Here is a 57,671-nt window from a genome sequence, read left to right as displayed (position 1 = left end):
CGGTTTTTAAAGATGAGAAAAACGGCAAGTACAAAATCATCAGCTTCTATGCGAAGAAAGCCCGTGGTTTGATGGTGCGTTATGTTGTAGATAACAAGATTACCAAAGCAGAAGACTTGAAGAAATTTGACTATCAGGGCTATCAGTACGCACCTGAGGAATCAACTGCAGATGAGTGGGTGTTTAAGAGGGCTGAGTTGACTCAGTAATTAGTCACTATAAAGTTGGAATTCTATGGGAGCGTTTGCTCCCTTTTTTTGTATTCAATAAAAGGGCGCTCTGTATTTTAATGAGTCTGTACTTTTATTGATGGTTTGGGTATATGAAATCAAACGTTCAAAAAAATAATGATTAATATTGGCAAATTTTGAGTTGATGATTTAATCCTGGTTGAGGTTGTAGCTGAGCTTTTAGTATCAGTTGAAAATTCAGAAGCCTCCTTGGTGGAATTGGCTAATTTGATTCATGATAATCGGGATTGGTGGTCTTAAACTCGGTCTGGAGTGGTTTAGAAATATAAAAAAAACCGGCGAAGTCGCCGGTTTTTTTATAGCTAGGTATTCAGGTATTAGTGACCGTAGATCTTTAACGTAGTATTGGATAAAGCAAGGTCATCAATGGTGAAGGATCCAATAGATGTTCCACCAATGATTACAGCACCAATACCCACGTCAGCAACAAATGCATCACCCGAGTTGCCTGCAAGGCTGATTTGAAGTGCATTGTCTACTTCTTGCGCTCCACCCACATTACCTTGAGCTGTTCTGATATTCAGTCTAGCTACTGCTCCACTGTTAGCGATGTCGAAGGCCCCAAACTCTAGATCTTCATTGAAACCAGCGCCAGCGATGTACATGTCGCGGATTCCCATGCCAAGAAGAGGGGCATCAAAGTCAATGTCATCGATTGCAAAGGAGACTTTCGCGTTAATTTCACCGTTAGCGCCATCGTTCTCGATTTGGAAGAAAGCAGCAGTGAAATAACCTGTCATATTAAAGTTTTCAAGAACAGAGGTACTGGTTAGTCCATCCGCACTAACTAAATCTACAGAGCCAACAGATAAACCAAAGTCAACTGGAATGGTGCCTACACATCCTGGAGTATTACAAAGAGCTCCAACGCTAATAAGTAAATCACCATCGCTACGAACATCAACATCAATCTTTACGTCATCCAACATATTAGATTGTGTGATAGGTAGTACACGGCCGCCCGCGTATTGACCTTCAAAGAATGCCGTCTTATCAGCACCACCAAAAGTAACGTCTTTCAGACTGATGCTACCTTCATCGGTATATCGAAACTCGTCCATGGTGACACGGGTTTCCAGATTGATAGAAATACCAGATTGACCTGACACTGTTCCTAATTCTGTATCCTGAATTGGGGTAAGCTCTGCAAAAGCTTGGGAGCAGGTTAATGCGGCAATGCATGCAGGGAGTAGTTTTAAAGAAAGTGTTCCTTTCATAATTTCTTCTCTTTCATTTTTATTATTGTAATTTCCTGTATACATAGTATACAAAATGTGTAGGTCTTCAAGTTTTTAGCTGGTTCTAATGAAAAACTGTTAGTCGATAAGCAAACAAACTCAACTAACAAACTTTGGTTTGGTTTTATTTGTCTTCTCTGAAAGATAGGTTGATACCTGATAGAAGTGGATCCATATCGTTTTCAAAAAACGTTTGAGAATCCGTAGAAGTCATCACTTTCGTCCAAATTTGTGAATATCTGCGATGGGTTCTCCTGTAGAGACCTCGTTTCCGACAGTACTTTTATAAAGATTATTAGTTTTGTCATCTACTGGATGAGTGATAGTTGCTCTTAATAGCTTATCTTCAGTTAAGCTATTTGTTTCAGCAACTTGATTTTTTACTTCTTCCTGCTGAGTGTTGACTTCCTCAAGAAAGAGCTCGTATTCCTCTGAAGCCTTTTGTTCTACTTCTTTTAAAGCTTTGAAGTAACGTCTAATTGGCTATTAAGGTTATCGATAGTGAGCATAATCTCACTGGCTGAATACTTCACATCCAGGACTTGAGATTTTGAATTCAATTTACTATGTCAGATTAGGTCGTTCTATAACTCAAATTATTTGGAAAAACTGGTCAGTACGCGAGTGAAGAGTTGAAGGCTGTATATTGGAATGACTAACATCAGTATGTTTACAAAGAAACTAAACACGAAAGCTAGCAATAAGTTTCTGTAGAGCCTGCTAATTTCTCTATTGTTATTATGCATTTAACGTCTCTATTCGGTCGTAATAAATGAAAAAGGCCAATTTGTAATTGGCCTTTTTCAATGTTTATAAACTGAGTTCTATTTTGATGTGACTTGTATTCCAGCCATTTCAATCATATCCAACAAGATCTCTCCTGACTCAACAAGAACAGCGTCTTCTTGTGCAGGTTTTTTGTTTGCTTCTTCTTCACTGTTGAATTCGTTCATTTCTTCAACGGTTTTAAAGATGGCTTCGCCTTTTGCTTTTCTTCTTTCGTTCTCAAGCGCCAGAGATGCTTGTTCCAGTTCTTCACGTTCAGCTTTACGCTCGTTGATGTTTAAAGATATATGAGTTTTTTCTCGTTGCTGATTCAAACGCTCAATCTGCTTATTTAGATACTGGAAGTCAGGATCGTTGTTAATACGGGTATTATGGTTTGATGCCAGGGTAGGAACCAAAGTAGAGAAGTCACCGTACTTACTGTGATGAATTGAACTGATAGTGTCCCAAGGTAATGCGTTGTCCAGTGAACTTTCACCAACAACATCTTTGTTGTATAGGCTAGGGAACTCAATGTCAGGAATGACCCCTTTGTTTTGAGTACTTTGGCCTGAGATACGATAGAACTTGGCTTGAGTCAGTTTAATCTCACCGTGATTCAGACGGTGGAGTGATTGTACCGTTCCTTTACCAAAGGTTTGTCCGCCTAGAACAATTGCTCTTTGGTAATCCTGCATCGCGCCTGCAAAAATCTCAGAAGCTGATGCGCTGAGTCGGTTTACCAGGACAGCCATAGGCCCGGAGTAATATACGTTGGAGTCAGAGTTGGTGTGTACCTGTACATTCTGATCTACATCGCGAACTTGTACTGTTGGTCCTTTACGGATGAATAGACCGGTAAGTTCACGTGCTTCAAATAATGAGCCACCACCGTTGTTTCTCAAATCAATCACCAAACCATCGATGCCTTCTTCTTCCAATTCGGCAATCAGATTTTTAACGTCGCGAGAGGTGCTCTTATAGTTTGGATCACGTTTTCTGAACGCTTCAAAATCCATATAGAACGTAGGAATGTTGATGATGCCGACTTTATAAGTCTTTCCATCACGCTGGATTTCAACAATATCTTTTTTCGCTGATTGTTCTTCCAGTTTTACTTTGTCGCGGACAATTTTAATGATTTTAGTCTGGGTGATGTCGGTTGAGCTTGCTGGAATGATTTCAAGACGAACCGTTGTGTCTCGCTCACCACGGATTTTTTTCACTACATCGTCCAAACGCTCGCCAACCACGTCAACAATCTCACCATTTTTACCCTGACCGACACCGACGATTCGATCGCCCGGTTTTAATTCTCCTGCTTTATCTGCAGGACCTGCAGCGATAAGGCGAACAACTTTAGTAAATTCATTATCACTCTGAAGTACTGCACCAATACCTTGTAAAGAGAGGCTCATGTTGATGTCAAAGTTTTCAGCATCGCGAGGAGACAGGTAGTTGGTATGTGGATCAAACGTCATGGTGAAGGCATTCATGTATAGCTCGAATACGTCTTCAGATTTGGTTTGAGTTGCTCGGTTAAGCTGGTTCTTATAACGCTTCAGAAGCGTTTCCTTAGCTTCAGGTAACTCTTTTCCAGCAAGGATAAGTCCCAATAGGGAGTTTTTAATACGTTTTACCCACAATTGGTCGAGTTCTTCTTCTGAGTTTTCCCATGGTGCTTCAGATCGATCAATAAGTAGTTGGTCATCCTGTTTAAAGTTCCACTCATAAGAGTCGTCTTCAATAAGAGCCACAACCCACGACATGCGAGTGGTCAGATTTTTGTGGTAGGTATTAAATATGTCATACGCCGGGTTTAAATCATTGGTCAGTAACGCATTATCAAGAGACAGGCTGTACTGATTGAAAGACTGGATATCAGATTCCGTAAAATACAGACGATTAGGGTCGAGGCTGTTTAGGTAGCTTTCGAACAGTTTCTTCGAAAGTGAATCATTAATCGTCGGGCTGTTGTAGTGACCTTTAAGAAGGCTCAAAACAATCTCTCTGTTGGTGCCAGGGTGATCTATTTCCGGCTTAAGAGGCGCTGAATTACTTGTTGTCTTCGCTTCTGACTCTTCAGTGTCAACAAGGGGCTCGTGTTCTACAAAGGAGAGATCGTTGGAAGAATTGTTTTCGTCAGTAGCTGCAATAATTGGTGGGGAAGAATTGGCTTGATCTGATGTCGGTGAATGGTTTGAGGTATCTTCTGTCGTAAAGGCAGTAATACTGGCCAAGGAAACAACAAACAGCGCTGCAACCATTAGTATCTGTAGAAAGCGGTTTCTAAATGTCATAGTCATTTGATTATTCTAGTAGTGTTAGACAACAAGCCTATTCTGAAGGGAATGACTTAAACAACCAATACTCTCACAGATATATTTGTTCTTCAAAAAGAAGTTGTTCAAGTTTGTAAACAGGTCCTATCTTTTTTGGCTGCTATTTACAGAAAAAGTTTCCGTCTGCTTGTTTTTTCCAGTAAATGCACTGTTTGTCGCGTTTTTTGATTTTTTCGTTGGACACCACATTCCCTGACTACACTTAATTTAGAACGCATTTTTGTCGTAATACGATTTTTGGGATGACTGATCTGGGGTGAGGAGCCAATATGCCGTGGTTTAAGCTGACACTCGATGAACGCGCGTTGTCAAAACGTGCTGATCTATGCCTGGAACGTGAATTTAATGCCGTATTAGCGGAACTTGAGGCAAATCGGTGTCTGGCTATGTATCGAGACAGTCAATATCAAAATACCTTTTATGTGGGCTGTGATACGGTCTGTCAGTTGCTTCATGGTTTGATTCAGTTTTATCAGGGGGAACCATGTCAAAAGCCTGAGCTGTCTGGTTTGCTAGAAGTTACCGGACACTTTGATGACCATCAAATTGATCAGGTTTTATAGCGTCTCGTCTTAGTCGTAACCAAAGATGAATCCCTTTATAATACGCTTATTATCGACGCCGCCTTATCGATGGTTATCTTGAGTAAGATATCGGTGTTGATTGTTTATGTATTGAATAGGTGTATGGCATGGCAGACAAAGCTTCCAATTGGGTTCCGTTAACCAATGAAAAACTCTATTTTGCACAAGTGATTTTGGATTATTTGAAAGACGAGCAAGCCAAAGAATCGGTGTTTAGTAAGAATCGAATCGCGGCCTTGGAAGAAAGTGCGGTTAGTCATCTTTATAACGCCTACATTGCTTTGTTATGTGAACTAGCGGCAGAGCACAACGTACCGTTTCAGGTAGAGCAGCTAACGCTTAATCAACTCAATGAAGCATTGATGCAGAGAGACGATGGGCGTCGTGAAATTGCTGAGTTAATGGCGCTGTTATCTGAGCCAGGTTCCTGGCTGTCTCGTTTACATCAGAGTTACCGAAACCGCTTTGTCGCTAAACAGAAGAAATCGGAATACAAAGGGGAAGAACCTGAATTGTTGAGTTTAGTGGCTATCGATGCTTCAGTAGATGAATCGGAAGAAAACCTGGATTTATTAGGTGCCTATCAGGCGATGAAACAGTTGGTAGATCAGGTTCGAAGTTATCGTTTAGAAGACTAACTAAGAGAATAGGTATTCTTAGGAATTAATACCTTGGCTAAGCTGAGATATTGTTCTCATTCTGGTACCATTGGCAGATCAAAGTATAGGAGCCAATTATGCCTACGGCCTTTTTAGAAATTGTTGAGTTAGAGAATGGCGACGTAGCGCTGCAGAAGACCGAAGGGGATGAAAAGCAGCTCGTTACTATCCATTTCTCCGAAGAAGCGAAAGAACTGCTTCAGGGCGAATACGTTCAGGTGGCCAAAGGAATGTTCCAAGCCGGCTTACAAATGGTCGGTCGCATGCAGGAAGAAGCTGCTGAAATGGAAGAAGCCCCTAAAGTTGTTCATTAATGATTCAGGTCTATTATTGAATTCCTGGAATTTTAGATAATAGACCTTCCACTCCTTAAAAAAGCTAATTGTATGAAAACCGAATTACTTTCACCTGCGGGTTCATTGAAAGCGATGCGTTACGCATATGCTTATGGTGCGGATGCTGTTTACGCTGGCCAACCAAGATACAGTCTTCGAGTTCGAAATAATGAATTTTCGACTCTGGATGCTCTGAAAGAAGGGATTGATGAAGCCCATGATTTAGGGAAGAAGTTTTACCTGGCTGCCAATATTGCGCCGCATAACGCCAAAGTAAAAACCTTTTTGAATGATATTAAGCCTGTTATTGAGTTGAATCCTGATGCCTTGATCATGTCAGACCCAGGTTTGATTATGATGGTTCGTGAGCACTTCCCGGACATGCCGGTGCATCTGTCGGTTCAGGCTAATGTGGTGAACTACGCAGGCGTGAAATTCTGGCATCGCCAAGGTATTGAACGTGTGATCTTATCCCGTGAATTGTCTCTGGATGAGATTGAAGAAATTCGCATGCAATGTCCGGAGATGGAGCTGGAAGTCTTTGTTCATGGGGCTTTGTGTATTGCCTATTCAGGCCGTTGTTTATTGTCCGGCTACTTCAATAAGCGTGATCCTAACCAGGGCACCTGTACCAATGCCTGTCGCTGGAAGTATCAGTTACATGATGCCAAAGAGACGGACACCGGAGACATCATTGCGACGGATCTAGACCAAAGCGATGTCAATATTGTTGATCCTGCCGCGCACCAAGATCCTCAGCCAGATACCTTTGAACCTCACGTTGATGGTTTAGAAGAGCAAACCTTCTTGTTGCAGGAAGGTTCTCGTCCAGGTGAATACATGCCGATCTATGAAGATGAGCATGGCACTTACATCATGAACTCCCGTGACTTGCGTGCCGTACAACACGTAGAGCGTTTGGTGAAAATGGGCATTCACTCATTGAAGATCGAAGGTCGTACCAAATCGCCTTACTACGCCGCGCGTACAGCTCAAGCCTATCGTAAAGCAATTGATGATGCTCAGTCTGGCAAGCCATTCGATATGGGCTTGATGGACGAGCTAGAAAGCTTGGCCAGCCGTGGTTATACCGAAGGTTTCTATCGTCGTCACGTTCACGATCAATATCAGCGTTATGAGTCGGGTAACTCTATGAGTGGCTCTCAGCAATTGGTCGGTGAAATTATGTCGGTTGATAATGGCATGATGAAAATTGATGTGAAGAACAAATTCAATGTGGGTGATAAAGTTGAATTGGTGAAACCCTCAGGTAACGTTGCTTTTGATCTGACTGAAATGATCAATAAGAAAGGCGAAGCCGTTGAGGGGGCGCCAGGTTCTGGTCATGTAGTGGATATCCCTATGCCTGAAGGTGTTGAAGCCAATCAGGAGTTGGATGATTTTGGCATGATTGTTCGTTATTTGCCTGAACAACGTTTTAGCTAGGAGTCCTTAGTTAAGTACACGATGCTAAAGTGAGTTCAATCGTACTAAGACGATACAAAAAAGCCGGAGTTGATCTCCGGCTTTTTTGTGTCTGTGAGAAAGAATTTTTAGTCCTGTTTTGGCTGACCTTTAATCTTTTCTCGTGCTGATTGAAGCATGACATAGAATGCCGGAATCAGCAGCGTACCAATGACCGTTGCTGCAGACATACCGCCGAATACGGTATAACCGATGGAGTGGCGACTGGACGCACCTGCACCCACGGCAAAGACCAGTGGCAAAATACCAAGAACAAAGGACAGTGCTGTCATTAATACCGCACGGAAACGTAGTTTCGCTGCTGTTTCGGCGGCTTCTGTGATGCTGACACCATCATCTTCTCGTTTGGATTTTGCAAACTCGACAATCAAAATGGCGTTCTTTGTTGCCAGGCCAATCAGCAACACCATCCCTACTTGGGCATACAAATCGAACGGTGTTTTAAGCACAAGCAACATCGCCACCGCACCGAGCACCGCAATTGGAACTGCAAGCAGCACCGACACAGGAACACTCCAGCTTTCATACTGAGCCACCAGGAACAGGTAGACAAACAGTAAGGCTAAGCCAAATAGAATCGGGGCAAGGTTACCAGCAAGAATCTGCTGGTAGGCCATACCTGTCCACTGAACATCAAAGCCATCCGGTAGGCTGCCTTTAGCAATGCGCTCTGCGGCAGCCATCGCATCACCGGTGCTGTAGCCTGGTGCAGGAATGATATTGATCGTTACAGAGTCGAACATGTTATAGCGGTTGATTACGTCTGGGCCCAGCAGTGTGCTGGTGGTGAGTAACGTACTCAACGGCACCATATCACCGGATGAAGAGCGAACGTGTAACTTGTCTAAATCATCCTTGTCATTTCGGAACTCGGCTTCTGCCTGCATCATCACACGATACACTTGACCGAATTTGTTGAAGTCATTGATGTACAAAGAACCAAGTTGAGCTTGCAGCGTTAAGAATATCTCGGAAAGTGGAATTTCCATATTCTTAGCCTTGATACGATCCACATCAACAAACAACTGAGGAATGTCTGCGGAATAGGTGCTGAATGCAAAGCGGATTTCAGGTGCCTGGTTAGCAGCGACGATAAAGCCTCTCATGGCCGAAGCCAGTGTTTGAGGATCACGTCCTTGCAGGTCTGAGAGTACCAACTCCAAACCACTTGTCGCGCCAAGTCCTGGAATTGCAGGCGTAGAGAAGGCACGAATGTTGGCGCTGGAGATTGCGCTGAGCTTGGCTTGAACTCGCTGAACAATGGCATTTTGATGAAGCTCAGGGCTAGTGCGATCATCCCAAGGGTCCAGCGTGACAATGGCCAGACCGGCATTTGAAGACACTGCACCGGTTAAGATACTGAAACCACTTACCGTCATCACATTACTGACGCCAGGTTCGTTTTTGATCGCTTCGGTCACTTCATGCATGACTTCCCCGGTACGAATCAGCGCAGCACCAGCCGGTAGTTGAATATCCACCATGAAGTTGCCTTTGTCTTCATTCGGAATGAAGCCCATAGGCAGAACCTTCATAACCCCACCGATAGAGACGAAAATGACCGCCAGAGTAATGCCAACCAGCATTAACTTACGGATACTGATCGCAACTATGCGGCTGTAGGAATCCGTCAGGCGGTCGAATAAACGGTTAAACGCACTAAAGAAGGCATTGGTTTTACCCGTGTGAGGTTTGAGTAAGGTCGCACACAGTGCCGGGCTTAACGTTAATGCGTTGATGGAAGAAATAATCACCGCCACTGAAATCGTTACTGCGAATTGGTTGTACATCTGGCCAGTTATACCAGGCATCATGGAGACAGGAACGAACACCGCCAGCAGAACTAAGGTGGTTGCTACTACCGGACCGCTCACTTCTTTCATAGAAATCCGCGTGGCCTCTACCGGATTGAGCCCTTCTTCAATGTGCCGTCGGACGTTTTCCACCACCACAATGGCGTCATCCACAACAATCCCCACTGCGAGAATCAGACCGAATAAACTTACCGTGTTGATGGAGAAGCCAAGAGCCAGCATAACGGCAAAGGTACCCACCAACGAAACCGGAATAGCAATGGCAGGAACTAACGTAGAACGCCAGTCTTGCAGGAAGATAAACACAACCAGAATAACCAGTAATACAGCTTGGAAGAGGGCCGTTACTACTTCATCGATCGATGTCTTAATGAAACGAGTGGTGTCATAGAGAATGTCGTACTCGATGCCTTCTGGGAAGCGAGAGGAGAGTTGCTCCATTAGTGCATAGACATCTTCCGCTACATCCAACGCGTTAGCATCTGGCGATTGATAGACCGCTAGAATAACACCCGGTTTGTTATTAAGTTCGCCATACCAACTGTAGCTTGCAGAACCCAGCTCAATACGAGCGATGTCTTTCAATAATACGCTGGAACCGTCACTGCGGGATTTTACGACCAAATTCTCAAACTCATCCGCCGAACTTAATCGACCTTTGGCGCTGAGAGTGTATTGGAACTGTTGATCGGCAGGCGATGGTGCACCACCTAGCTGACCAGCGGGAACCTGGACATTCTGCTCGGATACTACCCCTTTGAGGTCATTCACGGTGATGCCTAGCGAGGCCATCTTGATTGGGTCAAGCCAGATTCGCATACCGTATTCGTTTTCACCCAGAATGGATGCATCACTGACGCCATTAATACGCGACAGATCATTCAGTACATTGATGCTGGTGAAGTTTGAAAGGAAGAGCCCGTCATAGGTGCCTTCGGGGGAGTACAGGTTTACCACCAATACCATGTCTGTGGATTTCTTATCCACAGAGACTCCCTGCTTGACTACGTCGGCAGGCAATATGGAGTTAGCACGGCTTACTCGGTTTTGAACGTTGATTTGAGCAAGATCCGGATCGGTCCCGACCTCGAAGGTGACGGTCAGATTGTATGAGCCGTCGTTGGCACTTTTGGAGGACATGTACAGCATGTTCTCAACGCCATTCACTTCCTCTTCAATAGGGGCTGCGATGGTTTCTCGAACAACTTTAGCATCGGCACCTGGATAGGACGCCGTGACCTGAATAACCGGAGGAGAGATTTTTGGAAACTCTGCAATCGGCAGCAGTTTCATGGCAATCAAACCCGCAAGGGAAATCACAATGGAGATAACGAAAGCGAATTTTGGCCGACTGATGAAAAATTGGCTAAACATTAAATGCCCTCGTCTTAATGCGTTTCAGGCAATTGGGCTGGAGTACTTTCAGCCTTACCACCGACTCGGACTTTTTGAAGACCATCAACGATGATCTGTTCACCTTCTTTCAAACCAGAGGTTACAGTCAGCATAGTGCCCTGATTTTGACCGACCTGGATCGGACGTTTTTCAATGACTTGGTCCTGACCCAGAACAAGTACAAATTTACCGGTTTGGTCTTCCTGAATGGCTTTTTGAGGGATCACCAAACGGTTCACCGCGTTCCCTTGCTCAATGACTAAGGTTACGTGTTGACCTGGTAACAGGAAGCCATTCGGGTTTGGAAAAACAGCTCTAACTTTGATCGTACCGGTATTCTGATCGATGCGGTTATCCAGGAAGTTGAATTTCCCAGTGTGTTGGTATTCTGAACCCGTTGTTAATTGCAACTTGGCTACCGGTTCTGAGACGGGTTTACCTTCGGCTTTTTCTTTTTGGCGTTCTTCACGATACTCAATCAATTCACGTTCACTGACCTGGAAACTGACGTACATAGGATCAGCCTGAACCAAGGTTGCCAGAGAGGTTGATGACGTAATCAAGTCACCAATACTTACTTGAGCCTGACTGAGAGTCCCCGTAGTTGGGGCTTTGATCTGGGTGTAACTAAGATTTAATTTTGCGGTTTTTAATGCAGCTTCTGAGACTTTGATTGCCGCTTCCGCTTGTAATTTCTTACTGGTCAACTGATCCATTTGGGATTCGCTGATGGCCCCTTTTGAGATCAACTCCTTGCCTCGTTTGTAGTTACGGCTGGCTTCGTTCAAGGCCGCATTATCCTGAGCCACTTTCGCTTCGGCTTTGGCTACTTCCGCTGCGTAGGTGTCCTGATCGATTTCGAACAGTAAATCACCTTCGTTGACTTTGGCACCATCGGCCACATGCTGCTTGATCAAATAACCACCCACTCGGGCCTGGATGTTAACGTCCTCTTTGGCTTCGGTTTTACCGACGAATTCTTTGGTTGGACGAACTTCTTTAAATGTGGCAGCAATGGTGCTGACTTTTGGAAGAGGGGCATTGGCTGGAGTTTGTGTGTCATTGCCACCAGAACAGGCAATAAGAAGCATACTGAGAAGTGCTAGGCTGGAACGTTGAAATGTCTTCATTTGGAATCCATCATCCTTGTGAACAGGCAGTCATTAAAGAGGCTCTATCGTATCTTAAAAACAGAATGTTGTGCAGAAGATATCAAAGAGTAGACGAGAACCGTCACATGAAACTAAAATATTAACAATACTGTATTTATGTTCAGTATTTGCGGGCTTTTAAATAGACTTCTGAAATGCCATTGAGTTCCTGATATGGGTGACATTCCTTTAAGAAAGATCATACACATCGATTGCGACTGCTTTTATGCAGCGGTTGAAGTGCGTGATAACCCTAAATTGGCAAACTTGCCAATCGTTGTTGGCGGAAATCCCAATGGTCGAAGTGTGGTGGCAACCGCAAGTTATGAAGCGCGGAAATTTGGCGTTCGTTCGGCGATGTCGTCCGCTCAGGCGCTGAAGCTGTGTCCTGATTTGATCTTCCTTAAAACACGAATGGATGCCTATCGTGAAGCCTCTCAACAGATACACCGTATCTTTGCCGACTATACCGATTTAATTGAACCGCTATCGCTTGATGAAGCGTATTTGGATGTGACTGATTGCGAACTTCACAGGGGCAGTGCAACGTTGATCGCGGAAGAAATCCGTCGACGTGTCGTGCAGGAGGTGCGTATCACAGTATCAGCGGGTGTGGCACCGAATAAGTTTTTGGCAAAGGTAGCCAGTGACTGGAATAAGCCCGACGGACTGTGTGTCATCACTCCGGCAGAAGTGGATGACTTTGTTGCTAAGTTGCCGGTTGCAAAAGTGCATGGCGTCGGGAAAGTCACACAAGCCAAGATGCAGCAATTGGGAATAGAGACCTGTGGACAACTCAGAGCGTTTTCTTTGATCGATCTGGTGGAAAAGTTCGGAAGCTTTGGTCAGCGCTTGCATCAACTCGCATGGGGAATTGATGAGCGTCCGGTTCGCAATGAACGGCGTCGTAAGAGTTTGAGTGTTGAGCACACGTATGAGCAGGACTTGCACAGCTTTGATCAAATTCGAGCGGCCGTACCCGATCTGCTTTCGTCGTTAAATCAGCGTCTTGAAAAGCGCCTGGATGATGATTACCTGGTCAATAAATACATCGTTAAAGTGAAGTTTAATGACTTCGTGCAGACCACTTTTGAAACTCGACTGGATCAATTGGCTCGATCAGCCGGATCGGAAACTGACTATCTGGAGTTGCTGAATGTGGCTTATCATCGACGGGATAAACCCGTTCGATTATTGGGGATCGGGGTTGGTTTGAAGGATATGAAGGATTCAGAAGAGTTAACCCAGATGGATTTGTTCTCTTCTGACCTTTGATTGACGCATGAAACCAGTCATGAGGAAGAATGAAACCAATAACGAGTAAAAAAACTGCCGCTTGGTTCTGTTTCCCCTAAAGTTCGGCTTGGTAAGGCTTTTTGCCAGCCAGTCGAATGACTTTGAATTTCTTGTTGTTGGCCAGTTCATCAACCTTTTTAAAGTAGTGTTTGGCTTTGCTTTCGATGGGAATAAAGGCGTTGACCACAAAGATCGCTGCGCCTCCTGAGACGAGCAATCGTCTGGCTGAAGCCAGAAAACGATCAGTCAGTTCACCTTCCACAGAGAAGCCTTGATGGAAAGGCGGATTACACACCACAACATCAAATTTTTGATCAATGCCCTCAGCACAGTTTGCCGCAATGATCTCACCTTCTAAATCGTTTGCCGCTAAAGTGGCTTTTGCTGCGGTGATGGCCGCCGCATTGTTGTCGGTGCCGACTAAGGTTTTGAAACCAAATTGAGGCATACTCGATAGCAAATAGCCGTAACCACACCCGAGATCAATTACGCTCTGGGTTACCTGATCTTTGGATAGATTCAGTCGTTTCATGAATTCAGGCATTTGCTCGATCAAATAAGCGCTGCCTTGATCCACCTTATTCCAGCCAAAGACACCCGGCTTACTGATCAGTGATAAGCCGTTCTGTTGGTTAATCTCAATCAGTTCCCGGTAATTCTTGTCATCTAAAGACGGTTCATCAGAATGCTGATTTTTCAGTTCAGCGATCCAATCGTCTTTGGATATCTTTTCGATGTGTTTTTCAGCATTCAGGTATTTAGTGGCTTTGTCGACGTAGGTCTTAATGCCTTCGTTCTTTCCGCCCGCCAAAACTAGCTTGCCGTTAGGCTTTAATACCTGGGCCGCTTGGTTGATGACGTGGTGAACAATGGCTTTTTCTTTCGACACTCTATAGAGCACAAGATCAAAACCGGATTGTGGTAAAGCATCAAATTCGAAATCACTGTAGTGGCAAGTAAGGCCATCTTCGGTGAGGGAATTCATTTGATCAACACGGTTGGTGATGAAAGTAATACGGGACGTATCACCCAACTGGCTTGGTGTTAAATGCAGGGCGTGCTCATCGACGACCCACAGTACCGGGCCAGAACAGGCTTTAACTGCCTGGATAAATTCTTGATAGATCAGGTTCACTAATGAATGCTCTCAATTTCTTCTTGGGTCAGAGGTCGGTATTCGCCGGGTTCCAGGTCCTCATCCAGAACGATGTCGCCAATTCTGGAGCGGTGCAGCTCAAGCACTTCATTGTCTACTGCTGCAATCATCCGCTTCACCTGGTGATACATGCCTTCAGAGATAGTAAGCTCAATCTCGGTAGACGTGATGACCTTTACTTTCGCAGGTTTGGTTCGGCGATCTTCACTTTTGAAATAGATGCCGGTTTCCAGGGTTTCGATGGCTTTGTCGGTGATGTCCTGATTCAGCTCTACTTGATAGGTTTTATGACAGTCATGGTTCGGACTGGTGACTTTATGAGCCCACTTACCATCATTGGTCAGTAGCATCAAACCTGTGGTATCCAGATCGAGACGACCAACCGGGTGAAGCCCTTTTCCTGGCTGATCAATCAACTCCAATACTGTTGGATAGAAACCATCTTCGGTGGCGGAAACAAAGCCAGCCGGTTTGTTCAGCATGAAGTATTGTGTGCCTAAGTGTTCAATCTGGGTATTGTCGATGGCAACACTTTGATCAAGTGATACGTGCAGTGCGGCATTGGTAATCACTTTACCGTCTACCGTAACCATTTTCTTTTTAATGGCCCGTTTCGCTTCATTACGCGTTAGGCCAGCATTGTGGCAAAGGTATTTGTCGAGTCTCATAGGGTCTGACTGTTCCTGAATCGAAGGCGCATTCTAGCAGAAACTCAAAAGAGAGATCAGTTGCTTTGACGTTATTTTCGTCGCGATTAAGGACTCCATGGCTTGCGAGTCATAGGGTTCGAATAATCTGATTCGAATCTCAGGACACCTTGCTGATTTCATTGGCCACTGAAATTGAGCCCCGACCGGTGCTTTTCACTTTGTACATGGCTTGATCTCCTGCGGATACCAGTTGTTCAAGCGTGGTTCCGTGCGTTGGGTACATGGCTATGCCGATACTGCAGCCGATACGAATGTGGTGATCGCGGATTTCAAACACTTGCGACGTTACTTCGATGATTTGTGTGGCAATGATTCTGGCATCGCTGATGTGGGGGGTGTTTTCCAGCAGGATTAAAAATTCATCCCCGCCAATACGGGCGATGGTGTCGGTCTCCCTGAGACGTTGTTTCAAGCGTTCAGCGAAACTGATCAAGAGTTCATCGCCGACAGCGTGACCATATTGATCATTCACCGGTTTGAACTTATCCAGATCCACAAACAACAAGCCGAAGCCTGTATTTTCGCGTTTGGCTCGTGCTACGGTCTTTTTACCAATCTCTTCAAATAAACTGCGATTAGGTAATTTCGTTAAGGGATCATGATGGGCCATATGATTGAGCTGCTCGTGGAGCTGTTTTCTTTCATGAGCATAGAGACTGTTGCTGCACAGCTCAGACAGCGAGGCAAGGAAGAGCTGGAAGAAGGAAACGCGCTCTTTTTGTTCTGGCAAGAATTCTGTTATGAGTGCACCGCTGACGGTATTGCTAATCATGATGGGGCTGATAATCGCTTGTTCATAGACCTTAGTGCCTAAGATAGATTCGGTGATTTCTGAATTGAGGTTAGTAATAAAGCTCCGTTGTCGGATAAGCTTCTGAAGGAGATTCTTGGTTAATCGAGTGTGCTCAACTTTGGTGCCCGCCTCTATGTTGTCTCCGTTTAGGCTGTAACAGGCATAGCATTCAGATACTTCTATGTTTTTATCCATGAGCCAAATGCTGGCACGGGTGAATTTTGTTTGGTTGATGAGTGTTGAAAGGATTTTATAAAACGACTGATGTAAGTGGCCTTCGGTTAGGTCTTTGTCGTTGGCGAGTTCAAAAAGAATACGGTTTTGTTGTTCGATACGAACCTGATTTGCTTTTTCTTGAACCATATTTCGATTTAGCTGTTCTATGGCGCCTTTCAATATATGAATCAGTTTTTGCAGTTCGCCACTCTGAGGGGAGACTTCAGATATTCTCGCCCGATCCAGCGACGCTGCTTGCTCGATCTCTCTGATCAGTTTGGAGATCGGGGTAGATATATGCTGGCGAAGATAGTGAAACGCGAGCAAGGCAACACAAAAGCTGACCCCGAGTTCTATGGTGAACAGGGCGGTGAAATCTTTTTGACTCTGTTCAAGAATGGTTCTTGGCATAATGCTGGACAAAATAATGTTAGATTTGCCATAGGCGTCCTGGAGTCGCTTTAATACGGTGACCTGGTCAGCTTCAAGATGAAAGACTTCTTGGTTTTTAAGATTGGAAATATGCGGGGAGTCGCTTGCATAGAGTTCCAGGGGTTTCAATTCTGAAAAGGAATCCAGCCCGGAGTTATTGGTAGGGAGGAGTTTCTCTGGTGCTTTTCGCAGAGCCATTAACCAGCCATTGGAAGGTCCCGTTCCGTCGCTCGACAGTACCTTTGATAATCCTACTAAATAGATGCTTTCGTTAAACACTAGCAAGGCACTTAAGGCTTGCAGATCGGAAGGTGCTTTGAGCTCAAGTAATTGATTAATTAAGGTTGGGTGTTGGGATAAAAAGTCACTGAGTAAACTTTCCGAGGGCATATAGTTGTTATCAGAAAATACACCGTGGATTAGTTCCCGATCGATATTAAACCAAAGGAAAGCATGAATGCTGATGGTTTGAAGGGAGCTTCGGTTTAGATTTTTTTGGATAAAATCTGGATTTTTATCCATCAAAAATGTGTGACTGTCATCCCATGTGGCCCAATCCAAGGTTAAGGCGTTAACCTGTTCCTGCTGGTTGTTTAGGAAGGACTCGCTGTGCAGTAGCTCACGTTGAATAAATGCCTTTTCCAGACTGTCCAAACGATCAGAAACCAGATAAGTATGGTTAAAGTACTGAATCGCCAGGAAGGTTATAAAAGCCGTAGTAATCACTGTAGCTATCTTGGCAACGAGCGTCATAGATCCCTACCTGTATTTATATTCACACTTACAGAGATGGTTGCACTTATCTTTATTAACACCGCTTCATTCCGTGTGTTTCTTAAGTATTGTTTTAATCCAGCGTATAATCTCGCCGCCAGCGAATAGTTCGTTGGCATAGAACAGCATTGTCTACCCGACATAAGTTATAAGTGTAGACAGAAATTGAGGTGATACAGTCAGTGAATTATCAGGATCGATTTGGTGGAGTGGCACGGCTCTACGGTGTGGATGAGTCCAGTATTTATCAATCAGCACATGCTTGTATTGTGGGTGTGGGGGGCGTCGGCAGTTGGGCCGCTGAAGCCCTGGCTCGTTCAGGTGTTGGTAAAATCACTTTAATCGATATGGACGACATTTGTGTCACCAATGTTAATCGACAGGTTCATACGTTAACGTCGACGGTAGGGCAACTGAAAGTAGATGTGATGGCAGAGCGCATTCGCGGGATTAATCCCGACTGTGAAGTGATTACTGTGATGAACTTTGTGGACCAAAAGAATGTGGCCGAGCTGATTACCCAGGAGATGGATTGTGTGGTGGATGCCATTGACAGTCTCAAGTCTAAAGCGGCCCTGGTGAACCACTGTAAGCGTCACAAGATTCCGGTGATTTGTACCGGTGCTGCGGGTGGGCAAACCGATCCGACCAAAATCGAGATTGCTGATCTAAACAAGACCTACAATGATCCTTTGATTCGTCGAGTGCGTTCCTGGTTGCGGAGGAATTATGGGTATTCCAGAAATCCGAAGCGGGTGTACAGCATTCCGGTGGTCTATTCGACGGAGCAGTTGGTTTATCCACAGCCTGATGGCAGTGTTTGTCAGCAGAAAGCGATGGAAGACGGTTCCACAAAACTGGATTGCAACAGTGGCTTTGGTGCAGTCACTATGGTGACGGCTTCTTTTGGGTTTGTGGCAGCGACAAAAGCGTTAGAGTTGATGAGCAAACATATCAAAAAGAAACGGGCTAAACTCGATCAGTCAGGTACGCTATAGCGTTCTATTGGCATCGTATTCGATTTATACATTAAGGATCAGATAATGATTATCGACATGGATTCGTTGGTCGGCCCCCAAGCCTATCATTTAATGACTCAGACGATTATTCCTCGTCCAGTGGCTTGGGTGTTGACTCAAAATGAAGGTGGAAATTACAACCTGGCGCCGTATTCGTTTTTTACTGCAGTTTGCAGTAATCCTCCCATCATTATGTTTTCTGTGGGGAAGAAGCCTTCCGGTGAAGTGAAAGATACGCGAAGAAACATTGAACGCACCAAGGACTTTGTCCTTCATATTGCTGGTTCGCATTTAGCTGGTCCGATGACTGAGACAGCAAGAACCTTGGATTACGGTGAGTCTGAAATGGCGCATATTGACCTGACTCTGACCGATGATTGGGGGAAAGCATTACCGCGTGTGGAACAATGTGATGTGGCGATGCATTGTTCACTCTATGAAATTCAAGAGATGGGCAACAACGCTCAAGGCTTGGTATTTGGTGAGATTCAGTCGGTGTATTTATCGGAGCGTGTTGCTACTCTGGAACCGAGGCTGCAAGTGGATGCGAAATCCGTTGATCCCATTGGTCGTTTAGGGGCCAGTGAATACGCATCGTTGGGGGACATTATTTCCGTGCCTCGTCCGGAGTAATCCAGGCTGTTTGGCGATCTGTAAAAGCTCTTGGTATGTAAATGTACTTGGTATGTAAACGCTTGTGGTATGTAAAAGAACCTGATATCAGCTGATCGTATTAGCCGTTCAGCTGTTTAAGCCAGGAAGCACTTTTACTGAAAACAATATCCAGTTCTGGTTGAGTGAAGGCTTCCAATCCCTCTGCTAAACGGGTCACGCGAGCCGGGTCCAAGTGCTCAAATAACTCAGCTAGCATCCCTTGCTCTTCTCTTTGCTCATGGTGTTCCAATACATTTTTAAGGGATTTTTGTTGTTCAAAAAGATCGATCACCCATCGTCGATATTGTTGTGGAGTCGTGCTTTGATCTTTGAGCAAGTTTTGAGTTTGATTTAGGGCGTTAACGTTTTTATCCAGTAAATCACGTACCTTGTTGTGTTCATGAACGTACAGGGTATGTGGCCAACGAGTCTCTGGTAACTTCGCCAACTCGGGCAGTAATGTGTCATTTTCAAAGGTTAAGTGTGCTACTTGAAGGGACTTGTAGCTGTAGAAGATTTCAATGGCCAGCTCAATGTTTTGTAGTAATAAGGCTTCTTGATGCATGACGAACAGTTCGCCAAGCTGTTGGTGTTGCTTATCAATGGCTTGGTAGAGAGGGTTGGAATTTAGCATAGGCAGTACTCGGTCAAACTCATGATGGATGATGCGATTGAGGCAACAATACGGAGGAACATACTGATACCTCTCGTTGATTATATGCGTTTTGCCTGAATGAGAAGGTTGCGTGGTGTCAATGATCGCTCACAAAAGGTGCCGACCTTAACCTGATAGCCACTTTCCGCAAGAAATAATGCCCTGTCATAAACCAACCAGAGTTCCAGCGTTCTCCGAAAGGCTTGTCGGCCAAGCTCCAGCCGTTCAATTTGATGAAGACGGCGTTCGGCCTGATCAAGATACTTCTGGTAATCGCAGTCTCCAGGAATTTCGATATCAAGGTGCCTGGCAAAATCAGCGACCAGCGCTGTGAAACCCTGTGGAATAATCGAGTAGGGCGTTGATGGGCATGGCGCATACTCAGAATTGCCGGTAACGTCTCGCTGTAGTAAATCAAACGCCAAACGCCAATGCTTCAAAGTGCGCCGATTACGTTGATCACGTGAAGGTGCGGTGACTGTTTCCTGCACGGCGAGTTTGAGATCTTGTTGCGATAAAGACAGCTTTCCTTGAAAGGAGGAAATGCGTTGGTACAACTTGTCAGACGTTAAATGATAACAACAAGGTGAAATGGTTAAGCTGTGAGCCTTGTTTTCCACTGACTGACGTAACACCGACTTGTGTAAATCGCCACAGGCATGGAGTGCCGTCTGGTGGCCCTGAAACACCGACCTGTCTGAAATAACGTCTAAGACATCCTGTTGAATAATCTGGACTTGGCTTTGGAACTTCTCTGACAGCTGATTGCCTTTCTCGCACAATGACTGATCATATTCCAGCCCTGATACCGGGCATTGGTGTTGGGCGTGTATCAGGCGAGCTAAGTGGCCTTTTCCACAGCACCAGTCGGTGTATCTGTGTGCATGTGGAAGCTGTTGAACAAAGGCTTCTATTTGATGCCACTTACGCCCAGGAATACCAGATTTCAATCGATCCGGAATTTGATTTAAGTGCGATCGATTGGCCAACGAGGGCACCTGCGTCGATGAGAGCAGCTGTTCGTTGAGCGACAAACATTCGTCGACTAACGCGATCAATTGTTCCGGTTGGGTTTGCAGTGTGTCTAATTCGTCGTTCGTTAATGCCAACAATCGTTCAGACAGTTCTGGGTATAAGGCTTGCCAGGGCAAGTGTAGATGCTGAAAGGGCTCTGGTTTCCAGATCGATTCATGGGTGTGGAGCAGTTGATCCAGCCGAGTAATGATCGGAAGAAGATCTTCGGTGGTTTGCCAATGGTCGTGTTGGGTTGTGCTCATGGGGATGTTTGGTGTCGTTCAGAGTGGTCTGCCATAACTCAAGGTCGTTGTTACCTTGGGTTATGCGCTGGTAGACCACTCTTTGTAGAACACAGAAAGGGTTAATGGAATTAATTACACCAGAGTGAAAACCACTTGCTTGCGATCCCAGTTAACGTCTTTCACTTTTACGGTCACAGGCATCTGCAATTGATAACGTGTGGTTTCGGTAGTGTGTTCCATCAGTTCCTGATTGAAGGTTGTGTTCAACTCTTTTGCGTTGATAAAGCCTTCAATGCCATTGTCTTCAATTCGAGCGTGGAAGCCCGCACTGTTAACACCACAGATCTGTGCGTCGAAGGTTTGACCTTTCAGTGTTTCGGAAAATTGGCACTTCATCCATTGTTCTAGGTCATTAGCTGCGGATCGTGACTGCAGTTGTTGCTCCTGAATCGACTGGGCAAGTTCCACTGAAACTTTTGGTTGTGTGGATTGAGTCAGGTGCGCCGATAAAATTCGGTGAATTACCAAATCATTGTATTTACGAATTGGTGACGTGCCTGTGGTATAACATTCAAGCGCCATTCCTACGTGAGGCTTGGCGTCGAGTGTCATTTCACTGCGTTCCATATTGCGATTGATCAGCTGAGCCAGAGGGATTTCAAGATTCAGCTCGTCAGCTTGTTGAAGAACTTGCTGATACGCTTTTGGTGTTCTCAGTTGATCACTGGAAACGTCTAAACCGTGTTCTTTGGTGACTTTTTGAATCAGCTCGATTCGGTCTTCACGGATACCCGCGTGGTTGATGTACAACGCTGCCAGTTGGTTTTCATTTAGGAAAGACGCAATCTGGAAGTTTGTGGCGACCATACATTCTTCGACCAACTTATGCGCCGATGTTTTGTTAATGCGCTCGATGTGACTGACTTTCTTATCGTCATCCAGATGGATACGAAAATCTGGTCGATCAGGCAGTACTTGTGTTGGGCGCTGCTGCTTAAGTAGTTCTGCAACCTGCTGAAGTGTTTTCAGGGAGGTAACTACATCATCACTGTGTTCTGTAATGGTGCCGTTGGTACCTTGATCCAGGAACTCAGCTACATCGCTGTAACTTAGTTTTGCATGAGATTGGACCGCGCCTTTTGTAAAACTTTTCTCGACGATGACGCCATTGTTGTCGATCTGGAAACTGGCTAACAACGCCAGACGAGGCGCATTAGGTACCAACGAACACAAATCGGTTGATAGCTCTTTAGGCATCATCGGAAGTGATTGATCCACCAGATAGGTTGAAGTGGCTCTGCGTTTGGCTTCTAAATCAATCGGGGAGTTTTCTTCTACTAGGCTACTAGGATCGGCAATGGCAACCTTTAATACATAGCCATTGTCATTGGCTTCAGCGTATAACGCATCATCCATATCTTGTGTGTTGGCAGAATCAATCGTGACAAAAGGAATGCTTGTGAAGTCTTCGGCTTGGGAAACCAGTGCTTCCAAACCGGCTTCTTTCAGTTGAGCGGCTTGTGCAATCACGGCTTCAGGAAAAGCATCGGCTAACTGATAGCGGCGAATGGTCAACGCTTCTTCGATTCCCGGCGTTGTATCGTTCCCGAGTACAGAGACTACTTCTGCTTGTGCCTTCCCATCGTTCTTGAAGGGATGACGAATCAGTTTACATTCTAAATAGTCGCCTTCTTTGGCATCTTTACGTTTGTTGGGTGGGATAAAAATCCAACGATTGGCACGGCCGATTTCTGCATCGATAAAGTGACCTTTGCCTTTCACAATGTATCGACCAATTAAGGTTTTTACATCGCTCTTAATTAACTTCTCAATTTCTGCACTTGGTTTGTCTTGATCTGCATTTAACAGCGCAACTTCTACGGCATCACCCGGTAATACTTTTTGATATTCATCGGGTGGCAAAAAGATTTCACGATCATCTTCGAGAATAACGAATCCAAACTTGGTGGAGGTGGCTTTAATGGTGCCTTTAAAGACGGGCTTGCTTGCTTTAATTTCTTGCTTGAGTTGCTTCAATTGAGCCAATGCGTCTGGATTGATCATGATAATATAGGTCTGCGTATTAAGTCGTGTCTGTGTAATTTGCTAAGAATGCTTGGTAGGACGGGGTATTGTGCCAAATAGGCGGGTAAAGCTTGTGTCCTAGATCAGGTGTAATTCAATGGTGCGCATGATAACGTCTGCTATTCGGATAAACCAGTGATGAATGATGAAAATTACTGGTATCCGGTCAGTTGTATTTTAGATTGAGAACCGTATGGGAAATGTCATTCAATTCAAACGCCCCGACCCTAAACAGAAAGCCAAAGAAAAAGCCAAGGGTAAAACCTTGTGCAAAAGTGGTTTCCATAAGTGGGAAATAGATAAGAAAAAACAGTTTGATGTGAAGTCCGGTAAATTAGTAACCGTCTATCGTTGTGCCCGCTGTGGTGAAGTTAAGGTAAAGGCGCATTAATGGCCCGACGAAAATCTCACAAAGATCATTTTGCAGAGCTATCCGTAGACTCTCTTCACTGTCCGTTGTGCTCAAGTTCAAAGCCTCAACCCTATTGGCAGGATCGAAAGCGACCTTACTTGCAATGTGGCGAATGTCATTTGGTGTTTGTTCCTTCTTCTTATCATTTATCTCCTGAGCAAGAAAAGTCTGAATACGATCTTCATCAAAACGTGTCTGACGACCAGGGTTATCGAAATTTTCTATCAAGAGCACTGACACCTGTGGTGAACCGCGTTACTGCACCGGCTTCCGGTCTCGACTTTGGCTGTGGCCCAGGGCCGGTGTTAGCTGGGATGTTGAGCGATGCTGGGTATGCGATGTCTGTCTACGATCCGTACTATGCGGCAAACCTGGATGTATTGGCTCAAAGCTATGACTTTATTACGTGCACCGAAGTGATAGAGCATGTAGCTGCACCTGATCAGGTGTTTTCCAAATTAGTTGAGTTGGTTAATCCTGGTGGGATCATCGTTATGATGACAAAGCGGGTGATCAATCGTGATGCATTTGGCCAATGGCACTATAAGAACGATCCAACCCATATCTGCTTTTATAGTGAGTCGACGTTCGAGTGGCTGGCGCAGCACCATCAGTTGGATTGTGAGTTTGAAAGTCAGGATGTTGTTGTGTTTAGGAAGGATGGTGAATAAAGAGCGGATAATAGCTTGATATCTATATCAATTTTTTTCGATTTATAGCCTTTTCTTATAAAGGGAGTAGTTTTAAGAGTTTGTTGGGATGCCGTTTATCCACAACAAATGACTCCTTTGATCAAAATGAGCATTAATTCACAATTATCTAAATTTTTGGCTTGAAGGACTCAAGTGCAAGCATTAGTCTTAGTGCTGAACAAGATATAACAACAATATGTTCCAAAAATAATAACAATACGGAAGCATACCAATGCGTGATAACTATAAGTGGATCGGACCTATCTATGACTTTCTTGGCAGAGTCTACAGTGGTCAACAAATTGAAAACTGTAAAATTGCCAATCTGGATCGCCTAAAACCTGGACAGAAAGTACTATTTGCTGGTGTTGGCCACGGCCGAGATGCTATTCATGCGGCTAAGTTGGGTGCTGACGTTACGGTTGTTGATCTGTCTAAAACCATGCTGGATAACTTCCAGAAGCTGTTAGAGAAAGAAAATATCCAAGTGACGGTTCGTCAGGTTCACAATGATATTTTCAAAGTTGATGAAATTGAACAGTACGACATGGTGGTTGCGAACTTCTTCCTGAATGTTTTCAACAAATCAATGATGCCAGACGTTTTAAATCATTTAATCAGTCTATGTAAGCCGGGTGGTCATGTGGTTGTTGGTGACTTTATGTATCCAACGGGCAATGTTTTGGTTCGTACCTTGAAGAAAGCTTATTGGTATGGCGCTGTATTGATTTTTGTTGCCTTCACCAAGAATGCACTGCACGAAGTGTATAACTACCCAGAAGTTATGAAAAAAGCCGGATTGGATATTGAAGACAAGAAACCGTTCAGCTTTTTAAAATTTAATGCCTATTGGTCGATTTTAGGGCGCAAAGCTGCCTAAGCAGTAATGGCATAGATCTGAGTCTTCAGGACTCTTAAAAACAATAAGAATAAAAATAGAGGGCGGAACAATGGAAGATCAATCAATTCTTGTCTCGGGGAAGGCGCTCACTGGATTTAGTGGCTTCTCTCTTTCTGAACGCGTTGAGTACTTAAAGCAATTCGGTGGTCATAGCCAGTCTTATTCTGCTATGCAGCCAGGTATGAAGTATTTTGATCTGCCAGGTGTTGGTTTCATTGGCTACAAACAAAAATTTGGTGTGTCTTTTGTACTGGGTGACCCGATCTGCGCTCCAGAGCACAGAGAGCATTTGGTTGCTCAATTTTTGAATAAGCATCCAAACACTTCCTTTGTTCAGGCATCTGAAGACGTAGCCGTTATGATGCACAACCGATTTGGTTATAACTCAACACAGTTTGGTATCGAGTCTTTTATTGATCTGACGAAGTGGTCGCTTAAAGGTAAGAAGAAGCAAGTTTTGCGAACTGCGCTTAACCAAGCGGAAAAGCGTGGTATCGAAGTAAAAGAAAGTTATGCAGAGCAGCGCACGAAAGAGATTTCCAAGGCGTGGTTGCAAACTCGTAAAGTGAGTAAGAAAGAAATTAATTTCCTTATTCGTCCTATGAGCATGGACTATAAGGAAGGTTCTCGTAGCTTCTATGCGTATCAGGATGGTGAGCCTGTTGGCTTCATCTTCTTTGATCCGATTTATGAGAACAATAAAATTGTTAGTTATGTGCCTAACATTTCTCGTGCATGTGCGTCTTTCAAACAAGGTATCTGGTATACCTTAATGTTACATGCGATGGAGGTGTTTAAAGAGGAAGGTGTAGAACGTATTGACCTTGGTCTGATTCCTCTTGCGGGTCTTGATGCACCTGCTTCACATGAGTCAAATGTGTTGAAAGGCATCATGAAGTTTGTCTACGACAAGTGTAATTTCCTATACAACTTTAAAGGATTACATTTCACGAAAAGTCGTTTCCGTGGTGAAGAGTTTAAAATTTACTATTGTCACCGCCGCTCATTGCCAACGCGCGATATTCTAGGCGTGCTGTTGCTATCGAATCTGCTTTAACCTCGTTTGGAGGCAGATATTCCGCTTTTGCGTTATTACGTTTTTAGCCCACCATTGGTGGGCTTTTTTATGGGCGGCTCTTTTTTGGGGGCTCTTTTTTGGGGGCTCTTGTGTAAAAGAGTCTTTTGGGATGCCTTTACTCGTTGAGTTTCAGGTATAGGGCTTCATTGTTCAGTCTTTGGGGTCGATTGTTCTTTTTGTGCTTGGGTTGCTGTTCTTGTGCTTGAGTTACTCATCTTGAATCAACACTTCTTGCGGCCACATGTCGGTGAACGCAATGTCTTCGTCTATGGCATTAGGGTCTGAAATCTTCTGAGCAAAGGTCCAGAGATAACCATCCAGGTCTTTGGCCGTGTAGATCTGATCGCCCCAAAAGGTGTCTATCAACTCAGACAGAATGGTTGCTCCGCAGGATTGAGCGCGTTCAAAGTGGGATTCAATGTCCGGGATGTAGAGATAAATACCGATACCTTGTTGAGTCCCGATTTGTTTTGGTGTTTGGGAAATGCTGCTGAAGCTGCCCTGGCGTTGAATCATGATTCTTGCTTCCAGACAGAACATTTCAGCAAAGATAACCAAACCTTCTTTGACGATGGGGTTGCCTATCGTTTCAAAGCCAAAAGCCAGCTCATAAAAGTTGATCGACTTCTCTGGTTCTTCAACCGTAAGACAAGGCGTTAGCTGAGGTACATGGTTCGGTTTGTAGTGGGAAGACGACATAGGGCTGTCCATTAAGAAGCCCAATGGCTTCGGATAGGGGTTAGCGATACACTAACTTTAGAACAGCCCTAAGATCTATACAAAGTGGATTTATTCTGCGCAGCCAATACAGGTTGTTGCAAAAGGAAGTGCATCTAAACGGGCTGGATTAATCTCTTCACCGCAAAGACTGCAAAGCCCATATTCACCGCTTTGTAAGCGATTGAGTGCGCTTTTGATTAGTTGGAGTTCTTCTTTACCTTCGTGTTCGAGTGCGTGCAATACATCCAGGTTTTCTTGCTCAGTTGCTTGTTCACTGAAGTCCTGGCTCATAGGCTCAGATCGATTTAAGTCTTTACTGATTGCGCTAACTCTACGTTCAATTTGCTCTTTTTGTTCCAGAAGCTTTGTTCTGACATGATCAAGATCCATAAGCCACCTCCTAGATTCTGACGTTTGCTGAATCATTCCTAATTGAAATCATCATCTCAGGCGATTGATTAGCGTGTATTGATATATATCAGATGAAGAATAGGAAAAGTCATTGTCCTACTTTTTAAGTATATCTGATGAAATGAAGTACGCAGGGGGAAACGCTTAATTCTAGGGGGCAAGGGATGATTCTGATCAAGAGTGGGCCTTATCATGACCACTAAATATGGTCATGATAAAGCTGGTATTGTGGGCTAACGAGTAGCGGCTAAGTTAGTCAAAAACCCGTTCATCCATGCATTGATCGAAGGTCGCAATACTGTCTCCATTTCGCATGACGTTTCCTTTCCAGCGATAAATCTGACGGAACGCTAGGGAACAGGCATCTTCCGGGTAATACCGGCTGAAGCTTAAGGAGATAATGTCTCCTTTTTTCACATCAATACACTCTTCAATGGGAAGATAGGCATGCTTCCAGCTGTCTGAACAGCTGCGCTTAACTAAACAGTCACCGGAAATATCCAGAGAGATGTTGTCGCTCAATGTCGCTATGAAGTAACACTGAAAACCTGTTAATCGAGCATCTTGTTCAATCACAAAGGAACGCGATTTATGGTAGGTGGAAGATTGACTCCAATCACCATGATATCGCTGAATCGCCTGAGGCTGACTGAGTCGGGACGATGCTGGCAGCACAGTATCGTAGTACAGGTTAAAGCGATTATTTATGGCCTTCTGTTCCAGCAGTTTATCCAATTGATAATTGGGGTTAAGTGTCTTGATCTTTCCTTGTTTGATGGCGTTGTGTGCCACTTCCGAAGTGACCGGCGCGATAAACGAGCAGGCATCTCTGGGCAGGCACTTTCCATCAGGTTTCAGAAAGCGCTCAATGGCATCGCAGATGATGGGTTGGAAATCTTCATTATCGGCGATATTGCCAAGGATCTCTGAGATCAGAACATCGGCACGTTCAGGTAATGTTACATCATAGGAAAGCTGATTGAGGGCAATGAAACGATCAGCGTACTCTGTTTTCGCCATCGATTGTTCGGCAAGCTTTAGGATATCGGAGTCGAGGTCAATTGCGTAGACGCGACTGGCGCCTGCTTCTAATGCCCACAAACTCAAAATACCCGTTCCGGCACCAAGATCCACCACCACATCACCGGCTTTGACCGTCTCTTTGATTGCTTGCTCATACGCCTGCATTCGCAGGCGATCATTGAGCATTAGCTGGTGGAAGGACTCATCCCAATCGAGTAACACCTCGGAAAAGGGCAGCCAAGGTTGATTCGTTTCATACTCGGCATAAGGGGAATGATTATTCACAACCGGCCTCCTTCCTTAATGGTTGGACAATGCCTTGGCTGGACTTAATTCATCCACTAGGCTGAGTTTGTTGGATTCCAATGCGTAAGCACCAGGCCCTGTCAAAGCCACTGCTGCCGCAATGAAGGAAAGGAATAGAGGATATTCCCAGCCACCGTTTTCAGCTGTAAATAACCATCCGTTCCCACTGTGTGCCCAGGTAGCTCCCAGAAGAATCGGAACAACCAAGGCTGCCGAAAGACGGGTCTTAAAGCCGATGATCAGTGATATGCCAGCAATGGCTTCGACAAAAAAGACCACATAGGCAAACCAACCGGGTAATCCGATGGAATCAAAGTAGTTGGCGGTCCCTGCTAATGTGAATACCACCATTTTTAAATAAAGGCTGTGTGATAACAGAACAACGCCTAAAGCGATGCGCATCAGTAACAGACCATATGGACTAAGGTTTGTATTCATAGTTGTATCTCCGTATTTATGGGTTTTGTTGTAAGGTTCCGTTGTTGTGAGGAGTTGATTTTAGATTACTGCTTTTAGGTACTGCGTGTTCATCAGAGACTGATGAGATTTCTACCGTTAAGCTGCCACACTCGGGGCCTGCGACTTGCTCTCCTGTATCAATTCGGAAAACGGATTGATGCAGAGGACAGGCAATGGTTTTTTTCTCCCAATTGACCTTGCCGTGATCAAGTCGACCCGCACGATGTGGGCAGTGTCGCGGAAGGCGATAACACTTGCCTTCATGCGACAGTAGAAATGTTCCTTCCTCCCGATACTCCTGGCTCTCAGCCATCAGAGTAACTCTGGATGTGTCTGTCACTACGGTGTTTGTTCGAGCTGTTTCTGTCATAGCCGTATCTGTCATAGCCGTATCTGTCATGGTTGTGTCTCCGTAACAGACGCTCGCGCGTGCAGTTGAGATACGCGCTGGGCTTTAAGCACTGCTTGTTCAAATGCCTGATTGGTAACTAAGCTAGCCAGATTCACACCCTGCCAGGCTTTTTTCACATTCAGAGTGTCGGTTTGATGCATAGCTTTGAGGATGCGAAAGCATTCTTTGGCGTGAAAATCATCAATGTGACAGTGCTCGCTGTAATAATGATGTTGCTCAATACCTAAGCGTTGGCAGGCTTCGGTATAGCAAGGAAACACGGCAGGAATAATGCTTTCAAGGTAGGTGAGCGCACCAACAAAGTAGGATGGATCATCGGCGCGTAATGTCAGCCAATAGAACATGTTAACAAAGGCATAACTGCTGCTTTCGATCTTATCGAAGTAGTAGTCCACCTCGGTCGGCATGGTGAGTTCTTCCAGCAGTTTACGATACAACTTGGTATGCGTTTTGGCAGGGTTGGCTGAACCAAACTCATCGATAAGAATTCGCAACATCGGCAGTTGGGCTGCTAATGACAAGCGGGGCATGATCGCGTAGAAGATCTGCGCTTCGGTCAATCCATCGAGGGCAAATTCTTGTACCAGAATACGAAACTGTTCGAGTGAGATCCGCTCCGAAACAAAGCGGGCACTGTCGGGTTCGTCGGCGGATTCCATTGTGATCATTTGTTTTATTTCACTCACTAAATGCTCATAGCTATCAATCACCGGTGTGCTAGAAAGTGAGCTGAGCGCCGCATCAATCCATTGCTGCTCAAAGTCTAAGAACGATTGTTCATGGGGTTTGGCATGGATAACCTGATCGCGGTTGTAATGGTACAGTTGTTGTTGATTGATCATATGCTACTTCCTTCAAGACGGATCAAAGCAGTAATCACTTGAAATGACACCGGTGCTATTCAGAAAGTGTTTGATGTGTGCGTACCAATCTTCAGCGAAAATCTGGTGGCGTTCACACAGTTCTCCGATTTGGGACTTCAATTCATCCGATGGTGCCTGAGTGGCTTGCAGACAGAGTTGAGGGTAGACGTTGCTCAGCGAGCAAATGTTTCCGTCTGCAAATCGGTCATCGACGATCTTGTCTTCCCAGCCTTGATAGACCTTTACGCCGTTGGATTGTAAGTGCGCTCGAATGGCGTTGAATTCCTCTGAATTGCTCGATTCCTTAATGCCAACGACTCTTGGCAGTTCAGAAATTCTGACCAAGGTTTCAGGCTGTGTTGTATTCAGTGAAAGCTCAGATTCGTTGTAGATGTAGATATCAATCGAAAGCTGATCATGAACTTTGCGATAGTGTTGATAGATGTCTTCCTGGCTGATGGCTTCATCAAATGGACTGGTAATGATGATGCCATCAATGCCTAGCTCGGCGCCAAGTTGTGCAAAGCGAAGCACTTCTTCGGTGGTAGGCTTCTCAATACCGGCGACAATACGATGAGTCGGAGCGTATTTTCGGGTATAGGCCACCATATCGCACCAGTCTTCTTCGCTGAGTTTCCAGCCTTCGCCTGAGGTCAGGCACGGAATGTAGCCTTCTGTATAACTTTTGGTACGCTCAATTAAGGCTTTAACACTGAACTCACACACCTTTTTCTGTACATTCAGAGGCGTTACCAGAGGGATAAGAATAGATTTATTAGACATACTGTTCACTTCCTGAGGCACTGGATTTAAAGGGCACAACCAACACTTTTGATGTTTCGTAAAGCGCATCCAGAATCGTTGAAAACACCGGTTCCTGAGGCATTTCAGGGGTAGGTATTTTCTCTGCTTTGGTGATTGTGATTGATGGTGTTAGATGCTCTTCAAACTGCCCTAAATATTCTTGAAATGAGTTCTGGGCATGAAGCGCTTGATCATGGGTGAACAACACTCCGTTTTGATTAATTACTTGCGCGATCAAGAGCTTCTGTTGAACAGATAGGTGAGCACTTGCAAACCTATCATCCTCATTAATACGAGCGATATCCGCTTCGCAATAGCCAACACGCTGAACATCCATTTCGCTGTGCAGAACGTCCATGAATGGGTAATAAGCGTCTTGTATCTGACGCTCATATTGCCAAACGTGCTCATCACACAGCCCCACCTGTTCAAGGTTCATGAATACTTGATCCTTGAAGCAGCTTGCCATAAATCCTACTGATCTTTGGCGAACCGTTTCGTTTTCGGAGTGCATACCCATAAAGAGCGAAGCGTCGATGAAGACTTTGTTATTTCTCAAGTTCATTGATTACTCCTGCCGCCACTTTCATTGCGCCCAAGAACATGTCCGAGTTTCGCGCGAGTGCTAAACGAATGAAGCGTTGGCCTCTTTCCGGATGTGCCCAGTAGAAGTATTTACCTGGTAACACGTAGACGTTGTGAGCCCGTAGTGTTTCCTGAAGCTGGTCTGCATTGATGTTGGGATCGGTGATTTCAAACCAGGCCACGCTGGATTTGATTTGGGGAGCGCAATAGCGGAGCAGGCCTCCGTCTAAGTAATTGATGGCTAGTTCCCGGTTTACATCCAAGACATTACGTACAGATGCAAAGTCGTCCTTCATGCTGTCTTCGACGTATCGAGTCACCATGTTCAGAATGAACGGAGAAACATTGAGTAGAACACTGGTCAGGATGTTATACACATCGTCGTTAATGTTTTTGCTGGTTTGCAATGTCGAGCACTTGGCGTCTTGAATAGGCCAGGTTTTACCTGTGTCTTCCATTGCAATGAAGCTTACCTGACTGCCTTCAAGGATTTCATATACATCGAAGCGAGCACCACCAGATACCTTGATGAAAGCACTGAAACAGAAATCCATGATGAGCAGCTTGTTGTAGTCTTTACAGAATCGAACCAGCTCCATGAAGGCTTCAGTCCCGTCTGAAAAAATACTGAAACCGGTTGGGTTGTTTGGGTCAACGATGAAAATGGCATCAAGACCCAGAGCGTGCTTCACCATGTTGTCATAGATGGTGCTTGGGTCTGTAAATAAGGATTCGTCTAAGGGGGATAGTGGAACACGCATGTGTTTCATCAAGTCGTGTAGGTTATCAAAACAAGGCTCAATCAGACCAACGCTCAGACCTCGTTGCATTAGGTAGGTTGCCGTAATGTGCATGGAAATAGAGGCGGCATATACCAGGTAGATTTCATCTTTACGCTTCAATGCGGTGGTTTGTCCGTGCATTGTGTAGAACTTTTCGATGAACTCTTGTTCGCATTCGTATTGGGTTTTCTTTTCTGCCGTATACCAGAGGTTTGGAAGGCTGTTAACGATTTGCTTTTGGGATTCGCTCTGGCTTTGATGGGTGTGGGCGTCAGCAAGGTTGTATTCTGTTTTTAGCGCTTCAATTTCGTGCTGAGTGATATCTAAGAGCTCTGACTTGTTGCTCGTTTCAAGGTTTGAGGGTTGTTCAAGAACTGTATTATCCATAATGGCCTCCTATTAAATTTACTGGTTACTTAAGATGAGTTAGTCATCATTAAAAAACTGAAATGGTGATGAGGTTACAGCGCATATCCCTTGCAAATAAGTGAACAACATGCTTCTCAATTCGAGATTCATACTAGCAAGTAAATTTTTTAAATGATTGATTCTTAGATGTTTTTTTCTGCAAAAGGGGATTGCAAAAATGCCAGCGTGAGGGTGCAAAAAGGGTCACAGAAATTTCTGGCCATTCTGCATTCCCATAGATTTCTGAAATGCAGAATGGCCAGATACGTGTTGAATGTAGAGATGAGGTTAAGCGTGATCGAGTTCCGCGAATTGGGATTCAATCAAAGAGGACAAGTGGCTGTTACGGTTGAGCAGAAAAGTGGTTAGTCGCTCGGGATAGTCGGCTGTCACTGCTTGCTTAACGGACGCCCGCTCGGAAAGAACGTTGCGCCATTTTTTAACCTTATCAAGACCTGAAAAGAGATCAGTATCCAGGTATTCATCAATCACATCAAAGTAGCGAAAAACCGGGCCAAATGCGGCGTCGGTCATACAGAAATCAGGCCCTGAGAAGTAGGGAAGCGTGATTTCCTGTTCCAATCGCTCAAACTTTAATCTGAGTTGTTCGGAAGCATCTGTAAACGCTTGAGGAGTCTTTGCGTTATAGAGTTGCCCGATGTTATTCAGGATTTGAGAGGCAAATTCGTTCCATGAACGATGTTGTGCCTTCCGAAGACTGTCTTCCGGATGAAGGGAGCCGGGTGTTGTTTCATTCAGGTATTCGCAAATCACCATAGATTCAAACAACACATCGTCGTCATTCACTCTTAAGAGCGGCACTTTTCCTGTCGCGGATATTTTTTTGAACCACTCCGGTTTGTTGCCTAGGTCGATGTAAGTGCGTTTATGCGGGATATTTTTCTCAGTCAACACAATCACAGAGCGCTGAACGTAGGGGCATAAGTGGTGGCTGACAAGTTCTAAGTCGGATGATGTCATATCAATAGCTCCGGTCGAAATATTAAGAAGGGAGAGTTGTGCTTGTTGTGTAAGAAAGATGAGTATCTGTTCTATCTATTGACAATTTTATCTGAAACTTCTTTCGACCAGGTTTGCAATAATAACGACTGCGTTTGCAGTTTTACGTATTGACAGATATGCCTAATCGTTAACGGGTTAGAGTTTATTAGGGTGATAGACTCGAACGCTTCACGGGGTATCAATGTTAAAAGATTCAATATGAAAGGAATGTGCAAGGGATAGCCGTGCTTAATACAGTTGGCATAGAATAATGAATAACTATTAATTATCTCGGTTCTGATAGAGAGCGTTTCAGGGAAAGAATAAGGATAAGCAATGATTAAGTTGGATAACTTAAACTGGGACGATTTAAAGTATCTGGTCGCTGTGTCCCGAAATGAATCGTTAGCCAAAGCCGCGACGGCATTGAAGGTGAATCATTCCACGGTGTTTCGGCGAATCAATCATTTGGAAGAGGCATTGGGAGCCAAAGTCTTTATTCGAAGTTCCGACGGTTATCATTTATCCGAGTTGGGAATGGATATCTTAAATTATGTTGAGGATATCGTAGATCGGGTGGCTGATATCCAGCTGGCTTTGGATAACCAGAATAACGGACTGTACGGGCAAATTAATCTCACTGTGCCGCATAACTTTGGTTATGCCTTTTTACCCAAATACATTGGTGATTTTCAGAAAGAACACCCTGAAATCATCGTCAATTTACACGTGACTAACAATGACTGTAATTTATCCAAGCGTGAGGCTGATCTAGCCATTCGTGCGTGTCCAGCGCCGCCTGACTATTTGGTGGGAAAACACCTCTTCTCTCTAAGGTGGTCTGCCTATGCGTCGGAAGAGTATTTGGCTGAGCATGGTGAACCGGAGACTGTTGATGATTTGCCTCGTCATAAATTGATTTGCAGCCACATTAATTTAATGAACTTGCCTGCCTTTAAGTGGATCAGGGAAAACATTCCTGCAGAAAACATTGCTGCCCGGAGTAATGATTTGGTATCCATGTCGGCACTGGCTGTAGCCGGAGTCGGAATTGCTCTGTTACCGGATGATCAGGCAAAACCTTCTCTTAAACGGTTATTTACCGTCGATTTTATCAACCCGAGTAATATCTGGTTGTTGTATCACCCGGACATGAGAAATTGTCGTCGATTAAAAGTATTCAAAGAGTTTTTGATAGATAAGCTCCGAACCGAGCCTTTATTTATTGAATATAATTGTCAGGTTGATCGTTGATTTATAGCGTGGTTCGCGCTTTGCGGATCATGTGGATTACAGGAGCCAACCTGTTCAGGTGAGCGTTTGGTGGTTATCTTTTAGTGATGACCTGTTAGCGGTTAGCTCCTGATGTGTTTCTTCAGCCTAATCTTTCACTGAATGAAAAATTAAAGACCTTCACGTTTAGCGTTGCGTAACGTCCATACGTAATCCAAACCAACGTAGGGAATAGCATTGCCGTTTTCATCCAAAAACAGAGTTGGATTAAGAGCGCCAATGTGGCCCATCGGTAAACCTTCATCGTTGGTACCTTCAGTGATCGGAATTGGCATGGAGTCTCCTGATTCTCCCTTCACCGCAAGAGCGTGACAGGAAACACATGACATAGACCCTTGATCGAGCACACCTTCAAGATGGGAGTTCACCAATACCGTCGGATTTCCTCGGTTGTCCACAATTTCTGTTTGGGTCCCGCGCAAACGATAGTTTTCCCACTTAGTGCCTTCCAGGCCAAAGCCTTGAGGAATCTCATTACAAGACAGGTTTGTTGGCGGACACGCAGCACTGTCTTTGGATGGTATGACCCAGCCTTGGAATGCTTCCGGGTAAACTTGATTCCAGCGAGTATCGTTATCGACATGCTCGAAGGTAGCCCAGAACCAGGTTGGGTAGTCTTTAGACGCAATGTGCATGGCTGAAAGACCATAGATAATGGTTTCCCCGTCACGCTCAACTTCTACCCAGTGGTAGTAAGGCTTGTCAGCTTCCGCAATTTTCACCCAGCCGGCTTTAACGGTTTTGGAACCCAAAGGAAAATCAATGTCTCTCACGCCTGCTTGAGCAAGGCGTTCTTGTTCATCAAGGCTGTATAGGTGGTTTTTACGAATGAAGCGATAGGCTTTTGGGTTAATACGAACGGCTTCATCATCAAAGTTACTGTAATTGCCAACCGGATACGAATAGAACCCGCCGTTTGCACAGCCATCTTTCCAGCGAGGGGGCTTTGCTGCACCGTCAAGGAAGGTTTCTTCACGAGATTGCCAAACTTCCCAAACGGTGAGTCCATTATCTCCGAGTTGCTTGTCGTGATCGGGTTTGCAATCTGAGAGCTTGGCTGGGTGATTCAAATCGGTGAACAGTTGCCAGGCATATTCATCTGAGTGGTTGAGTGCAGCGTTGGTGTTGTAGCCAGAGATGGAGCGCTTCAGCGTGTGGTTTTCTCCCGCCATTGATTCGCTTGAACATGCAGCGCCTAGCATGAGGACGAGGGCAGGGCTAAGTATTCTCGAAAGTAATTTCATTATTGTACCTATTCCGTTAGTTAGAGGTGGCAAAAACACTAACAAGGTTATATGGATGAGAACATCATCCGCAGATGAAAGCAGTGCAAAGCTATTTTGCATATCTGCAAACGTCCGATAGGCTTGTTGTAGCGAGCAGGAATGCTTGGGATTGTGTGGGATTTTCAGTTGCCACGGGCTTTCATTCTTTTTTCTTACTTCGCTTAATAATGAAGACCCGGTTGGTAGCGCTTTAAAGGAAGCGGTTGAAATGCAGGATGCTTCCAAATTTAGCACCAGTCATTCAGCGGATGGAATGGAACTGTAAGCCGAATGACTATTCTAATTAACATAAACGATGAGGGGATAAACTATGGCGATTGAAAGCATAACATTAGGTGGTGGGTGTTTTTGGTGTGTGGAAGGCGCATTGCAACTGATTAATGGTGTTCAATCTGCCAAGTCTGGATACTCAGGTGGGTCAATGTTAAACCCAACCTATAAAGCGGTTTGCACCGGTGAAACAGGGCATGCAGAAGTGGTTCAGGTTGAGTTTGATGCTTCTAAGGTGGATCTTGAAACATTGTTAAAGGCGTTCTTCGCCATTCATGATCCTACCACGTTAAATCGGCAGGGCGCGGACATTGGTACTCAGTATCGATCGGTGATTTTCTATCACAATGAAGACCAGAAATGCGTTGCTGAACAGGTTATTAATGAACTCAATCAATCGGGCATTTGGAGTGATCCTATTGTTACTGAGGTGAGTCCGGTTGATCACTTTTATGAGGCGGAAGACTATCACCAGAATTATTTTTCTGAGAACCCGAATGAGCGGTATTGTCAGTTCGTTATTCAACCTAAGTTGAGAAAATTCGTGTTAGAGCATAAGGAACTCATCGAAGGCGAATAAGCAATTATTTCAGTGGTGATTGGATGCACAGGAATAAAGAAATTTGAAACCAAACTGATGTTGATCAGGGGCAGAGTGCTCAAGAAATACTATGCTCTTAGTAAAGGATAGTAAGCAAGAGGAATTAAAGAATGCCAAAACAAACCTTAAAAAACGCCTTGTCTGAACTTAAAGAAAGTATTGAGAGTGATGACTTGAAAGATACCACGCAAGTGGAGGATTTAGCGGAGCGGATCGAGCATCAATTAGAATACAAAGATGTGTCAGATTGGGATGAAGATTTGATTACTGAGTTAGAACAACAGGTGATTGAATTTGAAGAACAGCATCCGATGATTTCTGGTGCTTTGAAGAGCATTGTTAATGCGCTTCAATCGATAGGGGTGTAGAGGGTAAGTAGTTTTAAATTGATTCTTTCGTTATTGGCTGTGCCTAAGAAGGTTAATGCTTAAGCGCAGCCAACGAACATCCCGGACTTACTTCAAAGAAGCATAGTAGGCAGCGATGTTTGCGATATCTGCATCGCTCAACGGTTTTGCCATAGACCCCATGATAGGATCAGCACGCTGGCCTGATTTGAATGCTTTCAATTGTTTTGCAATGTAAGCTGCTTTCTGACCTGCAAGGTTAGGATACGTATCCATAATACCAATGCCGTTAGAACCGTGGCAGCCTGAACATGTTGCTGCTTTTGCTTTACCTGCTGCTACATCTGCTGCTTGAACTGAACCTGCGGCTAACATAGCCAATGCAATCACGCTCATGATTTTTTTCATTATATTCTCCTGATCAAAGAAAGTATCCGATACCCAAATATCAGTTTGAAGAGTACCAACGGATGCGCTTTTGTTTTTTGTTACAGATCAATGCTTCCTGATATAAGGTCATTTAATGGCCCTGGTTTGGCAATGCCATAGCCTTGACTGTATTCCACACCAATCTCATGAATGATGTTAAGTACGGTGTCATTCTCAACAAATTCCGCAACGGTTGTCATGCCAAGTGCTTTGGCAACCTCATTGATCGACTTCACCATGGTTTTGTCGATGTGGCTGTTAGCAATATCACGTATAAAACAGCCATCAATTTTTAATGTGGTGAAAGGTAGATTCTTCAAATAACCATAAGATGCGAAACCTGATCCGAAGTCATCGAGTGCAAGATTGAATCCTTGATCCCGTAAAGAGCGCAACAACGGCAGTGTTTTATCCATATTAACAATCGCACTGCTTTCCGTTACTTCAAAGCAGACTTTATGCGTTGGAATATTGTGCTTGGTGAAGTATTCCGTAATGGTATTCACAGTCGAGATATCGTTAATGGTTGCAGGACTTAAATTGATAGAAACACATTTCAGTGCTTCTAATTGATCCGGATGCTTTTCTAACCATTCGCAATAATTCTTTACAACCCACTGATCGATGGCTGGCATCAGGTTATAACGTTCAGCCGCCGGTAGGAATAAACCTGGTGGTAGTATTTCGTTCGCTTGATTGGTCATGCGAACCAGAATTTCATAATACTGGTCAAATCGAGGCGCGCCCGTAGGAACAATGGCCTGTTGGAACAACACAAAGTTGTTATTTTCCAGTGCATGATTGATCTCGGAAACACGGTGCATTTCTGATTTTAACGCTTGTGCCTCACCTTTAAGGTGGTCATAGATGTGGATGCTGTTTCTACCCTGATCTTTTGCAGCAAAACAAGCGGTATCAGCAAGACTCAATACATACTCTACGGAGCTGCAATCGTCATTTATGCTCACAATACCGATACTGGCACCAAGCGAAAATACGTGATCGTCCCACGAGAACTGATAGTCGCTGATGGTTTGACGCATGTTCTCGGCAAAATGGTAGCTGGTGGATTCGTCATAACCTGAGAGCACAATCGCAAACTCATCCCCACCTAAACGCGCTAAACAGGAACCGAGAGGAATCAGTGCGCTCATGGTCGTGGTTAGATCTTTCAGAAGGCTGTCACCTGCCGTGTGTCCACAGGTGTCATTGACGACTTTAAACTGGTCCAGATCAATGTAAACCACTGAAGATTGGAGCTGTTTGTTACGGTAACCCTGAATGGCATCTTCAAGTGCCACCATCAATTTGCGACGATTGAATAGGCCTGTCAGAGGATCATGTTCGGCCAGGTATTCAAGTTTAATCTGGCTTTCTTTGGATTCGGTAATGTCCAACATAGCACCGGACAAAACTTCCATGTTGATGTTTTTACTTTTCTCTTTGCGAAGATAAACCGCAGCCCAGAAGTCTTTTCCATCGACCCGACGACCTTTCAGCTCGTAGCCTTGTACTTCACCTTTATCGGCCACTATTTTCAAAATATTGACCAGATCTGTTGTGTTAAATATTTGGTCGTTTTGAATGGTTTTTCTTAGCTCATCCATATCCTGGTAGCCCAGCATATGACAAAACGCAGGGTTGGCTTCCACCAGTTCACCTTTTGTGGTGATAGTGAATACGCCTTCTAATGCATTTTGGAAAAGGTCATAAAACTTTTCCATCAGCTTGAGTGATGTTGATTGTGCTTCTTCCTGACTTTGTTTGGCTCGGTTAATTCGATTCGCCAATGAGAACGACAGCAGGAAAAGCCCAAGCAAAGCGGTGTATACCAATAGATATTCGGTAGAATCGTTCCGTGGCAGGAGGTTCAGGCGATTAAAAATCAGTAAAGTGCCACCAAACAAAAAGACGCTCCAGGATACGGCAAATAGCCTCACGCCAGGGACTTTGGTGATCCAGAAGTGAAAGCTAAGCAGGGTGATGATGAAGATCGTAAAGAGAACGATGCAAAAGGCGATGCTGATACGGGTTGAGTGATCCAGTATGAACGAGGAGAGAATAATCCAGCCGCCCAATACAGCCATTGTTAAGCATATGTAGTAATAGGTTCTGGAGAGTATCTTCAGCTGCATCGCGACGACAGGAAGCAGGGCGCTGGAAATGGTCATGATGCCAAGACAGATCGTCATCCACTTTTCGTTCCAGGTGTGAAGATCCAGACCAAGGTATTGGATCGATAAGCCGGAGGAGATACTGACGATTATCGACGTATTGATAGCAATGAAAGCAAACAGTAAGTAGGTCTTTTCGTTAACCGATAAGAACAAGAAAATATTGTAAAGGCCCAGCGCAGCTAAAATGCCAATGACCGCGAAAAGGATCGACTGACTAATTAAGCGATCTTCATAAAATGGAATTTCATTCCAGATCGTGATCGGAGCTTGAATAAATCCATCGTTTTGTAGACGTAAATACAAATTCAGTGTTTGTTTTGGCGCTAACTCGATGGGGAAAGCAAATGCAGAATCCCGAATTGGGCGAGTGTCGAAGGGGTAAATGCTGCCTGTTCGATATTGCTTGGAGTAGCTAGGGTCATCGTTGTATTGATAATAAATTTCAACGAAGTCCAACAGTGCGTAGTCAAGATGAAGGATTTTGTTAACGGCTTGGTCTTCTGCATTTCTCAGGGTTAATCGTAACCAAATATCGCCATCAACCAATGAAAAGCTGGGAACAGCCTGAGTGTTTGGTTGCCAGTGATCACTGTGTAACGCCAGAATGTCAGCGATATCAACTTCGTGTGGAACCTGATGGTATTGACTGTACAGCCCAAGATTGTCGCTATCGACGTCCTTTTTGACGGGATAGACATGGTCAGTCAATGAGCTCGATAGACTCAAAGTGCTAAATAGCAGCAACCAAAAGATCATCATGATCATGATAATGTGTTTAAACATCTTGAAAGCAGCGTTGTGCAGACACAGAGGGGCTACAGGAACGTCTTTCTGAGGGAAAATTGAGAGCATGAGATCTTTTTGATTCTTATAAAAATTATCACTAACTATATCAGTTAGCAGTGCTAGACTGAGGTTAACGCATTACGCCCTATCAGGGTAGTCTAAAAACACGGATGTTTATGTTTTAATAGGACTTTTTGTGAAAACTGATCAGTTGCTCTCGTTTCTTCCCTATCGTCTTATCTGTTTCACCGTCATAGCCCTGCTGGCTGTAGTGTTATATCAGTTTCAACCACCGTTGCTGGAGCGGGTTGCTGCGGGGTTTGATGACATCAAAACAGTTGTTCGTCAGCGAATGCATTTGGCCCCGGAGGCTCACCCCGAAGTGGTGGTCGTCACCATTGATGAACCCAGTATTAACGAATATGGACGTTGGCCCTGGGATCGAACTCTGATGGCTCAGTTGTTCAAAACTCTGCAACCGGCCTCTGTAGTGGTGTTGGATATCGTGTTTTCTGAACCGTCAAATGAAGTGTCGGATCAGACGATGATTGATCAGATCAGTGATAATCAAAATGTGATTCTTGGCTATTTTTTACGCAATGAAGCCACAGAGACTAATGATGATGAAGCGCTCGATTATCTCGAAGAGTGCTCTTATTTTGATTATCAGCTGCTGTCAGACTCGGTGAAGATACGAGAGTTTCCCTACTCAGAACTCAATATCTCTCCTGTTGCCGATGCCGCAATGACGTGTGGGGTTTTTACAACCGAACCGGATGCGGATGGCCTATATCGCCATTACCCGATTGCCTATATTCACGAAGGTTTTTTACTACCACCTATTGGGATTCAAGCGGTTAGACAGCACCTCAATCGTGAAGCCAAATTGGTTTTGGATGAAGATGGTGTTCGGTCTTTTGAGCTTGGTGATTCGAAGCTGGAAGCGCAGAACTTTATCCGAATCAATTTTACCGATCATGTGAATCAGTGGTCAGCTAAGGACGTGATTTCAGGTCAGATTGCTCCTTCTGATATAGAAGGGAAGGTCGTGATCATCGGGGTTACAGAAGTCGGCGTGTTTGATATGCGTCCAACACCCATCGATGCTGTGACGCCGGGGGTTTTCTTACACGCGATGGCCACCAGCAATCTTCTTAATGGGAATCTCCTGAAAGAATGGCCTGAGCTGGATCTATCTGGGTTGGTAGTCGGTCTATTGGTGATATTCCTGCTCAGCTTTCTTGCAAACCCGAATCTGCGAGTTAGTTTATATGTGCTGAGCATTGTTTCTGTTGCCGCTATCTCCTGGCTCTTCTATTTCAAGGCGAATGTCTGGTTACGTGAGTTTTATATGATCTCACCGATGATGGGGCTCGCAGTTGCCATTGAATTATTTTCCGCCATCAAAGTTGATCGTCAGCACCGTCAAATCAAGGGGGCGTTTTCTTCTTACGTTTCCTCTGAACTGGTAGGGGAGATTTTGAAGGACCCTGATAATTTGAAACTGGGCGGCGATGAAAAAGAGATTTCAGTGTTGTTTTCAGATCTTAGAAACTTCACCTCGATGTCTGAGAAGTTAACACCCATCGAGTTAGTTTCCTTACTGAATCAGATTTTTGACCCGATGACCGAAGCCATTCTGAAAGAAAAAGGAATGTTGGATAAGTACATTGGCGATGCCATTATGGCGATCTTCAACGCGCCTATCTCGGTCGAAGGTCATGCTGAACGGGCGGTTCAGGCGGCATTGGCGATGGTGGAAGTGAAAGAAGCGAAAAATGCCGAGTTGATTTCACAAGGGCTGCCTCCCATTGAAATCGGTATCGGGGTGAATACCGGCCCGGCCGTTGTCGGGAACATGGGCTCCCGGCTGAGATTCAGTTATACCGCCATTGGCGATGCAGTTAATCTGGCGTCTCGTTTGGAAGGTATGAACAAACCCTACGGCACGCGTATTCTAATCAGCGAGAATACCAAACAAGCCTTGGATGAGCCTTATTCAGGGTATCTATTGCGTTTGATGGATCGTATCCGGGTGGCTGGTAAGTCAGAGCCGGTCACTGTTTATGAAGTCATGACAGACTCCGAACTGAACAGAAGCTTGGCTGAAAGTTTTGATGAGGCGCTACAACTGTATTTCGATCAGCAGTTCCAACAAGCAAAAACCTGCTTTGAAGTTTTGTTCGACCGCTATCAAGACAGCGCATCAAGCTATTTTGCTGTTCGCTGCCAACAATGTATTGATGTTCCACCAAGCGAGGCTTGGGATGGCGTCACCAGCTTTAAGAAAGGTTAGTGTTGTGGTTGGATGAGGAATATGTCTGACTCGGAAAAACAAAAGGCAGTCTCTTTGACTGCCTTTGTTCGTTGTCTTTAAGTTACTGAATGCATTACTGCATCAGTTTCTGACGAGTAATTTCTGCTTGTTCTTCCAACTCTTTAAAGAGTTCATTGTAACGATCTGGCATCGGGTAGGAGGTCAGTTCATTACCAGAGATAGACACTGCGGTACCGGCTTCCATATCAAATGAATTGAGATAATCGACGAATTCTCGCTTCATGTCTTCAATGCCTTGTTGCATTTTTTCCTTCTCTTGTTGGAATTCCTGCATCATTTGCTGGCTGTACTCATCAAAACTCGCCGTTGTAACGGCTTTATAGTGCTTGAAAGAGCCTTCTATCGGATTGATCTCTACGTTCCCTTCATTGAGATAAACATCCACTTGGTTGTCTTCATCTTTGACCAGGAACTGTGTGCCTTTAACGCCAATAACCGCTGTTTTGGTTGCAACGGTGAGCCCTTTAGATTGACCGCGCTTACGAATATCAAACAACACTGTGCCTTCTTCAAGACTGAGGGATTGCAGACCTTTCAGGTGCAATGAAGATTGTTCCTGAAGCACAATGGTTGAACCATCAATCAGTTGAATCACTGCGTTCGAATTACGTTTGGTTCTGAGGATATCCTGAGCTTTTAAAATGTCACCGGATGACGCTTTGATGCCACGGACTTCACCTTGCTTGTGAAGCATGGCTTTACCATTTAACTCACGAATGGAACCTACGACCAGGTTCTCTGCAATGACCATTGGGGTAGTTTCTTCGGAGGCTGAATCGCTGGATTCCATCTGTTGGGATGGGAGTTGAGATGGCGTAGAAGCTGACTCGGTATTTAGCTCTGACGACCCTGGTGCTGACGAAGACGCCAAAGCCGGGAGAGAAATGCCGGTTAACGAGACACTGGCTAATGAAATACAAAGCGTTGTGATTCCAATAAACGATTTATACATTGAGGTCTTCCTGACGAGATCAAATTCACTACCAAGTCTAGCTTAGCCAACCTTATAGGTCAGCTATCTAGAGCCAAAAAAATAGAATTCGATCCAGCAGTATTGCCAGGAACAGCCCAAGTAAATAGACGATGGAATACTTAAAGAGTTTCTGCGCTAAGGTCATGGACTTTTCTTTGTATAAGCGCCAAGCCAAGCTCATGAATTTTATGTTGAGGTAGCTAACTGAGACTAAATACAACCAGGAAGAGAATTGGCTCAGCCACGGTAAAGCGGTCACAATCACCAGTAGCACGGAGTAGAGCAGAATGTGTAAGCGAGTAAATGCTTGGCCGTGAGTCACGGGTAACATAGGGACTTCCGCTTTTTGATAATCCTTCACCCGATACAGTGCCAATGCCCAGAAGTGAGGGGGTGTCCAGGCAAAGATGATTAAAACAAGCAAGAGTGCATGGGCAGAGATGTTCGGCGAAATGGCTGTCCAACCTAATAGTGGTGGAAGCGCGCCAGCAATCCCGCCGATGGTAATGTTCTGAGGCGTTATGGGCTTTAATACCAAGGTATACAATACGGCGTAGCCTAACGTCGCGAATAGCGTGAGATACAAGCAGAGTAGATTCACTTGCAGTAAACATCCGCTGCCAATAATGAGTAACGCCGACGCAAACAGTAATGCCTGTTTGCTGGCGATCTGACCTTGAGCTACTGGCCGACGTTGGGTGCGTTGCATTTTTTGGTCCCGCCACTTATCCACAACGTGATTGACGACGGCAGAGGATGCCGCGCACAAACTGATGCCAACCGATGCCAGAATCATTTGACCCACTTGATGGAAGGTTGGGATTCCCGGCAAAGCCAGCAACATTCCTACCCATGCGGTAATGAGCATGACGAACACTACTTTCGGTTTACACAGCTCCAAATACTGAGGAGCAATAAGGGCTATGTTCCTAGGAGTTACTTGGGATAGCGTTGCCATCTACAACCTCCTGACTCTTTCCAATTGATGATGTGGTTGAATGACTTGATTTGAGAGGGTCTTCAACTGTAATCGGTACCTGAATGACAAAATGAAGCGTCGTAATAAACGACCCGAACAGTAACGCTGCTACCAGGTTATGTGCCAAGGCAATAGGCAAAGGTAACAGCCATACTGCCGATAAAATTCCGAGACCGATTTGTAGACCTAGCAGTGAGGCAACAGCCAGGGTCAAAGGCTTTCGTAAGGAGTGTTGGCTTCGCATTAATAGGATTAAGAATACGCTCAGCAACACTGTGGTGATCATGGCACCGATTCGATGGAACACTTGAATGGACACTCGGGTTTGAGCATCGGTACGTCCGTGCAAAAACGAGAGGTCATCGTATGTGGGAATACTGAAGGCTTTCTCTAACGAGGTGTGTTCCAGCCATTGATTCTGGCAGGTTGGAAAGTCCGGGCAGGCCAGTCCTGCATAATTACTGCTCGTCCAGGCACCCAGAGAGATCTGAGCAACCAACACGATAAACACCAATAGACCGAATGTGTGCAGTCGTTTGAGTGGGGGCTTGGTAGGAATTTTAGATGTACTTGATGTTTCTGGGACGTTAGTGGATCGCGAGGGAATCAAGGTTAACCTTAACCAAATCAGTAAGCCAAAGGTCATGAAACCACCGAGCAAGTGCAAGGTGACTACCGGCGGCCACAGTTTTAAGGTTACTGTCCACATGCCAAAGGCCGCCTGAAGAATCACGATGAGGCTGAGTGCTGTGGTGATGAATCGCACCCTGGGAATGGAAGGTTTTTTTGAGCGATATCCAAGCCAGGTCAGTGTGAAAATAATCAGCCCCAAACTGCCTGCTGCATAACGATGTACCATTTCCATCCAGGCTTGATGGCGTACTACTGGCGTTTCCGGGTACAAGGATTCTGCAATTTCTATGTGCTCGGAATGATTGGGCGGGGTCAGAAAGCCGTAACATCCAGGCCAGTCAGGGCAGCCGAGGCCTGCGTCCAATAATCGAGTCAGTGCGCCGAGTCCGATGACTATGAAAACCAGGACTAAGGCAATGTTAGTTAATCGAATCATGTAAGCGCCTCCTTAGCCTAACTTGCTGTATTTCAGTAGTCGTTTGAGATCTTGATAGATGGCTCGTTGATCGGAAGATGAGTCATATACCATGATCAGTTGATGGTTTGGATCGACAATGCCTGTCATTTCGGTTGCCTGAACGGCTTGCAAAGGGGAGGCCGGGAGACAGAGGTAACCCGAAGTGACGCGGTGAGATTCTCGCCCAAGTGCTTTAATGATTTGTTCGTTCTCATGTTGCATCGATGTCGGTGATGCTGAAACAGGGGGCGTATTAGGATTGTTTTTACATTCGGCTTTAATGTCTATTTGAACGAGTTGCCAAGAGCTTTGTTCAGATACCCTATTCTGGTTTTCCGGATGTTGAAGAGGTTGCTTGGCATTTACCGGCAGTGGCGGTGTGATGAGCTGACCATGATGGGTGGTCTCCAGCGAAAAAGAGTCGGGCGGCCAAAAAAACAGCACAAACGCCGAGAGCAAAGGCACTAACGCGCAACTAAAAATAGTGACTAAGGTTAACCAGGAAGACCACTTGGTTCTCTCAATTGTCATTGTGTTCTCCTTGCATTTCCTTGTTATGTAATTGTTGTTATTAATTCGCTTGTATTAACACGTTGTTATTGTTTTGGCGGATGTTGACTCGATATCGTGATAGAACTGCTGAGTAAGATGACAAAGGCGACAATCGCCACGGAAAACCATTGCATGGCATAACCCAGGTGGCGTCTTGGGCTCATTTCCAATTGATTGTTTTGATCTTGCCAATGCTCGGTGGTTAATACGCCATTGCCTGATGTGGCACGAAAGTATTGTCTCGGTAATGCCAGTGTTTCTTGCACCTCGGGGTTTAATGCCTGGATGCGATACACGGACGGCAAAATGTGCTCGATGTTTGCCGTTGGAATTCGGGTTGACCAAGTATCAGGGAAAACTTCAAGTTGGATCTTGGACGACGTTGGCTTGGGGATGTCTGGCAGTTCGTGACGGTCGGCTGTTGCAGCGATCCAACCTCTATTGATCAGCCGTAGTGTGGTGCGATTTGCTGATTCTTTGGTTTCAAAGACGTCGATGACTTCATAGCCCACTTTCCCCAGGTAGGTCTTATTATCGAGATACAGTCGGGGGCCAATAAAGTGACCCGTGATATTGAGCGGTGTTGTATGAGATTGCTTTTCTTCGATCTGAGATTCTTTTTGTTTCATGCGATCCAGTTGCCAGAAGCCAAGAGAAATTGCCAGGGCGATGATGATCGACATGATGCACCAGAATGCCGGGATCACTCTAAGATGCCAAATATGGCCAAAAGCATTACACTCAAATAACAGGCCGCGCTTTTCAACGTCAGTGCGCTCAGGGTGTTCTTGAGTACGAACGGAGTCGGAATCTATGATCTTCAAATTCATTATTGTTGTTATGCTCCTTGCTGTTGTGATCAGTCTCTTCTGGTCCTTTTGGCATTTAATTCGCCACCCTCAGCCAGGGAATAAAGTACTCAAAGGGCTGGCCCTTCGAGTACTGTTAAGTGCGATTACCTTGTTGCTTATCTTCCTCTATCTTGGATATCAAACCGGTCATCATTGGTGATCCGGTGGTTTCATTTCAGTTATAGCTTCGTTTATCTGTTCACGCTGTTCAGAGCGCATTGTTCAAAGTGCATGGTTCAAAGTGCATTATTCAGCGAGTGTTGCTCAGCGCTCATCGTCTAAAGCACATACACGAAGGTAAATAACAACAGCCATACCACGTCTACAAAATGCCAATACCAAGCGGAGGCTTCAAAGCCGAAATGCTTCTCTTTGGTAAAGTGACCTTTCAGAATTCGAATCAGAACTACCGTCAACATAATGGTGCCAATAGTGACATGGGCGCCGTGAAATCCTGTCAGCATGAAGAAGGTAGAACCATAAATCCCTGAGGACAATGTTAACTGTAGCTCATGGTAGGCATGACGATACTCATACAGCTGAAAGCTAAGGAAAATGACACCTAGGGCGACAGTGAGTGCTAACCATTGGGCACAGCGCGTGCGTTTGTTTTCTTTCAATGCATGGTGTGCCAACGTAACCGTAAAACTGGATGTCACCAGAATGACCGTATTCAGAAAGGGAATTTGCCACGCTGGAATGGTGCCACTTGGCCCAGGAAAGAGTTCCGGATCAGGGTTGGACAGTAATGGCCAATGAGCGCTGAAGCCTTCCCATAGTTGATTGCTAATGCCTTTTTCTCCTTCGCCACCGAGCCAGGGAACAGCCAGTACGCGTGCGTAGAAGAGGGCACCGAAAAAGGCGGCAAAGAACATTACTTCAGAGAAAATAAACCATGCCATACCAAATCGGAAGGAGCGATCCAGTTGTAATGAATACAAACCTTGTCGGCTTTCCTGAATTACGTTCGAGAACCATCCGTAAATCATGTAGACGGTTAAGCCAAGGCCGGTCAGCATAATCCAGCTGGGTATGGAACTCATCCCGCCGACTTGAGAATTGTGCAGAATGGATGCCAGACCGAAGAGCAATGAAAAGACAGCGACGGTGGCGATGATGGGCCATTTACTCTGATGGGGCACATAGTAATGGGGCGGATGCGTTGGATTAGGTGTTTGGCTCATGGTTGCCTCCCGTAATCATGTCTTTTGCATCAGGGGTGTCTGAAGCGACGTGTGCTTGTTGATTCTTTGCATCTGTTTCCACTGGATACAAAGAATATGAAAAAGTGACTTTATGAATGTGTTCAGGTAATTCATCTGAAACGGAAAAGGTCAGTCCCATTTCCCGTTGTTGTCCGGCTGCCAATGTTTGCTGTTGAAAACAAAAACATTCCATCTTGGTGACATAGATAGCGGCTTCTGCAGGGGAAATGCTGGGAATTGCCTGCAAAAATAATTCTTTGTCGGTGGCGTTTCGGGCAATGTAGGCCGTGGTAACGGCTTGATTGACCTTGGTACTCATCGTCACTGACTTAGGATAGAAGTCGCCTGAGAAACCGGATTGCGGTTGGGCAATGAACTGTACCTGGATACTTCTTGCTGGCGTCTCTTGTTGTGGTGCTTTGATTGTGGCTGATTGTTTTACGGAGGGAGGTATATCCTCCGTAGCAGTAGCCGTTTTTCGTTCAAACCCTTTACCGTTTATGCCGGTAATATCACAGAAAACGTCATAGAGCGGGACTAACGCAAACCCAAACCCAAACATCAAAACCGCCGCACCAACCAGCTTGGCTGGTAAGTGCTTCACCTGGGTGGTTTGCGGTTGTTCTGTATTTTTGTTCATGGTTAATCAACCTTCGGTGGTTGCTCAAAGGTATGCAAAGGGGCTGGCGATGGCACTGTCCACTCCAGACCTTCGGCACCTTCCCACGGTTTTTGCGGTGCCGGCTCGCCTTTGCCTCGTGCACACTGAATCACAATGTAGAGGAATAGCAGCTGCGTGGTGCCAAACAGAAATGCACCTAAGCTGGTAATCATATTGAAATCAGCAAATTGCAACGCATAGTCCGGGATACGTCTTGGCATACCCGCTAAGCCGAGGAAATGCATCGGGAAGAAGGTAAGATTCAAGCCAATGAACGACAACCAGAAATGAACTTTGGCTAAGCCTTCGTTGTACATGTAGCCGGACCACTTGGGAATCCAGAAATAAGTCGCGGCTATGATTCCGAAGATTGCCCCTGGCACCAGCACGTAATGAAAGTGAGCTACCACAAAGTAGGTATCGTGATATTGGAAGTCTGCTGGCGCAATCGATAGCATTAAGCCGGAAAGCCCGCCAATGGTGAAGAGCACGACGAAAGCCACGGAGAACAGCATGGGCGCTTCGAATGTCATGGACCCTTTGAACATGGTGGAGACCCAGTTAAAGACCTTCACGCCGGTAGGGACGGCAATCAGCATCGTGGAATACATGAAAAAGAGTTCAGCAGCGGCCGGGAGTCCGACGGTGAACATGTGGTGTGCCCAAACAATGAAGGAGAGGATGGCAATAGAGGCTGTGGCATAAACCATCGAGTGGTAGCCAAACAGTTTCTTGCGTGCGAACGCCGGAATGATCTGAGACACCACACCAAAGGCCGGTAGAATCATGATGTACACTTCCGGGTGACCAAAGAACCAGAACACGTGTTGGAACATCACCGGATCGCCACCACCTGCCGCGTTAAAGAAGCTGGTGCCAAAGTGAATGTCCATCAGCATCATGGTGACGCAGCCTGCCAAAACCGGCATCACGGCAATCAATAAGAAAGCGGTAATTAACCAGGTCCAGACAAACATTGGCATTTTCATTAAGGTCATGCCAGGTGCGCGCATGTTCAACACTGTGGTAATGATGTTGATTGCACCCATGATGGAGGACAGCCCCATCAGGTGAACACCAAAGATGAAAAAGGTCGTGCTGGGTGGTGCGTAGGTCGTGGATAACGGTGCGTAGAAGGTCCAGCCAAAGTTAGGGCCGCCGCCGTCCATGAACAAGCTGGATAACAACATGGTGAAAGCAAATGGCATGATCCAGAAGCTCCAGTTGTTCATCCGGGGCAGAGCCATATCCGGTGCCCCGATCATCAATGGCACCATCCAGTTAGCTAGCCCGACAAAAGCCGGCATGACCACACCAAACACCATGATCAAACCGTGCATGGTGGTCATCTGATTAAAAAATTCCGGTTGAATGAACTGCAGTCCGGGCTGGAAGAGTTCCGCCCGAATGACAAAGGCCATCCCGCCGCCAATGAAAAGCATGACAAAACTGAAGATGAGATACAGCGTGCCAATATCTTTATGGTTAGTCGTGAACAACCATCGGCCGAGCCCTTTGGCATGCGGCTCGTGGTGATCCAGGGTGTCGCTGCTGGTAATGGTATCGCTCATATCAATTCCTCCCTGAATGGATTAACGCAGCTCTGCAACGTCGGATGGTTGTACCGTGTCGCCACTGTTCTGGCCCCAGGCATTTCGTTCGTAGGTCACAACGGATGCGATCTCGGAATCTGAAAGTTGTGCTGCGTAAGAGGCCATTGCTGTACCAGTTCGGCCATGAAGGACCACTCGGATGTGTTCGGCAATGTCGCCTTTGATAATGGCGCTGCCTTTAAGTGCCGGGAAGACTGGCGGTAACCCTTCACCTGTTGGCTGGTGACATGCCTGACAGTTCTTCTCATACACTTGCTGACCTTTGGTAACCAACTCGTTGAGGTCCCAGGTTTGTTCGGCTTCCGCCGCCGCTTTGGCTAGCTCTAATCGACGCTGTTCTTTCTTCTCATTCAGCCAGTCCTGATACTCTGATTCCTCAACGGCTTTGACCACAATAGGCATGAAACCGTGGTCTTTGCCGCAAAGTTCGGCACATTGGCCGCGATAGGTGCCAGGCTCTTTAATGTAAGTCCAGCTTTCGTTGATGAAGCCAGGAATCGCATCTTTCTTAACCGCCAGTTCAGGGACCCACCAGGCATGGATAACGTCGTTGGAGGTCAGCAGAAAACGGATTTTCTTATGAATGGGAACCACCAGAGGCTCATCGACTTCTAACAAGTAGTGTTCGCCTTTGGTTGCTTGGTTGTTGATTTGGTCTCTGGGGGTGGCGAGGACAGAAAAGTAATCAATGTCTTCACCGATGAATTGATAGCGCCATTTCCACTGATACCCGGTGACCTGAATATCAATGTCGGAATCATCACTGTTGTACATGGCAAAAACGCCTTGCGTCGCAGGAATGGCCATCACTACCAAAATCAGGAGTGGAATGGCTGTCCATATGATCTCGACAGTGGTGCTTTCATGAAAATTAGCCGGTTGATGGCCTTTGGATTTTCGGTGGTGAATAATCGACCAGAACATCCCCCCGAAGACAATGACAGCGATCACCACACAGATATAAAAAATAATCATGTGGAGGTCATAGACCGTTTCACTGATTGGGGTTATGCCCTTCGGCATATTTACTTCCCACTCGGCGTGAACAGCCCAAGACATAAGAAGTAAACTGGCAATAACGGCAAGTTGTTTCGTCACTCGGACAAATGCTGACAGCATAGGTATCTCCCTGATCCCAGTTAATCAGCTCTTCCTTGAATCTGGCGGCTGCCTGTCCTGCATGCCCATTCAGCCCAAAAGTCCATTTACATTTTTGTGCTTATTTTTTAAACAGTATAGACAGGGGTTAAAGATTGACAAATATCAATAAAATTTAACTTTTTAGATTAATGGATATTTGAATATCTTTATGAAATTAAAGGAGTTATTCTGTTTTTTGTTGGTTTAGTTTATTTTCTTTGGAGGATTTAGTGTGAATTATTCAGTTAAGTTAGCTAACGTTAATAAGTTATGCTTGTCTTGTTTTTATACAGTGTTTGGAGTGCTTTTACTCACTTTGATCTGGGGCTCAGGCATAGCTCATGCTGGTAAAGTGTATTACGAAAAAGCGCCATTGACGGGTTCCAGTCCTGGTGTTGTTAAGCAATATGAGGTTAAGAAAGGCCCGGTAGGAGAGTCGCAGTTTAAGGAAGCTGAAAAGTTTCGATTAGAGAAGGACTATCGACGGGCTGAAACATACTATACCCAGTCCGCTGAGTTGGGCTATGGAATGGCGCATTTCAGGTTAGGGCAGATGTATGCAACAGGTAGAGGCAGTGTGCGAAGCTTGGTAGAAGCGCACATGCATTACAACTTGGCGTCTTACCTGGGTGTCAATGAAGCCCGAACCGCTATGCTGGTACTTGAAGATCAAATGACCGAAGATCAGGTTGAACAAGCCATGCGCCGAGCCGTTCGATATCGAGAACGACATAACCTCTGATCATCCTGTAAGTTTCTGTAGATTATAAGTACTTTTGTAGATTATAAATAATTCTGTAGTTAGCCGTGATTAGGTCTAATGTGATTAAAACTGGACTAAACTGAACTGATGTCGGTTTAGCTCAAATTGAATTAATTTAATTTGAATCTCATAGCTCATGCTTAACAGTCCTGGAACGAACTGCCCAACCATAATTGAGATACTGCTTCAAGAGAGCTGTTACTGCTCGATATTTTCATTCGTTGTACAACAGAAATCGGAGGGTTCATGTCTTCTGTTGTGATCTTACTATCCGTTGGATTATTCGCATTATTGTTACTTCTTTGGGCATTCTACATTCGTATTCTTCGTCTCAATCACAAAGTAGATCGTCTCAGAATTTCCGAACAGAACTTCAAACGTTCTGAAGAAAAATACGCACTTACTTTTCATGCCAGTCCTGATGCCGTATTGATCGTGCGTTTCGAAGATATGAAAATTATTGATGTGAATGAAGGGTTTGAAAAAACCTTAGGGTATCGTTACAAGGATGCCATTGGCAGTACGACGGTGGCATTGGATATATGGGCAGATCTTGGCAAACGCGACACCATGCTGAAGCAGTTGGTGGAATTTGGTGAGGTCAGTGGCATCGAGATGCAGGTGAAGACGAAAGACGGCGTCTTGGTGGACTCTGAGGCCTCTTCGAGTCTCATTCATTTGGATGGCGAGTCTTGCATTTTAACCATGCTCAGGGACATCAGTGCCCGAAAGAAGGCCGAGCAGGAATTAAAGCATGTGAGTGCGTTACTTGAAGCTGCATTAACAAACTCGCCGGTGGGCATTGTTGTTGCTGATGGTGAGAACGCAGAAGTTCAAATCATTAATGAGGCGGCTAGACGAATTCGCAGAATTTCCCGGGGACAACACCTGGGGGGCGACGATGACCATTGTTTTGTGATGGATGAAAAAGAATCTCCGCTGTTCGGAGATGAGCTTCCAATTATGAAGGCGCTCAATAAAGGCGAACATGTCATTAATCAGGAAGTGAAAATAGTTTATCCCGACAAGTCTTTTTGCTGGGTGATCGCGAATACCGCTCCGGTGTACGATAACAAACGAAAAATTATTGCAGCGGTAGCTGTGTATCTTGATATCACTGATATGAAGACAATGCAGCAAGACATGAAACGCCTTAATCATGAGTTGGAGCAACGGGTTCAGGATCGTACCAAAGCCCTGACAGCAACTAACATGCAGCTCAATGAGGCCATTCAGAAAGCTGAAGTCGCGAGTAAAGCGAAAAGTGACTTTTTAGCGAATATTAGTCATGAACTTAGAACCCCAATGAATGGCATTCTGGGGATGACTCAGCTGGCTATTAGTCGTGCTGAGTCCGGCGAAATTCAAAAGTTCTTACACAACATCGAAAAATCCGCAGAAATTTTAATGCACTTGATTAATGATGTATTAGATTTTTCACGCATCGACAGTGGTCAAATGGTTATCGAGCGTGCACCGTTCAATTTGTCAGAGTTAATTGATCAGCTTACTCATTTTGCGGGGAAACGGTGCCTTGAAAAAGAACTCGATTTTGACTGTGAAATTGAAGATCAATTGCCCGAAATTTTGTTTGGCGATGCTCTAAGAATCAAACAAATTTTGATTAACTTACTTGATAATGCGGTGAAGTTTACCCCGGATGGATACGTCAAGTTGTCGGTCAGTTATTTCAAACCTTCCTCTTCTGATACCGGTGTGGTTAAGTTTATGGTCATTGATTCCGGGATCGGTATCAATGAGTCTGACTTACCTTTGCTGTTTGATTCGTTTGCTCAGCTGGACAGCTCCATCACGCGTCAATATGGGGGCACAGGGCTTGGTTTGGCCTTGTGTCAGAAGTTAGCAAGTCTTATGAATGGCGTGATAGAGGTAGACAGTAATCATGGTGAGGGAAGTGTGTTCAGCCTGGTGGTCGCATGCCCCAGCCCTGTTTCGGCGAGTCAGGAGGATAGCCCGCAAGCCCCTTCTGATTCAAGAGTAGGGATCTCTATAGGGGTAGAAGGAAGTAACGATCCTCTGATTTACGAGGCCCCTGTTTCTGCCGATGAAAGTCCAGAACAAGATGAACGTAATGTGTTAATGGAGCTCAAACGTGTTGCTAACTTTGACTTGATTCAATTATCAGAAAAAGTTGGTGAGAATTCCGAAACAGTCATTCGTCTATTAAAAATGTTTTGTCAGGATTACAGTTCGATTCTTGAAGAAATTGAACCTCTGATTGAGTCCATGCCTATCTCCAATGAAGGCGTGGAGGCATTGACTCAAAAACTGATTGAACGAGTCCATGCACTTAAAGGTGTGTCTGGTAATCTCTGTAACAATTACATTCATACCATTGCAAAAGATGTGGAAAGCGCTCTCAGGGAGAGCGGTTTGACTGACGTTCATGTGGAACATATCAAGCTACTATTTTCTCTTGCTCAAAAAGAAGCTCTGGAATTAAAAACTGCATTACACGATATGATTACGGTTAAAGAGCCCGAAGCTGTAATGGATGTGGATGACGAAACCAAGCAGTCGTTCCTTCATTTACTTTCAGAAATTGCAGAGAAAATGTCCAACTCTTTCATGATTGAGAGTGATGAACTTCTGCTGCTAAAGAACCTGGGTCAGAAACTGGGTATTCACTCAGCTGTTGAAGAGCTAGAGCAATCCTTGAGCTCATTTGATTACATCAAAGCAGAACAGCTCATGCTGGGGATTTCAGATCAGCTCGAATTTTAACTGAAGCTTTGAACCCATCGAATAGGCATATAAAAACCGAGATAAGAATCTCGGTTTTAGAATCTGGTTGCGGGGGCCGGATTTGAACCGACGACCTTCGGGTTATGAGCCCGACGAGCTACCAAACTGCTCCACCCCGCGTCATTGAGGCGCCCATTATGGCGATTTTTTATTTAATGTCAAATGATTATTAAACTTTTCTTACATTAATTATAAAACATTCTGAATGTTAAATTGATTCTTGGCCTCGATATTCTCTTTGATCGTGGTAGGGCATGCTGATAATGGCTTTGAAATCCGGCAGGCATAATCAATAAGGAATTGTTCTCAAGCTCTAAGGAGAAACGTTGTTTAGACTCGCCAATTTTTCGTAGAGAGAATCGTCTGGATGCTCCGAAAGTAAGAGAAGCTATAACAGGGTTTGCTCCTAATTCCGGTTCGTTGTCACTGTGCCACCCCATCGCGTCGTCACCGTCTCTGTATAGATTACACAACACACCGTTAAATGGCTGGTTTGTTATTTCTGATACAGCGCGCCTTAACCTCTCTAAACATGGTGCCCAAGGTGTGGCTTTAAAGGTTCTTCCTGAATAACGATAGTTGACGCCATCGTCACCATAGAAGCTTTGTAACCTGGGGGAGTTAATCGTCTTTCCAAATATTTTGATATGTTCTTGTTGCCAATGTAACTCTTCCAACAGTGCTAAACACATGTTGTGTACTGCAGTTGGTGAAAACACTTGACGGTAATAGTCTAAGTAACTGTTATCGAGGTTAATTCGCTGCTTGATCATAACAAGAGAGCTTAATTAAGGGACTAACGCCATTGCACGTAGAAATTCCATTGCATAGGGAAGTACCAGCGCTGTGTAGGCTCCTGTGAGACCCATAGACAGTGCAGAGAAGGCACCGCACTGCGGGCTGATTTCCAACGCCTTTGCTGTGCCTACTCCATGAGCGGAAATACCAATGGCCATACCTTTGATCCCGTCATCCTGTTCGTTGATGAGGCGGAATAAAGGTTCTGCAACCACAGCGCCAACAACACCGGTGATCAGAACGAACGCAGCGGTAAGTGAGGGGATGGCATTGATACTTTCGGCAATGCTCAACGCAATCGGAGTAGTCACCGATTTAGGTGCCAAAGAGAGCAATACGTCGTTCGTTGCGTTCAGACACCAGGCAATTGAGACCGCAAAGAAAATGGCCATGCTGCCTCCGATAATCACTGCTGAAAACAGAGGAATGGCCAACTGACGTATTCGTTGTTTGTTCTTATACAGAGGAATAGCGAGGGCAACTGTTGCAGGACCAAGTAGGAAATGGATGATTTTGTTGTGATCAAAGTATTGAGCGTAGGGAATCTCCAAAAATGAGATTAAACTAATAATCAGGACGATGCTTATCATCACTGGTTGCAATAACGCTGTATGGTTAAAGCGCTTATAGAGATTTAAACAAAGGTAGTAGCTGAGAATGGTAATGATGAGACTAACTGTTGGGTTTTGAACAGCCCAGGTATGAAGGTCAATCATTCGTTTCATCCTGCTTATCAATTTTAATGAATTTTCGGGCAAACCAGCTGATGAAGAGCATTGATAGGATGGTGCCGATGATTAATGAGGCTGAAATCGCCAATGCTTGGG

General features: G+C 45.0%; 54 protein-coding genes and 1 tRNA gene (2 of these 55 cut by a window edge). 19 read left to right on the top strand and 36 right to left on the bottom strand.

Translation table 11 applies throughout. The features are described 5' to 3' along the window. Window positions 1–209: the 3' portion of a peroxide stress protein YaaA gene (yaaA, locus tag QQL66_RS07625; protein ID WP_284380499.1), read on the top strand. It extends 586 nt beyond the left edge of the window; only the last 209 of its 795 coding nucleotides appear in the window; its start codon lies off the left edge, out of view; the stop codon is at window positions 207–209. Between the two features lie 359 nt (window positions 210–568). Here yaaA and QQL66_RS07620 read toward each other — a convergent pair whose 3' ends face one another. Continuing rightward, window positions 569–1,468 (bottom strand): DUF6160 family protein, encoded by a 900-nt coding sequence (locus QQL66_RS07620; RefSeq protein WP_284380497.1) that lies wholly within the window; start codon window positions 1,466–1,468, stop codon window positions 569–571. Between the two features lie 845 nt (window positions 1,469–2,313). Continuing rightward, on the bottom strand, window positions 2,314–4,560 hold the full coding sequence (locus tag QQL66_RS07615) for a carboxy terminal-processing peptidase (RefSeq protein ID WP_284380496.1): 2,247 nt from the start codon (window positions 4,558–4,560) through the stop codon (window positions 2,314–2,316). Window positions 4,561–4,865: 305 nt separating this feature from the next. On the opposite strand from QQL66_RS07615, the gene QQL66_RS07610 reads away from it, so the two are divergent. From QQL66_RS07610 to trhP, 4 genes are all read left to right on the top strand, one after another. After that, a complete protein-coding gene (locus QQL66_RS07610; protein ID WP_284380495.1) occupies window positions 4,866–5,159 on the top strand; it encodes a hypothetical protein in 294 nt (97 codons plus the stop codon). Window positions 5,160–5,287: 128 nt separating this feature from the next. Next, window positions 5,288–5,818, top strand: a complete 531-nt coding sequence (locus tag QQL66_RS07605) for a DUF6586 family protein (protein ID WP_284380493.1) — start codon at window positions 5,288–5,290, stop codon at window positions 5,816–5,818. A 98-nt stretch (window positions 5,819–5,916) separates the two neighbouring features. Next, window positions 5,917–6,153, top strand: a complete 237-nt coding sequence (locus QQL66_RS07600; protein ID WP_284380492.1) for a hypothetical protein — start codon at window positions 5,917–5,919, stop codon at window positions 6,151–6,153. A 72-nt stretch (window positions 6,154–6,225) separates the two neighbouring features. Next, window positions 6,226–7,620 (top strand): prephenate-dependent tRNA uridine(34) hydroxylase TrhP, encoded by a 1,395-nt coding sequence (gene trhP / locus QQL66_RS07595; protein ID WP_284380491.1) that lies wholly within the window; start codon window positions 6,226–6,228, stop codon window positions 7,618–7,620. A 107-nt stretch (window positions 7,621–7,727) separates the two neighbouring features. Here the strand turns inward: trhP and QQL66_RS07590 are convergent, their stop codons facing one another. Then, on the bottom strand, window positions 7,728–10,847 hold the full coding sequence (locus QQL66_RS07590) for an efflux RND transporter permease subunit (RefSeq protein WP_284380490.1): 3,120 nt from the start codon (window positions 10,845–10,847) through the stop codon (window positions 7,728–7,730). Between the two features lie 14 nt (window positions 10,848–10,861). Continuing rightward, a complete protein-coding gene (locus QQL66_RS07585; protein ID WP_284380488.1) occupies window positions 10,862–11,998 on the bottom strand; it encodes an efflux RND transporter periplasmic adaptor subunit in 1,137 nt (378 codons plus the stop codon). A 195-nt stretch (window positions 11,999–12,193) separates the two neighbouring features. Here QQL66_RS07585 and dinB point away from each other — a divergent pair, with 195 nt between their 5' ends. Then, window positions 12,194–13,294, top strand: coding sequence for a DNA polymerase IV (gene dinB, locus QQL66_RS07580; protein ID WP_284380486.1), 1,101 nt, complete (start codon window positions 12,194–12,196; stop codon window positions 13,292–13,294). A gap of 76 nt (window positions 13,295–13,370) precedes the next feature. Here dinB and QQL66_RS07575 read toward each other — a convergent pair whose 3' ends face one another. The 3 genes from QQL66_RS07575 to QQL66_RS07565 form a co-directional block, all read right to left on the bottom strand. Next, window positions 13,371–14,450, bottom strand: a complete 1,080-nt coding sequence (locus tag QQL66_RS07575) for a methyltransferase (protein ID WP_284380485.1) — start codon at window positions 14,448–14,450, stop codon at window positions 13,371–13,373. Further along, window positions 14,450–15,139 carry a 16S rRNA pseudouridine(516) synthase RsuA gene (rsuA, locus tag QQL66_RS07570; RefSeq protein WP_284380484.1) on the bottom strand — a complete coding sequence of 230 codons (690 nt, stop codon included), beginning with the start codon at window positions 15,137–15,139 and terminating at the stop codon, window positions 14,450–14,452. Before rsuA ends, QQL66_RS07575 begins: the two co-directional genes overlap by 1 nt. A 139-nt stretch (window positions 15,140–15,278) precedes the next feature. Beyond that, window positions 15,279–17,375, bottom strand: a complete 2,097-nt coding sequence (locus QQL66_RS07565) for a sensor domain-containing diguanylate cyclase (RefSeq protein WP_284380483.1) — start codon at window positions 17,373–17,375, stop codon at window positions 15,279–15,281. Between the two features lie 203 nt (window positions 17,376–17,578). Between QQL66_RS07565 and tcdA the strand changes: the two genes are divergently transcribed. Together tcdA and QQL66_RS07555 are read left to right on the top strand one after the other, a co-directional pair. Further along, window positions 17,579–18,394 (top strand): tRNA cyclic N6-threonylcarbamoyladenosine(37) synthase TcdA, encoded by an 816-nt coding sequence (gene tcdA, locus QQL66_RS07560; RefSeq protein WP_284380481.1) that lies wholly within the window; start codon window positions 17,579–17,581, stop codon window positions 18,392–18,394. A 45-nt stretch (window positions 18,395–18,439) separates the two neighbouring features. Then, window positions 18,440–19,048 (top strand): flavin reductase family protein, encoded by a 609-nt coding sequence (locus QQL66_RS07555; protein WP_284380479.1) that lies wholly within the window; start codon window positions 18,440–18,442, stop codon window positions 19,046–19,048. A gap of 100 nt (window positions 19,049–19,148) precedes the next feature. Here QQL66_RS07555 and QQL66_RS07550 read toward each other — a convergent pair whose 3' ends face one another. From QQL66_RS07550 to QQL66_RS07540, 3 genes are all read right to left on the bottom strand, one after another. After that, on the bottom strand, window positions 19,149–19,703 hold the full coding sequence (locus QQL66_RS07550; RefSeq protein WP_284380478.1) for a hypothetical protein: 555 nt from the start codon (window positions 19,701–19,703) through the stop codon (window positions 19,149–19,151). A gap of 80 nt (window positions 19,704–19,783) precedes the next feature. Further along, window positions 19,784–21,001, bottom strand: a complete 1,218-nt coding sequence (locus QQL66_RS07545) for a methyltransferase (RefSeq protein WP_284380477.1) — start codon at window positions 20,999–21,001, stop codon at window positions 19,784–19,786. A 114-nt stretch (window positions 21,002–21,115) separates the two neighbouring features. Beyond that, window positions 21,116–23,047, bottom strand: a complete 1,932-nt coding sequence (locus QQL66_RS07540; RefSeq protein WP_284380475.1) for a ribonuclease R family protein — start codon at window positions 23,045–23,047, stop codon at window positions 21,116–21,118. A gap of 214 nt (window positions 23,048–23,261) precedes the next feature. Between QQL66_RS07540 and QQL66_RS07535 the strand changes: the two genes are divergently transcribed. The 4 genes from QQL66_RS07535 (at window position 23,262) to QQL66_RS07520 (ending at window position 26,130) form a co-directional block, all read left to right on the top strand. After that, on the top strand, window positions 23,262–23,459 hold the full coding sequence (locus tag QQL66_RS07535; protein WP_284380473.1) for a hypothetical protein: 198 nt from the start codon (window positions 23,262–23,264) through the stop codon (window positions 23,457–23,459). Beyond that, the gene (locus tag QQL66_RS07530; protein ID WP_284380471.1) at window positions 23,459–24,151 is read left to right on the top strand and encodes a class I SAM-dependent methyltransferase; all 693 of its coding nucleotides are present in this window, start codon (window positions 23,459–23,461) and stop codon (window positions 24,149–24,151) included. The genes QQL66_RS07535 and QQL66_RS07530 overlap by 1 nt, the downstream gene beginning before the upstream one ends. Before the next feature lie 253 nt (window positions 24,152–24,404). After that, window positions 24,405–25,052 (top strand): class I SAM-dependent methyltransferase, encoded by a 648-nt coding sequence (locus QQL66_RS07525; RefSeq protein WP_284380469.1) that lies wholly within the window; start codon window positions 24,405–24,407, stop codon window positions 25,050–25,052. 70 nt (window positions 25,053–25,122) lie between these two features. Beyond that, complete coding sequence (locus QQL66_RS07520) at window positions 25,123–26,130, top strand: DUF2156 domain-containing protein (RefSeq protein WP_284380467.1); 1,008 nt, start codon at window positions 25,123–25,125, stop codon at window positions 26,128–26,130. A gap of 228 nt (window positions 26,131–26,358) precedes the next feature. Here the strand turns inward: QQL66_RS07520 and QQL66_RS07515 are convergent, their stop codons facing one another. The 10 genes from QQL66_RS07515 to QQL66_RS07470 all read right to left on the bottom strand — a co-directional run bounded on the left by QQL66_RS07515 (window position 26,359) and on the right by QQL66_RS07470 (window position 33,905). Further along, complete coding sequence (locus QQL66_RS07515; RefSeq protein WP_284380465.1) at window positions 26,359–26,850, bottom strand: VOC family protein; 492 nt, start codon at window positions 26,848–26,850, stop codon at window positions 26,359–26,361. A gap of 90 nt (window positions 26,851–26,940) precedes the next feature. Then, a complete protein-coding gene (locus tag QQL66_RS07510; protein ID WP_284380464.1) occupies window positions 26,941–27,261 on the bottom strand; it encodes a TraR/DksA family transcriptional regulator in 321 nt (106 codons plus the stop codon). 273 nt (window positions 27,262–27,534) lie between these two features. Then, a complete protein-coding gene (locus QQL66_RS07505) occupies window positions 27,535–28,590 on the bottom strand; it encodes a 50S ribosomal protein L11 methyltransferase (RefSeq protein WP_284380462.1) in 1,056 nt (351 codons plus the stop codon). A 15-nt stretch (window positions 28,591–28,605) separates the two neighbouring features. Then, window positions 28,606–29,049, bottom strand: coding sequence for a DoxX family protein (locus QQL66_RS07500; protein ID WP_284380460.1), 444 nt, complete (start codon window positions 29,047–29,049; stop codon window positions 28,606–28,608). Between the two features lie 16 nt (window positions 29,050–29,065). Further along, the gene (locus QQL66_RS07495; protein ID WP_284380458.1) at window positions 29,066–29,470 is read right to left on the bottom strand and encodes a Rieske (2Fe-2S) protein; all 405 of its coding nucleotides are present in this window, start codon (window positions 29,468–29,470) and stop codon (window positions 29,066–29,068) included. Then, window positions 29,467–30,324, bottom strand: coding sequence for an iron-containing redox enzyme family protein (locus QQL66_RS07490; protein WP_284380456.1), 858 nt, complete (start codon window positions 30,322–30,324; stop codon window positions 29,467–29,469). The genes QQL66_RS07495 and QQL66_RS07490 overlap by 4 nt, the downstream gene beginning before the upstream one ends. Window positions 30,325–30,336: 12 nt before the next feature. Beyond that, on the bottom strand, window positions 30,337–31,128 hold the full coding sequence (locus QQL66_RS07485) for a dihydrodipicolinate synthase family protein (protein ID WP_284380455.1): 792 nt from the start codon (window positions 31,126–31,128) through the stop codon (window positions 30,337–30,339). Further along, window positions 31,121–31,714, bottom strand: a complete 594-nt coding sequence (locus QQL66_RS07480) for a DUF6190 family protein (protein WP_284380453.1) — start codon at window positions 31,712–31,714, stop codon at window positions 31,121–31,123. Before QQL66_RS07480 ends, QQL66_RS07485 begins: the two co-directional genes overlap by 8 nt. Further along, window positions 31,698–32,903 (bottom strand): aminotransferase class I/II-fold pyridoxal phosphate-dependent enzyme, encoded by a 1,206-nt coding sequence (locus QQL66_RS07475; RefSeq protein ID WP_284380451.1) that lies wholly within the window; start codon window positions 32,901–32,903, stop codon window positions 31,698–31,700. Before QQL66_RS07475 ends, QQL66_RS07480 begins: the two co-directional genes overlap by 17 nt. Window positions 32,904–33,212: 309 nt before the next feature. Continuing rightward, a complete protein-coding gene (locus QQL66_RS07470) occupies window positions 33,213–33,905 on the bottom strand; it encodes a glutathione S-transferase family protein (RefSeq protein ID WP_284380450.1) in 693 nt (230 codons plus the stop codon). Between the two features lie 357 nt (window positions 33,906–34,262). Between QQL66_RS07470 and QQL66_RS07465 the strand changes: the two genes are divergently transcribed. Beyond that, complete coding sequence (locus QQL66_RS07465; protein WP_284380448.1) at window positions 34,263–35,180, top strand: LysR family transcriptional regulator; 918 nt, start codon at window positions 34,263–34,265, stop codon at window positions 35,178–35,180. Window positions 35,181–35,329: 149 nt separating this feature from the next. Here the strand turns inward: QQL66_RS07465 and QQL66_RS07460 are convergent, their stop codons facing one another. Further along, window positions 35,330–36,391: a hypothetical protein gene (locus QQL66_RS07460; RefSeq protein WP_284380447.1), complete on the bottom strand. Its 1,062-nt coding sequence runs from the start codon at window positions 36,389–36,391 to the stop codon at window positions 35,330–35,332. 424 nt (window positions 36,392–36,815) lie between these two features. Here QQL66_RS07460 and msrA point away from each other — a divergent pair, with 424 nt between their 5' ends. Continuing rightward, window positions 36,816–37,355 carry a peptide-methionine (S)-S-oxide reductase MsrA gene (gene msrA / locus QQL66_RS07455; RefSeq protein ID WP_284380445.1) on the top strand — a complete coding sequence of 180 codons (540 nt, stop codon included), beginning with the start codon at window positions 36,816–36,818 and terminating at the stop codon, window positions 37,353–37,355. 131 nt (window positions 37,356–37,486) lie between these two features. Then, entirely contained in the window at window positions 37,487–37,744 is a 258-nt protein-coding gene (locus QQL66_RS07450; protein ID WP_284380444.1) for a DUF4404 family protein, read from the top strand. An 87-nt stretch (window positions 37,745–37,831) separates the two neighbouring features. Here the strand turns inward: QQL66_RS07450 and QQL66_RS07445 are convergent, their stop codons facing one another. Both QQL66_RS07445 and QQL66_RS07440 read right to left on the bottom strand, forming a co-directional pair. Further along, window positions 37,832–38,131 carry a c-type cytochrome gene (locus QQL66_RS07445; protein ID WP_284380443.1) on the bottom strand — a complete coding sequence of 100 codons (300 nt, stop codon included), beginning with the start codon at window positions 38,129–38,131 and terminating at the stop codon, window positions 37,832–37,834. Between the two features lie 80 nt (window positions 38,132–38,211). Further along, window positions 38,212–41,181 carry an EAL domain-containing protein gene (locus QQL66_RS07440; RefSeq protein WP_284380441.1) on the bottom strand — a complete coding sequence of 990 codons (2,970 nt, stop codon included), beginning with the start codon at window positions 41,179–41,181 and terminating at the stop codon, window positions 38,212–38,214. Between the two features lie 130 nt (window positions 41,182–41,311). Here QQL66_RS07440 and QQL66_RS07435 point away from each other — a divergent pair, with 130 nt between their 5' ends. Then, entirely contained in the window at window positions 41,312–43,411 is a 2,100-nt protein-coding gene (locus tag QQL66_RS07435) for a CHASE2 domain-containing protein (RefSeq protein ID WP_284380439.1), read from the top strand. Window positions 43,412–43,505: 94 nt separating this feature from the next. Here QQL66_RS07435 and QQL66_RS07430 read toward each other — a convergent pair whose 3' ends face one another. From QQL66_RS07430 to QQL66_RS07410, 5 genes are all read right to left on the bottom strand, one after another. Beyond that, complete coding sequence (locus tag QQL66_RS07430) at window positions 43,506–44,405, bottom strand: FecR family protein (protein ID WP_284380438.1); 900 nt, start codon at window positions 44,403–44,405, stop codon at window positions 43,506–43,508. Between the two features lie 67 nt (window positions 44,406–44,472). Then, window positions 44,473–45,384 carry a heme o synthase gene (gene cyoE / locus QQL66_RS07425; RefSeq protein WP_284380436.1) on the bottom strand — a complete coding sequence of 304 codons (912 nt, stop codon included), beginning with the start codon at window positions 45,382–45,384 and terminating at the stop codon, window positions 44,473–44,475. Next, entirely contained in the window at window positions 45,356–46,474 is a 1,119-nt protein-coding gene (locus tag QQL66_RS07420) for a COX15/CtaA family protein (protein ID WP_284380435.1), read from the bottom strand. Before QQL66_RS07420 ends, cyoE begins: the two co-directional genes overlap by 29 nt. 12 nt (window positions 46,475–46,486) lie before the next feature. After that, on the bottom strand, window positions 46,487–47,026 hold the full coding sequence (locus tag QQL66_RS07415) for a hypothetical protein (protein ID WP_284380434.1): 540 nt from the start codon (window positions 47,024–47,026) through the stop codon (window positions 46,487–46,489). A gap of 65 nt (window positions 47,027–47,091) precedes the next feature. Further along, window positions 47,092–47,877 carry an SURF1 family protein gene (locus tag QQL66_RS07410; RefSeq protein ID WP_284380433.1) on the bottom strand — a complete coding sequence of 262 codons (786 nt, stop codon included), beginning with the start codon at window positions 47,875–47,877 and terminating at the stop codon, window positions 47,092–47,094. On the opposite strand from QQL66_RS07410, the gene QQL66_RS07405 reads away from it, so the two are divergent. Next, complete coding sequence (locus QQL66_RS07405) at window positions 47,861–48,058, top strand: DUF2909 domain-containing protein (protein ID WP_284380431.1); 198 nt, start codon at window positions 47,861–47,863, stop codon at window positions 48,056–48,058. The two genes, QQL66_RS07410 and QQL66_RS07405, sit on opposite strands and share 17 nt — an antisense overlap. A gap of 118 nt (window positions 48,059–48,176) precedes the next feature. Here the strand turns inward: QQL66_RS07405 and QQL66_RS07400 are convergent, their stop codons facing one another. Genes QQL66_RS07400 through coxB form a run of 4 tightly spaced genes read right to left on the bottom strand, consistent with a single transcriptional unit; the run spans window position 48,177 to window position 52,496 of the window. Beyond that, entirely contained in the window at window positions 48,177–49,082 is a 906-nt protein-coding gene (locus tag QQL66_RS07400; protein ID WP_284380429.1) for a cytochrome c oxidase subunit 3, read from the bottom strand. Beyond that, on the bottom strand, window positions 49,066–49,743 hold the full coding sequence (locus tag QQL66_RS07395) for a cytochrome c oxidase assembly protein (RefSeq protein ID WP_284380428.1): 678 nt from the start codon (window positions 49,741–49,743) through the stop codon (window positions 49,066–49,068). Before QQL66_RS07395 ends, QQL66_RS07400 begins: the two co-directional genes overlap by 17 nt. Window positions 49,744–49,745: 2 nt before the next feature. Continuing rightward, complete coding sequence (ctaD, locus tag QQL66_RS07390) at window positions 49,746–51,335, bottom strand: cytochrome c oxidase subunit I (RefSeq protein WP_284380427.1); 1,590 nt, start codon at window positions 51,333–51,335, stop codon at window positions 49,746–49,748. Between the two features lie 21 nt (window positions 51,336–51,356). Continuing rightward, window positions 51,357–52,496: a cytochrome c oxidase subunit II gene (gene coxB, locus QQL66_RS07385; RefSeq protein WP_284380425.1), complete on the bottom strand. Its 1,140-nt coding sequence runs from the start codon at window positions 52,494–52,496 to the stop codon at window positions 51,357–51,359. Between the two features lie 253 nt (window positions 52,497–52,749). Between coxB and QQL66_RS07380 the strand changes: the two genes are divergently transcribed. Both QQL66_RS07380 and QQL66_RS07375 read left to right on the top strand, forming a co-directional pair. After that, window positions 52,750–53,259: a tetratricopeptide repeat protein gene (locus tag QQL66_RS07380; protein WP_284380424.1), complete on the top strand. Its 510-nt coding sequence runs from the start codon at window positions 52,750–52,752 to the stop codon at window positions 53,257–53,259. Window positions 53,260–53,526: 267 nt separating this feature from the next. Then, the gene (locus QQL66_RS07375; protein WP_284380422.1) at window positions 53,527–56,025 is read left to right on the top strand and encodes an ATP-binding protein; all 2,499 of its coding nucleotides are present in this window, start codon (window positions 53,527–53,529) and stop codon (window positions 56,023–56,025) included. A 64-nt stretch (window positions 56,026–56,089) separates the two neighbouring features. Here the strand turns inward: QQL66_RS07375 and QQL66_RS07370 are convergent. From QQL66_RS07370 to QQL66_RS07355, 4 genes are all read right to left on the bottom strand, one after another. Next, a tRNA-Met gene (locus QQL66_RS07370) sits at window positions 56,090–56,166 on the bottom strand. A gap of 65 nt (window positions 56,167–56,231) precedes the next feature. Next, window positions 56,232–56,819 carry an alpha-ketoglutarate-dependent dioxygenase AlkB family protein gene (locus tag QQL66_RS07365; protein ID WP_284380421.1) on the bottom strand — a complete coding sequence of 196 codons (588 nt, stop codon included), beginning with the start codon at window positions 56,817–56,819 and terminating at the stop codon, window positions 56,232–56,234. Between the two features lie 15 nt (window positions 56,820–56,834). Further along, the gene (locus QQL66_RS07360) at window positions 56,835–57,560 is read right to left on the bottom strand and encodes an LrgB family protein (RefSeq protein ID WP_284380419.1); all 726 of its coding nucleotides are present in this window, start codon (window positions 57,558–57,560) and stop codon (window positions 56,835–56,837) included. After that, window positions 57,553–57,671 carry the 3' end of a CidA/LrgA family protein gene (locus tag QQL66_RS07355; RefSeq protein ID WP_284380417.1) on the bottom strand. It continues 241 nt past the right edge of the window, so the window shows 119 of its 360 coding nt (coding positions 242–360); its start codon lies off the right edge, out of view; it ends in the stop codon at window positions 57,553–57,555. The genes QQL66_RS07360 and QQL66_RS07355 overlap by 8 nt, the downstream gene beginning before the upstream one ends.

Origin of the sequence: Litoribrevibacter albus (assembly GCF_030159995.1) — a bacterium.
Classification (GTDB): Bacteria; Pseudomonadota; Gammaproteobacteria; order Pseudomonadales; family Litoribrevibacteraceae; genus Litoribrevibacter; species Litoribrevibacter albus.
The sequence above is the reverse complement of the archived record's forward strand: the minus strand, read 5'-3'. Positions and strand labels throughout refer to the sequence as shown.

Bases quoted from the DNA above. Each gene is read 5' to 3' on its own strand.
- QQL66_RS07495 (WP_284380458.1), bottom strand. From the start codon at position 29,470: ATGACAGATACGGCTATGACAGATACGGCTATGACAGAAACAGCTCGA.
- QQL66_RS07470 (WP_284380450.1), bottom strand. From the start codon at position 33,905: ATGACATCATCCGACTTAGAACTTGTCAGCCACCACTTATGCCCCTAC.
- QQL66_RS07615 (WP_284380496.1), bottom strand. From the start codon at position 4,560: ATGACTATGACATTTAGAAACCGCTTTCTACAGATACTAATGGTTGCA.
- QQL66_RS07510 (WP_284380464.1), bottom strand. From the start codon at position 27,261: ATGGATCTTGATCATGTCAGAACAAAGCTTCTGGAACAAAAAGAGCAA.
- QQL66_RS07365 (WP_284380421.1), bottom strand. From the start codon at position 56,819: ATGATCAAGCAGCGAATTAACCTCGATAACAGTTACTTAGACTATTAC.
- QQL66_RS07555 (WP_284380479.1), top strand. From the start codon at position 18,440: ATGATTATCGACATGGATTCGTTGGTCGGCCCCCAAGCCTATCATTTA.
- QQL66_RS07490 (WP_284380456.1), bottom strand. From the start codon at position 30,324: ATGATCAATCAACAACAACTGTACCATTACAACCGCGATCAGGTTATC.
- QQL66_RS07565 (WP_284380483.1), bottom strand. From the start codon at position 17,375: ATGACGCTCGTTGCCAAGATAGCTACAGTGATTACTACGGCTTTTATA.
- QQL66_RS07460 (WP_284380447.1), bottom strand. From the start codon at position 36,391: ATGGCGGGAGAAAACCACACGCTGAAGCGCTCCATCTCTGGCTACAAC.
- trhP (WP_284380491.1), top strand. From the start codon at position 6,226: ATGAAAACCGAATTACTTTCACCTGCGGGTTCATTGAAAGCGATGCGT.
- QQL66_RS07605 (WP_284380493.1), top strand. From the start codon at position 5,288: ATGGCAGACAAAGCTTCCAATTGGGTTCCGTTAACCAATGAAAAACTC.
- rsuA (WP_284380484.1), bottom strand. From the start codon at position 15,139: ATGAGACTCGACAAATACCTTTGCCACAATGCTGGCCTAACGCGTAAT.
- coxB (WP_284380425.1), bottom strand. From the start codon at position 52,496: ATGCTGTCAGCATTTGTCCGAGTGACGAAACAACTTGCCGTTATTGCC.
- QQL66_RS07620 (WP_284380497.1), bottom strand. From the start codon at position 1,468: ATGAAAGGAACACTTTCTTTAAAACTACTCCCTGCATGCATTGCCGCA.
- QQL66_RS07500 (WP_284380460.1), bottom strand. From the start codon at position 29,049: ATGAATACAAACCTTAGTCCATATGGTCTGTTACTGATGCGCATCGCT.
- QQL66_RS07590 (WP_284380490.1), bottom strand. From the start codon at position 10,847: ATGTTTAGCCAATTTTTCATCAGTCGGCCAAAATTCGCTTTCGTTATC.
- QQL66_RS07550 (WP_284380478.1), bottom strand. From the start codon at position 19,703: ATGCTAAATTCCAACCCTCTCTACCAAGCCATTGATAAGCAACACCAA.
- QQL66_RS07545 (WP_284380477.1), bottom strand. From the start codon at position 21,001: ATGAGCACAACCCAACACGACCATTGGCAAACCACCGAAGATCTTCTT.
- QQL66_RS07415 (WP_284380434.1), bottom strand. From the start codon at position 47,026: ATGACAATTGAGAGAACCAAGTGGTCTTCCTGGTTAACCTTAGTCACT.
- QQL66_RS07405 (WP_284380431.1), top strand. From the start codon at position 47,861: ATGATCTTCAAATTCATTATTGTTGTTATGCTCCTTGCTGTTGTGATC.
- QQL66_RS07400 (WP_284380429.1), bottom strand. From the start codon at position 49,082: ATGAGCCAAACACCTAATCCAACGCATCCGCCCCATTACTATGTGCCC.
- cyoE (WP_284380436.1), bottom strand. From the start codon at position 45,384: ATGGCAACGCTATCCCAAGTAACTCCTAGGAACATAGCCCTTATTGCT.
- QQL66_RS07395 (WP_284380428.1), bottom strand. From the start codon at position 49,743: ATGAACAAAAATACAGAACAACCGCAAACCACCCAGGTGAAGCACTTA.
- QQL66_RS07600 (WP_284380492.1), top strand. From the start codon at position 5,917: ATGCCTACGGCCTTTTTAGAAATTGTTGAGTTAGAGAATGGCGACGTA.
- msrA (WP_284380445.1), top strand. From the start codon at position 36,816: ATGGCGATTGAAAGCATAACATTAGGTGGTGGGTGTTTTTGGTGTGTG.
- QQL66_RS07465 (WP_284380448.1), top strand. From the start codon at position 34,263: ATGATTAAGTTGGATAACTTAAACTGGGACGATTTAAAGTATCTGGTC.
- ctaD (WP_284380427.1), bottom strand. From the start codon at position 51,335: ATGAGCGATACCATTACCAGCAGCGACACCCTGGATCACCACGAGCCG.
- QQL66_RS07440 (WP_284380441.1), bottom strand. From the start codon at position 41,181: ATGCTCTCAATTTTCCCTCAGAAAGACGTTCCTGTAGCCCCTCTGTGT.
- QQL66_RS07475 (WP_284380451.1), bottom strand. From the start codon at position 32,903: ATGGATAATACAGTTCTTGAACAACCCTCAAACCTTGAAACGAGCAAC.
- QQL66_RS07535 (WP_284380473.1), top strand. From the start codon at position 23,262: ATGGGAAATGTCATTCAATTCAAACGCCCCGACCCTAAACAGAAAGCC.
- QQL66_RS07375 (WP_284380422.1), top strand. From the start codon at position 53,527: ATGTCTTCTGTTGTGATCTTACTATCCGTTGGATTATTCGCATTATTG.
- QQL66_RS07360 (WP_284380419.1), bottom strand. From the start codon at position 57,560: ATGATTGACCTTCATACCTGGGCTGTTCAAAACCCAACAGTTAGTCTC.
- QQL66_RS07520 (WP_284380467.1), top strand. From the start codon at position 25,123: ATGGAAGATCAATCAATTCTTGTCTCGGGGAAGGCGCTCACTGGATTT.
- QQL66_RS07540 (WP_284380475.1), bottom strand. From the start codon at position 23,047: ATGATCAATCCAGACGCATTGGCTCAATTGAAGCAACTCAAGCAAGAA.
- QQL66_RS07530 (WP_284380471.1), top strand. From the start codon at position 23,459: ATGGCCCGACGAAAATCTCACAAAGATCATTTTGCAGAGCTATCCGTA.
- QQL66_RS07450 (WP_284380444.1), top strand. From the start codon at position 37,487: ATGCCAAAACAAACCTTAAAAAACGCCTTGTCTGAACTTAAAGAAAGT.
- QQL66_RS07485 (WP_284380455.1), bottom strand. From the start codon at position 31,128: ATGTCTAATAAATCTATTCTTATCCCTCTGGTAACGCCTCTGAATGTA.
- QQL66_RS07410 (WP_284380433.1), bottom strand. From the start codon at position 47,877: ATGAATTTGAAGATCATAGATTCCGACTCCGTTCGTACTCAAGAACAC.
- QQL66_RS07480 (WP_284380453.1), bottom strand. From the start codon at position 31,714: ATGAACTTGAGAAATAACAAAGTCTTCATCGACGCTTCGCTCTTTATG.
- QQL66_RS07515 (WP_284380465.1), bottom strand. From the start codon at position 26,850: ATGTCGTCTTCCCACTACAAACCGAACCATGTACCTCAGCTAACGCCT.
- QQL66_RS07445 (WP_284380443.1), bottom strand. From the start codon at position 38,131: ATGAAAAAAATCATGAGCGTGATTGCATTGGCTATGTTAGCCGCAGGT.
- QQL66_RS07610 (WP_284380495.1), top strand. From the start codon at position 4,866: ATGCCGTGGTTTAAGCTGACACTCGATGAACGCGCGTTGTCAAAACGT.
- QQL66_RS07585 (WP_284380488.1), bottom strand. From the start codon at position 11,998: ATGAAGACATTTCAACGTTCCAGCCTAGCACTTCTCAGTATGCTTCTT.
- QQL66_RS07420 (WP_284380435.1), bottom strand. From the start codon at position 46,474: ATGATTCGATTAACTAACATTGCCTTAGTCCTGGTTTTCATAGTCATC.
- QQL66_RS07525 (WP_284380469.1), top strand. From the start codon at position 24,405: ATGCGTGATAACTATAAGTGGATCGGACCTATCTATGACTTTCTTGGC.
- dinB (WP_284380486.1), top strand. From the start codon at position 12,194: ATGGGTGACATTCCTTTAAGAAAGATCATACACATCGATTGCGACTGC.
- QQL66_RS07430 (WP_284380438.1), bottom strand. From the start codon at position 44,405: ATGTATAAATCGTTTATTGGAATCACAACGCTTTGTATTTCATTAGCC.